At 54.5% G+C, this 56,624-nt stretch carries 51 protein-coding genes, 7 tRNA genes and 1 other RNA gene (2 of these 59 running past the window's edge); 28 read left to right on the top strand and 31 right to left on the bottom strand.

Going from position 1 to position 56,624, the window contains the following annotated elements; genetic code table 11:
* On the bottom strand, positions 1-925 hold the 5' portion of the coding sequence (pdxB, locus tag WFN75_RS11425) for a 4-phosphoerythronate dehydrogenase PdxB (protein WP_336996177.1). Its footprint begins 212 nt before the window's first position; only the first 925 of its 1,137 coding nucleotides appear in the window; its start codon is at positions 923-925; its stop codon lies off the left edge, out of view.
* Between the two features lie 114 nt (positions 926-1,039).
* Here pdxB and flk point away from each other — a divergent pair, with 114 nt between their 5' ends.
* Positions 1,040-2,044, top strand: coding sequence for a flagella biosynthesis regulator Flk (flk, locus tag WFN75_RS11430; protein WP_212477659.1), 1,005 nt, complete (start codon positions 1,040-1,042; stop codon positions 2,042-2,044).
* A 41-nt stretch (positions 2,045-2,085) separates the two neighbouring features.
* Here flk and WFN75_RS11435 read toward each other — a convergent pair whose 3' ends face one another.
* Both WFN75_RS11435 and fabB read right to left on the bottom strand, forming a co-directional pair.
* Positions 2,086-3,261, bottom strand: a complete 1,176-nt coding sequence (locus WFN75_RS11435) for an MFS transporter (protein ID WP_336996178.1) — start codon at positions 3,259-3,261, stop codon at positions 2,086-2,088.
* A gap of 206 nt (positions 3,262-3,467) precedes the next feature.
* The gene (fabB, locus tag WFN75_RS11440) at positions 3,468-4,685 is read right to left on the bottom strand and encodes a beta-ketoacyl-ACP synthase I (protein ID WP_207292159.1); all 1,218 of its coding nucleotides are present in this window, start codon (positions 4,683-4,685) and stop codon (positions 3,468-3,470) included.
* Positions 4,686-4,843: 158 nt separating this feature from the next.
* Here fabB and mnmC point away from each other — a divergent pair, with 158 nt between their 5' ends.
* On the top strand, positions 4,844-6,844 hold the full coding sequence (gene mnmC, locus WFN75_RS11445) for a bifunctional tRNA (5-methylaminomethyl-2-thiouridine)(34)-methyltransferase MnmD/FAD-dependent 5-carboxymethylaminomethyl-2-thiouridine(34) oxidoreductase MnmC (RefSeq protein WP_336996179.1): 2,001 nt from the start codon (positions 4,844-4,846) through the stop codon (positions 6,842-6,844).
* Positions 6,845-6,882: 38 nt separating this feature from the next.
* On the opposite strand, the gene WFN75_RS11450 is transcribed toward mnmC, so the two are convergent.
* The 6 genes from WFN75_RS11450 to prmB all read right to left on the bottom strand — a co-directional run bounded on the left by WFN75_RS11450 (position 6,883) and on the right by prmB (position 11,434).
* Positions 6,883-7,161, bottom strand: coding sequence for a YfcL family protein (locus WFN75_RS11450; protein ID WP_040074625.1), 279 nt, complete (start codon positions 7,159-7,161; stop codon positions 6,883-6,885).
* Positions 7,162-7,170: 9 nt separating this feature from the next.
* Positions 7,171-7,719, bottom strand: a complete 549-nt coding sequence (locus WFN75_RS11455) for an elongation factor P hydroxylase (RefSeq protein WP_046884667.1) — start codon at positions 7,717-7,719, stop codon at positions 7,171-7,173.
* The gene (locus tag WFN75_RS11460) at positions 7,719-8,528 is read right to left on the bottom strand and encodes a sulfite exporter TauE/SafE family protein (RefSeq protein WP_040074622.1); all 810 of its coding nucleotides are present in this window, start codon (positions 8,526-8,528) and stop codon (positions 7,719-7,721) included. Before WFN75_RS11460 ends, WFN75_RS11455 begins: the two co-directional genes overlap by 1 nt.
* Entirely contained in the window at positions 8,528-9,352 is an 825-nt protein-coding gene (gene mepA / locus WFN75_RS11465; RefSeq protein ID WP_212477651.1) for a penicillin-insensitive murein endopeptidase, read from the bottom strand. Before mepA ends, WFN75_RS11460 begins: the two co-directional genes overlap by 1 nt.
* Positions 9,353-9,354: 2 nt before the next feature.
* On the bottom strand, positions 9,355-10,440 hold the full coding sequence (gene aroC, locus WFN75_RS11470) for a chorismate synthase (protein WP_040074620.1): 1,086 nt from the start codon (positions 10,438-10,440) through the stop codon (positions 9,355-9,357).
* Between the two features lie 61 nt (positions 10,441-10,501).
* On the bottom strand, positions 10,502-11,434 hold the full coding sequence (gene prmB, locus WFN75_RS11475; protein ID WP_040074619.1) for a 50S ribosomal protein L3 N(5)-glutamine methyltransferase: 933 nt from the start codon (positions 11,432-11,434) through the stop codon (positions 10,502-10,504).
* Positions 11,435-11,591: 157 nt separating this feature from the next.
* On the opposite strand from prmB, the gene smrB reads away from it, so the two are divergent.
* Positions 11,592-12,143 (top strand): endonuclease SmrB, encoded by a 552-nt coding sequence (gene smrB, locus WFN75_RS11480; RefSeq protein ID WP_040074618.1) that lies wholly within the window; start codon positions 11,592-11,594, stop codon positions 12,141-12,143.
* Between the two features lie 43 nt (positions 12,144-12,186).
* Here the strand turns inward: smrB and sixA are convergent, their stop codons facing one another.
* From sixA to WFN75_RS11500, 4 genes are all read right to left on the bottom strand, one after another.
* A complete protein-coding gene (sixA, locus tag WFN75_RS11485; protein ID WP_207292163.1) occupies positions 12,187-12,672 on the bottom strand; it encodes a phosphohistidine phosphatase SixA in 486 nt (161 codons plus the stop codon).
* Between the two features lie 206 nt (positions 12,673-12,878).
* On the bottom strand, positions 12,879-15,026 hold the full coding sequence (fadJ, locus tag WFN75_RS11490) for a fatty acid oxidation complex subunit alpha FadJ (protein ID WP_336996180.1): 2,148 nt from the start codon (positions 15,024-15,026) through the stop codon (positions 12,879-12,881).
* Complete coding sequence (gene fadI / locus WFN75_RS11495) at positions 15,026-16,336, bottom strand: acetyl-CoA C-acyltransferase FadI (protein WP_046884664.1); 1,311 nt, start codon at positions 16,334-16,336, stop codon at positions 15,026-15,028. Before fadI ends, fadJ begins: the two co-directional genes overlap by 1 nt.
* A 161-nt stretch (positions 16,337-16,497) precedes the next feature.
* Positions 16,498-16,782 (bottom strand): YfcZ/YiiS family protein, encoded by a 285-nt coding sequence (locus tag WFN75_RS11500; protein WP_336996181.1) that lies wholly within the window; start codon positions 16,780-16,782, stop codon positions 16,498-16,500.
* A gap of 371 nt (positions 16,783-17,153) precedes the next feature.
* Here WFN75_RS11500 and fadL point away from each other — a divergent pair, with 371 nt between their 5' ends.
* Positions 17,154-18,500 (top strand): long-chain fatty acid transporter FadL, encoded by a 1,347-nt coding sequence (fadL, locus tag WFN75_RS11505; RefSeq protein ID WP_040074613.1) that lies wholly within the window; start codon positions 17,154-17,156, stop codon positions 18,498-18,500.
* A gap of 44 nt (positions 18,501-18,544) precedes the next feature.
* Here the strand turns inward: fadL and mlaA are convergent, their stop codons facing one another.
* Positions 18,545-19,297: a phospholipid-binding lipoprotein MlaA gene (gene mlaA / locus WFN75_RS11510; protein WP_046884662.1), complete on the bottom strand. Its 753-nt coding sequence runs from the start codon at positions 19,295-19,297 to the stop codon at positions 18,545-18,547.
* Positions 19,298-19,611: 314 nt separating this feature from the next.
* Between mlaA and WFN75_RS11515 the strand changes: the two genes are divergently transcribed.
* From WFN75_RS11515 to ypdK, 4 genes are all read left to right on the top strand, one after another.
* Positions 19,612-20,553 (top strand): formate/nitrite transporter family protein, encoded by a 942-nt coding sequence (locus WFN75_RS11515; RefSeq protein ID WP_336996182.1) that lies wholly within the window; start codon positions 19,612-19,614, stop codon positions 20,551-20,553.
* A 75-nt stretch (positions 20,554-20,628) separates the two neighbouring features.
* Positions 20,629-20,703 (top strand) — tRNA-Arg (locus tag WFN75_RS11520).
* 431 nt (positions 20,704-21,134) lie between these two features.
* Entirely contained in the window at positions 21,135-22,055 is a 921-nt protein-coding gene (gene lpxP / locus WFN75_RS11525) for a kdo(2)-lipid IV(A) palmitoleoyltransferase (RefSeq protein ID WP_154298761.1), read from the top strand.
* Between the two features lie 338 nt (positions 22,056-22,393).
* Complete coding sequence (ypdK, locus tag WFN75_RS11530; RefSeq protein ID WP_207292170.1) at positions 22,394-22,483, top strand: membrane protein YpdK; 90 nt, start codon at positions 22,394-22,396, stop codon at positions 22,481-22,483.
* Positions 22,484-22,541: 58 nt separating this feature from the next.
* On the opposite strand, the gene alaC is transcribed toward ypdK, so the two are convergent.
* Positions 22,542-23,780, bottom strand: coding sequence for an alanine transaminase (alaC, locus tag WFN75_RS11535; protein ID WP_212478500.1), 1,239 nt, complete (start codon positions 23,778-23,780; stop codon positions 22,542-22,544).
* Between the two features lie 385 nt (positions 23,781-24,165).
* On the opposite strand from alaC, the gene WFN75_RS11540 reads away from it, so the two are divergent.
* Positions 24,166-25,863 carry a sensor histidine kinase gene (locus WFN75_RS11540; RefSeq protein WP_046884659.1) on the top strand — a complete coding sequence of 566 codons (1,698 nt, stop codon included), beginning with the start codon at positions 24,166-24,168 and terminating at the stop codon, positions 25,861-25,863.
* Positions 25,864-25,875: 12 nt separating this feature from the next.
* Positions 25,876-26,616, top strand: coding sequence for a LytR/AlgR family response regulator transcription factor (locus tag WFN75_RS11545; RefSeq protein WP_040074607.1), 741 nt, complete (start codon positions 25,876-25,878; stop codon positions 26,614-26,616).
* Positions 26,617-26,657: 41 nt separating this feature from the next.
* Here the strand turns inward: WFN75_RS11545 and glk are convergent, their stop codons facing one another.
* Entirely contained in the window at positions 26,658-27,623 is a 966-nt protein-coding gene (gene glk, locus WFN75_RS11550) for a glucokinase (RefSeq protein WP_040074606.1), read from the bottom strand.
* 204 nt (positions 27,624-27,827) lie between these two features.
* Between glk and WFN75_RS11555 the strand changes: the two genes are divergently transcribed.
* Positions 27,828-29,063, top strand: coding sequence for an ion channel protein (locus WFN75_RS11555; protein ID WP_336996183.1), 1,236 nt, complete (start codon positions 27,828-27,830; stop codon positions 29,061-29,063).
* Here the strand turns inward: WFN75_RS11555 and ipdC are convergent, their stop codons facing one another.
* Entirely contained in the window at positions 29,064-30,719 is a 1,656-nt protein-coding gene (gene ipdC, locus WFN75_RS11560) for an indolepyruvate decarboxylase (RefSeq protein ID WP_263617212.1), read from the bottom strand.
* A 183-nt stretch (positions 30,720-30,902) separates the two neighbouring features.
* Here ipdC and mgrA point away from each other — a divergent pair, with 183 nt between their 5' ends.
* Positions 30,903-31,901, top strand: a complete 999-nt coding sequence (mgrA, locus tag WFN75_RS11565) for an L-glyceraldehyde 3-phosphate reductase (RefSeq protein WP_263617213.1) — start codon at positions 30,903-30,905, stop codon at positions 31,899-31,901.
* A gap of 126 nt (positions 31,902-32,027) precedes the next feature.
* Positions 32,028-32,369: a DUF2502 domain-containing protein YpeC gene (ypeC, locus tag WFN75_RS11570; protein ID WP_046884654.1), complete on the top strand. Its 342-nt coding sequence runs from the start codon at positions 32,028-32,030 to the stop codon at positions 32,367-32,369.
* A 43-nt stretch (positions 32,370-32,412) separates the two neighbouring features.
* Here the strand turns inward: ypeC and WFN75_RS11575 are convergent, their stop codons facing one another.
* Positions 32,413-33,651, bottom strand: coding sequence for an Nramp family divalent metal transporter (locus tag WFN75_RS11575; RefSeq protein ID WP_046884920.1), 1,239 nt, complete (start codon positions 33,649-33,651; stop codon positions 32,413-32,415).
* A 348-nt stretch (positions 33,652-33,999) separates the two neighbouring features.
* Between WFN75_RS11575 and WFN75_RS11580 the strand changes: the two genes are divergently transcribed.
* On the top strand, positions 34,000-35,187 hold the full coding sequence (locus tag WFN75_RS11580) for a NupC/NupG family nucleoside CNT transporter (protein WP_046884653.1): 1,188 nt from the start codon (positions 34,000-34,002) through the stop codon (positions 35,185-35,187).
* 44 nt (positions 35,188-35,231) lie between these two features.
* On the opposite strand, the gene WFN75_RS11585 is transcribed toward WFN75_RS11580, so the two are convergent.
* The 3 genes from WFN75_RS11585 to WFN75_RS11595 form a co-directional block, all read right to left on the bottom strand.
* On the bottom strand, positions 35,232-37,421 hold the full coding sequence (locus WFN75_RS11585; RefSeq protein WP_263617214.1) for a sensor domain-containing phosphodiesterase: 2,190 nt from the start codon (positions 37,419-37,421) through the stop codon (positions 35,232-35,234).
* A 212-nt stretch (positions 37,422-37,633) separates the two neighbouring features.
* Positions 37,634-37,709, bottom strand: a tRNA-Ala gene (locus tag WFN75_RS11590).
* A 43-nt stretch (positions 37,710-37,752) separates the two neighbouring features.
* Positions 37,753-37,828: transfer RNA gene (locus WFN75_RS11595), tRNA-Ala, on the bottom strand.
* Positions 37,829-38,047: 219 nt separating this feature from the next.
* Here WFN75_RS11595 and WFN75_RS11600 point away from each other — a divergent pair.
* On the top strand, positions 38,048-38,401 hold the full coding sequence (locus WFN75_RS11600; protein ID WP_040074598.1) for a YfeC-like transcriptional regulator: 354 nt from the start codon (positions 38,048-38,050) through the stop codon (positions 38,399-38,401).
* Between the two features lie 6 nt (positions 38,402-38,407).
* Positions 38,408-38,803 carry a YfeC-like transcriptional regulator gene (locus tag WFN75_RS11605; protein ID WP_212478493.1) on the top strand — a complete coding sequence of 132 codons (396 nt, stop codon included), beginning with the start codon at positions 38,408-38,410 and terminating at the stop codon, positions 38,801-38,803.
* Positions 38,804-38,848: 45 nt separating this feature from the next.
* Here WFN75_RS11605 and gltX read toward each other — a convergent pair whose 3' ends face one another.
* Positions 38,849-40,264 (bottom strand): glutamate--tRNA ligase, encoded by a 1,416-nt coding sequence (gene gltX / locus WFN75_RS11610; protein WP_212478492.1) that lies wholly within the window; start codon positions 40,262-40,264, stop codon positions 38,849-38,851.
* Positions 40,265-40,521: 257 nt separating this feature from the next.
* On the opposite strand from gltX, the gene WFN75_RS11615 reads away from it, so the two are divergent.
* The 6 genes from WFN75_RS11615 to WFN75_RS11640 all read left to right on the top strand — a co-directional run bounded on the left by WFN75_RS11615 (position 40,522) and on the right by WFN75_RS11640 (position 41,622).
* Positions 40,522-40,597 (top strand) — tRNA-Val (locus WFN75_RS11615).
* Between the two features lie 40 nt (positions 40,598-40,637).
* Positions 40,638-40,713, top strand: a tRNA-Val gene (locus WFN75_RS11620).
* 29 nt (positions 40,714-40,742) lie between these two features.
* Positions 40,743-40,818, top strand: a tRNA-Val gene (locus tag WFN75_RS11625).
* Between the two features lie 4 nt (positions 40,819-40,822).
* Positions 40,823-40,898: transfer RNA gene (locus WFN75_RS11630), tRNA-Lys, on the top strand.
* 29 nt (positions 40,899-40,927) lie between these two features.
* A non-coding RNA gene (locus WFN75_RS11635) (RtT sRNA) lies at positions 40,928-41,053 on the top strand.
* 227 nt (positions 41,054-41,280) lie between these two features.
* Positions 41,281-41,622, top strand: a complete 342-nt coding sequence (locus tag WFN75_RS11640; RefSeq protein ID WP_040074595.1) for a FlxA-like family protein — start codon at positions 41,281-41,283, stop codon at positions 41,620-41,622.
* Here the strand turns inward: WFN75_RS11640 and WFN75_RS11645 are convergent.
* Entirely contained in the window at positions 41,619-42,554 is a 936-nt protein-coding gene (locus tag WFN75_RS11645; RefSeq protein ID WP_212478491.1) for a LysR family transcriptional regulator, read from the bottom strand. The genes WFN75_RS11640 and WFN75_RS11645 overlap by 4 nt on opposite strands.
* Before the next feature lie 89 nt (positions 42,555-42,643).
* On the opposite strand from WFN75_RS11645, the gene WFN75_RS11650 reads away from it, so the two are divergent.
* A complete protein-coding gene (locus WFN75_RS11650; protein ID WP_046884647.1) occupies positions 42,644-43,642 on the top strand; it encodes a bile acid:sodium symporter family protein in 999 nt (332 codons plus the stop codon).
* On the opposite strand, the gene WFN75_RS11655 is transcribed toward WFN75_RS11650, so the two are convergent.
* From WFN75_RS11655 to zipA, 3 genes are all read right to left on the bottom strand, one after another.
* On the bottom strand, positions 43,639-43,854 hold the full coding sequence (locus WFN75_RS11655; RefSeq protein ID WP_263616902.1) for a DUF3820 family protein: 216 nt from the start codon (positions 43,852-43,854) through the stop codon (positions 43,639-43,641). The genes WFN75_RS11650 and WFN75_RS11655 overlap by 4 nt on opposite strands.
* Before the next feature lies 1 nt (position 43,855).
* Positions 43,856-45,871 carry an NAD-dependent DNA ligase LigA gene (gene ligA, locus WFN75_RS11660; protein WP_046884646.1) on the bottom strand — a complete coding sequence of 672 codons (2,016 nt, stop codon included), beginning with the start codon at positions 45,869-45,871 and terminating at the stop codon, positions 43,856-43,858.
* 67 nt (positions 45,872-45,938) lie between these two features.
* Entirely contained in the window at positions 45,939-46,946 is a 1,008-nt protein-coding gene (gene zipA, locus WFN75_RS11665; RefSeq protein WP_207292178.1) for a cell division protein ZipA, read from the bottom strand.
* Between the two features lie 230 nt (positions 46,947-47,176).
* On the opposite strand from zipA, the gene cysZ reads away from it, so the two are divergent.
* From cysZ to crr, 5 genes are all read left to right on the top strand, one after another.
* On the top strand, positions 47,177-47,938 hold the full coding sequence (gene cysZ, locus WFN75_RS11670) for a sulfate transporter CysZ (protein ID WP_040074589.1): 762 nt from the start codon (positions 47,177-47,179) through the stop codon (positions 47,936-47,938).
* A gap of 153 nt (positions 47,939-48,091) precedes the next feature.
* A complete protein-coding gene (gene cysK, locus WFN75_RS11675) occupies positions 48,092-49,063 on the top strand; it encodes a cysteine synthase A (RefSeq protein ID WP_046884645.1) in 972 nt (323 codons plus the stop codon).
* Positions 49,064-49,442: 379 nt separating this feature from the next.
* On the top strand, positions 49,443-49,700 hold the full coding sequence (gene ptsH, locus WFN75_RS11680; RefSeq protein ID WP_000487600.1) for a phosphocarrier protein Hpr: 258 nt from the start codon (positions 49,443-49,445) through the stop codon (positions 49,698-49,700).
* Between the two features lie 44 nt (positions 49,701-49,744).
* The gene (gene ptsI, locus WFN75_RS11685) at positions 49,745-51,472 is read left to right on the top strand and encodes a phosphoenolpyruvate-protein phosphotransferase PtsI (RefSeq protein ID WP_040074587.1); all 1,728 of its coding nucleotides are present in this window, start codon (positions 49,745-49,747) and stop codon (positions 51,470-51,472) included.
* Positions 51,473-51,512: 40 nt separating this feature from the next.
* Positions 51,513-52,022: a PTS glucose transporter subunit IIA gene (crr, locus tag WFN75_RS11690; protein WP_003861316.1), complete on the top strand. Its 510-nt coding sequence runs from the start codon at positions 51,513-51,515 to the stop codon at positions 52,020-52,022.
* A gap of 44 nt (positions 52,023-52,066) precedes the next feature.
* Here crr and pdxK read toward each other — a convergent pair whose 3' ends face one another.
* The 5 genes from pdxK to cysT all read right to left on the bottom strand — a co-directional run.
* The gene (gene pdxK / locus WFN75_RS11695; RefSeq protein ID WP_263616900.1) at positions 52,067-52,903 is read right to left on the bottom strand and encodes a pyridoxine/pyridoxal/pyridoxamine kinase; all 837 of its coding nucleotides are present in this window, start codon (positions 52,901-52,903) and stop codon (positions 52,067-52,069) included.
* 5 nt (positions 52,904-52,908) lie between these two features.
* Positions 52,909-53,820 (bottom strand): cysteine synthase CysM, encoded by a 912-nt coding sequence (cysM, locus tag WFN75_RS11700; RefSeq protein ID WP_040074584.1) that lies wholly within the window; start codon positions 53,818-53,820, stop codon positions 52,909-52,911.
* A gap of 67 nt (positions 53,821-53,887) precedes the next feature.
* Positions 53,888-54,982: a sulfate/thiosulfate ABC transporter ATP-binding protein CysA gene (cysA, locus tag WFN75_RS11705; protein ID WP_040074583.1), complete on the bottom strand. Its 1,095-nt coding sequence runs from the start codon at positions 54,980-54,982 to the stop codon at positions 53,888-53,890.
* Positions 54,972-55,847 (bottom strand): sulfate/thiosulfate ABC transporter permease CysW, encoded by an 876-nt coding sequence (gene cysW, locus WFN75_RS11710; protein ID WP_046884643.1) that lies wholly within the window; start codon positions 55,845-55,847, stop codon positions 54,972-54,974. Before cysW ends, cysA begins: the two co-directional genes overlap by 11 nt.
* Positions 55,847-56,624: the 3' portion of a sulfate/thiosulfate ABC transporter permease CysT gene (gene cysT / locus WFN75_RS11715; protein WP_040074581.1), read on the bottom strand. Its footprint extends 56 nt past the window's final position; only the last 778 of its 834 coding nucleotides appear in the window; the start codon falls outside the window, past its right edge — the gene reads right to left on this strand; it ends in the stop codon at positions 55,847-55,849. Before cysT ends, cysW begins: the two co-directional genes overlap by 1 nt.

The raw sequence follows: 56,624 nt of genomic DNA on the forward strand, positions 1-56,624 counted from the left end.
GCGTCGACTCATCGAATGGGCCATGCAGGGTCAGGCGGCCGAACTCAGGCGTCGGTAGCAGCGTGTCGAGTGCTACCTGCTGCGCCTGGCCAATGAAGGCGCTGTAGGCCTCAAAAACCTGGGTGGTGCCGCGCGCTTTCCCCTCAAGGGTGTAGCCTGCAATATGCGCGGTGCCAATATCCACCTTCGCCAGTAATTCGACGTTGAGATCCGGCTCCGGCTCCCACACGTCCAGTACCACGCTCAGATCCTGTCCGGCGTCGAGACGGGTCAGGAGCGCGGCGTTATCCACGACCGGCCCACGACAGGCGTTAATCAGAATAGTGCCAGGCTTAAGGGCGCGGAGGAGTGCGTCGTCGACGAGGTGCAGCGATTTATAAGGACCATCTTTGAAGAGCGGGGTATGGAAAGTCAAAACGTCACACTCTGCCACCAGCTGCTCCAGCGAATGGAACTCGCCTTCGTCACCCCGATCGGCACGCGGCGGATCGCAAAGCAACGTACGTATGCCTAGCGCCTCAAGGCGTTTTTGCAGGCGACCGCCCACATTCCCCACCCCGATAATGCCCACGGTGCGATCGCGCAGGGCAAAGCCGTCGCGTTCGGCCAGCATTAAGAGAGCGGAAAAGACATACTCCACCACTGCGATGGCATTACAGCCGGGGGCGGCAGAAAAGCCAATACCGGCCTGTTTCAGCCATGTATCATCCACATGATCGGTGCCTGCTGTTGCGGTGCCGACAAATTTCACCGGCTTACCGGCCAGTAACGCCTCATTCACCTTCGTTACCGAGCGCACCATCAGGGCATCCGCGTCGTCCAGTTCCGCGACGGGGATGGGGCGACCAGCAACCGCTTTAACATCGCCCAGACGGCTGAAAAGCTCACGCGCGTAAGGCATATTTTCATCAACGAGGATTTTCACGGCTGAGTACCTGTTTGAGAGGAAGAAAACCTGCCAAGTGTGCCATAATCTCGCCGCCAGGCATACACGTAAACCCGGTTTACGGTGAGTAATGACTTTAAGGATTGATAGACGATGCAGCCCATTTCAGGCACGCCGCCGCGCCCTCCGGGTGAAGGCCCCGTAGCCCCTTCGAACGTTGGCGAACAGCCTCTCTCCACGCAGCAGCGCACCGTGCTGGAGCGCCTTATTACGCGTCTTATTGCGCTCACGTCGCAACAAAACGCGGAGGTCTGGGCCGGGGTTAAGCATGATCTGGGGCTAAAGAACGATACTCCGTTGCAATCGCGCCACTTCCCTGCGGCCGAACAGAATCTCAACCAGCGCCTTAACGCTGCGCAGCAGAATCACACTACGCGTCAGATGGTGTCACAACTGACGGAGTTGTTAAGCCAGGGGAATAACCGCCAGGCGGTGAGTGATTTTATTCGCCATGAGTTCGGACACACGGCGCTAAGCCAGTTGACGCCGGAGCAGCTAAAGACGGTGCTGACGCTTTTACAGAACAAAGAGCTGACCATCCCTCAGCCGCAACAGCGGCCCGCGACGGAACGTCCGCTTCAGCCTGCCGAGCACAACACCCTTAAACAGATGGTCACCCGGCTGGCTGCCGCTACCGGCGAGCCAACGAAGCTTATCTGGCAGTCGATGCTGGAGCTTTCAGGGGTGAAGGCGGGAGAGCTCATCCCGGCGAAACAGTTCACCCATCTGGTTACCTGGCTGCAGGCGCGCCAGACGCTGAATGCCCAGAGTGCGCCAACGCTGCACACGGTGCAGGCCGCGCTGAAACAGCCACTGGAGCCACAGGAGTTCGAGACGATACGCGACTATGCCCAGCAGAACTGGCAGGCGACGCCGCAAACGGTGCTGACGACCGCTCAGGTGCAGGATATCCTGAACCAGATCTTCGTTCGCCGTGCCGAACGTGAGAGCGGCGTGCCAGAGGCTCGCAATATTCAGCCTATTTACAGCCCGCTGTTTGCCCCGGTTGTAGAGACCTTCCGAACGCTGACTGCACGTCCGGGATTGATGTTTGTGGCGCTGATGGTCGCGCTGGCGCTGTTCTGGCTGGTGGTCTGACAGGCTTCTCCTCAAGGATGAGGAGATCCCCCGGCAGCGAGCTACCCTTTACGAAATGCCAGCAGCGTAACGACAATCCCCACGACGGCTGAAACGGCCCCTGCCAGAAATACCGACGGATAACCCATCGAGGTTGCCAGTAGCCCTGCCAGCGGGCCGGTTACGCCGTACGAGATATCCTGAAACGCCGCATAACCACCCAGTGCCGTGCCGCGCACCTGCGGCGCCACACGCTTCACCACTTCTACGCCCAGCGCCGGGAAGATGAGCGAACAACCGCAGCCGGTTAGCGCCGCCCCGAGGAGTGCAACCGAAGCCACTGGCGCTTGCCACAACATCAGCAGACCTACCGTCTCGATCGCCAGCGACGCGACGGCAACCTTCACCCCGCCAAAGCGATCCGGCATCCAGCCAAAAAGCACGCGCATCAGTACAAAAGCTCCGCCAAACGCCGTCAGGGTAAAGCCCGCCATTGCCCAGCCGCGGCTCATAAAGTAGAGCGACACGAAGGTCCCAATAACGGCGAATCCCACTCCCTGCAACGCCAGCCCCAGACCTGGCTGCCAGATCTGCCCGACTACGCTCCATAGCGATAGTCGCTCGCCTTTATGGGCAGGCACCTTTCGTACCGGGCCATTAAAGGCCCAGGCCAGCAATGGCAGTAGCATGGTGGTGCCAGCCAGCGCAGCAAAACCAAAATGGCTGTGAATCAGCAGGCCCAGCGGCGCACCCGCCGCCAGAGCACCGTAGATAGCCATACCGTTCCAGGACATCACTTTCCCGGAGCGCGCAGGGCCAACCAGCCCCATTCCCCAGGTGAGGGTCCCGGTCAGAAGCTGGCTTTCACCAAAGCCCAGAATAAGGCGACCTACAATGAGCAGCGCGAATTTCACCACTGCATCCACCGGCAGTAGCGCCGCCAGCAGCCAGGCACCGCCGGCCAGCCCACAGGCAAACATTCCCTGTAACGCCGAACGTTTGGCGCCATGCTGATCCGCCAGTCGCCCGGCGTAGCCACGGGTTAGTACGGTAGCTAAAAACTGAACACCCACGGCAATGCCGACCAAAGTATTGCCGTAACCCAGCTCCTGGTGAACAAACAGGGGGATCACCGGCAGCGGCAAGCCGACGGTCATGTAGGTGAGAAACACCGCGAAGGCGATGCGAAACAGCGAGACATTCGCTGAAGAGGTTTCATGTTGGGTTACTGCTGTCATGCTTTACTCCGAAATGAAGAGTAAGGCGGGGAGAAATGCCACGCCCCCTCTACCTGACGATCAGGATTAAGGTGCGTTGGTTGACGTTAAACGCTTACGCATTACCGTGATGATAATGTTGAGCCGGGAAGTTTGCCTGTCGGATCAGCATCTTGTCAACGTAAAAAAGGGAGCCCTGAGGCTCCCTTTTTGCAAACTGCCTGAACTTACGCGTTCAGCTTACGCATTACCAGCGTGGCATTGGTACCACCAAAACCGAAGCTGTTAGACATAACAGTATTCAGTTCACGCTCGGTTGGCGCGGTCACGATGTTCAGACCCGCAGCCTGCTCGTCCATCTCGTCGATGTTGATGCTTGGGGCAATAAAGCCGTGTTCCAGCATCAGCAGAGAGTAGATAGCTTCCTGCACGCCAGCTGCACCCAGAGAGTGGCCGGTCATCGCTTTGGTTGCAGAGATAGCCGGGCTGTTGTCGCCGAAGACTTCACGAATCGCACCCAGTTCTTTCACATCGCCTACCGGCGTGGAGGTGCCGTGGGAGTTCAGGTAATCGATTGGGGTGTCAATGCCGTGCATCGCCATCTTCATGCAGCGCACTGCGCCTTCGCCAGACGGAGCAACCATATCTGCACCATCGGAAGTTGCACCGTAGCCAACGATTTCAGCGTAGATGTGAGCACCACGCGCCAGGGCGTGTTCCAGCTCTTCAACCACAACCATGCCGCCGCCGCCTGCGATAACGAAACCGTCACGGTTTGCATCATAGGTACGGGAAGCCTGGTCAGGCGTTTCATTGTACTTGGTAGAAAGCGCACCCATTGCGTCGAACTCACAGGCCATTTCCCAGCCCAGCTCTTCGCCGCCGCCAGCAAACACGATGTCCTGTTTACCTAACTGGATCTGCTCAACCGCGTTACCGATGCAGTGCGCGGAGGTCGCACAGGCAGAGCTGATGGAGTAGTTAACGCCATGGATTTTGAAAGGGGTTGCCAGGCACGCGGAGACCGCAGAACCCATTGCTTTGGTGACGACATACGGGCCAACCGCTTTCAGACCACGCGGGCTACGCATTGCGTCAGCACCAAATACCTGCGCCTTAGACGAACCACCGGAACCGGCGATCAGACCCACACGTGGGTTGTTCTGATAAACGTCTTCGCTCAGGCCAGCATCAGCAATCGCTTCCTGCATGGAGAGATAAGCATAAATAGAGGCATCGTTCATGAAACGAACCACTTTGCGGTCGATCAAACCGGTGGTGTCCAGTTTGACGTTACCCCATACGTGGCTACGCATACCTGAATCTTTAAACTCTTCAGAGAAAGTGATCCCGGAGCGTCCTTCACGCAGAGATGCCAGGACTTCCTGCTGGTTATTACCGATGCTGGAAACGATGCCCAGGCCAGTAATCACTGCACGTTTCATTCAATACCTCTGTAAGTCGCACTAAAGTAAGTTTCGAGTCGCACAATAGCGTACACTTGTACGCCGAACAAGTCCGATCAGCCAATTTCTGCGGAAATTTGCACCCTCAGGCACACATCGCTAAGATCGTGCCACTGCCTGTCAGACGAGTAACTTACGTGAAACATAACGCTATACAACCCGCCAACCTCGAATTCAACGCTGAGGGTACACCTGTTTCCCGAGATTTTGATGACGTCTACTTCTCTAATGATAACGGACTGGAGGAAACTCGTTATGTTTTCCTCAACGGAAACCACATTCTTTCGCGCTTCCCTGACCACCAGCGCAGCCAGTTTGTGGTGGCTGAGAGCGGTTTTGGTACGGGTTTAAACTTTCTTACCCTCTGGCAGGCGTTTGCGCATTTCCGCACCGCACACCCCGACGCTAACCTGCAAAGATTACATTTCATCAGTTTTGAAAAATTTCCGCTGACCCAGGACGACTTGATCCTTTCGCATCAGCACTGGCCAGAACTCGCCCCCTTTGCAGAGCAGTTGCAAAAGCAGTGGCCCCTGCCGCTGGCGGGCTGCCATCGCCTGATCATGGACGAGGGGCGCGTCACGCTCGATCTGTGGCTTGGGGACATTAACGCGCTAACCGAAACCCTGGATGACTCGCTTAATCAGAAGGTCGATGCCTGGTTTTTAGATGGCTTTGCCCCGGCGAAAAATCCGGAGATGTGGAATAACAATCTGTTTTCTGCAATGGCGCGCCTGGTGCGCCCGGGCGGGACATTTGCGACCTTTACCTGCGCCGGTTTTGTCCGTCGCGGGTTAAAAGAGGCCGGTTTCAGCGTGCAGAAGGTAAAAGGTTTTGGCCGCAAACGGGAAATGCTGGTGGGGATGATGGAGCAGGACAACGCCTCCCCGGCCCGCGCCCCCTGGTTTGCCCGCAGCGGCAGTGAGAAACGGGAAACGGCCATTATCGGCGGCGGCGTCGCCAGTGCCCTTCTCGCGCTGGCCCTGATTCAGCGCGGCTGGCAGGTCACCTTGTACTGCGCCGACGACGCCCCGGCCGCGGGAGCGTCCGGCAATCGACAGGGGGCGCTTTACCCGCTACTTAGCGCTCACGACCCGGCCCTGAGCCGCTTTTTCCCGGCGGCCTTTACTTTCGCCCGTCGTTTCTACGATGCCCTGCCGGTTGGCTTTGATCATGACTGGTGCGGCGTAACCCAGCTCGGCTGGGATGAAAAAAGTCAGCAAAAAATCGACCAGATGCTTTCACTGGGGCTGCCGGCTCCCCTCGCCGCAGCGGTGAATGCGGAGCAGGTGCAGGAAACAACCGAGGTGGAAACCGGCTGCGGTGGCATTCAGTACCCGCTCGGCGGCTGGCTCTGCCCGGCAGAACTCACCGCAGGCGCTATCGCCCTCGCCTGCCAGCGCGGTTTACAGGTGCACTACGCCCGCACCGCAGCATCATTAACGCGTGAAGAGGCACAGTGGACGATTACCTTTAGCGACGGCCAGCGCGAGCAGCATCACGCGGTAGTGCTGGCCAACGGTGAAAATATCAGTGGGTTCAGTCAGACAGAGGCCCTACCGGTCTATCCGGTGAGTGGCCAGGTCAGCCATATCCCGGCGGCGCCTCGGCTCAGCCAGCTGCGCCAGGTACTCTGTTATGACGGCTACCTCACGCCACAGAATCCCTCCAACGGCCAGCACTGTATTGGCGCCAGTTATCATCGCGGCGAGACCGAGGCTCGCTATCGCGAAGAAGATCAGCAGCATAATCGTCAGCGCTTGCTGGACTGCTTCCCCGATGCTGAGTGGGCTAAAGAGGTGGATGTCAGCGGCAAGCAGGCCCGTAACGGGGTGCGCTGCGCCTCGCGCGATCATCTGCCGATGATCGGTAACGCGGCAGATTACGACGCCACGCTGGCGCGCTATGCCGATCTGGCAGGCAATAAAGAGAACGCCGACTCTGCGCCGGTGTGGCCCGATCTCTATCTGCTGGGTGCGCTGGGTTCGCGTGGCCTCTGCTCCGCGCCGCTGGCGGCAGAGGTGCTGGCATCGCAAATGAGTAATGAGCCTATTCCGCTGGATGCGACGACCCTGGCGGGATTGAATCCGAACCGGCTATGGGTGAGAAAATTGCTGAAAGGAAAGCAGGTAAAATAGGGGTACTTCCCTCTCCCGCGGGAGAGGGAGGGAAATGCTTAGTGCTTGCTGGCCTGCTGGAACAGGTTGTCCCACATGCCCACCACCAGAGACTGGTCGCGCGGGTTGAGTTCACCGGCCTGAATCGCTTTTTCAAGGCTGCGGCTCACCCCCTGGTGCACGGCCTGCGGAGAGTGATCGTCACCCGCTTCCAGCTCGGCAATCGCCAGCGTCAGGTGCCCACGCAGATAACCGCTGGCAAACAGTTCATCGTCACTGGCGTGCTCTACCATGTCATCAATTAACGCCAGGATGCGTGATTCAAATTCTGCGATCATCTTCTTTCCTCAATTAAGATCTTCCGGCCACGGGAACTGCTCCGCCGTTATGGCCGGTGTGTGATAATAGTTTTGCAGCGCCTGGATAAAGCGCGCCGGGCGTTCCGGTATTCCCTTATCCAGGTACGTCATGACCTGCGCATGCACGCGACGTTGAAACGCGATACGATCCGGTTCGCACTCGCCTTCCAGATTGTCGCAGCTGACGTTAAAGGGAAAACCCGCCGCGACGCAGAACAACCATTCGAGGGACTGCGGTTTCACTTCCACATCCTCAAATTGCCCCTGCGTCGCGGCGTCGCGACCGTCCGGGCAGTACCAGTAGCCGAAATCGACCTGCTCGCGGCGGGCTTTTCCGGCAATGCACCAGTGTGAGATCTCGTGCATGGCGCTGGCATAAAATCCGTGGGCAAAGACGATCCGGTTGTACGACACTTCCGCATCTGCAGGAAGATAGATCGGTTCGTCGTCGCCTTTAATCAGACGGGTATTAAAATCATCGGCAAAGCAGCCGTCGAAAATGGCGATCAGCTGTTCATATTTATGCGTACTGTTCATTAGTTCATCCCCAACCAGCTGAGGATCTCCTGTCCGTGGCTGTCATAAAGTAGTTTTGCACTCATCACCGCCGAGACGATCACGATCATCGGACGAATGAGCTGTTGCCCTTTGCTGAGCACCAGGCGCGACCCCATTCGCGCTCCAAGAAATTGTCCTGCCATCATGACAAAACCGGTTGCCCAGATCACCTTACCGCCGATGATAAACAGCAGCAGGCCGCCCAGATTCGAGGTGGCGTTGAGCATTTTGGCATGGGCGGTGGATTTAGCGAGGTTAAAACCGGCCAGGGTGACAAAGGCCAGCGCGTAGAACGACCCGGCCCCCGGCCCGAAAAAGCCATCGTAGAATCCCACGCAACCCCCGGCGATGAGGGCAAACGGCAGACCGTGCAGTCGGCGCTGGCGGTCCTCTTCGCCCAGTTTTGGCATAAGCAGGAAGTAGAGACCAATACAGATGACTAGCAGCGGCAGGATTTGACGTAAGATGTCGGACTGAACGTGCTGCACCAGCAGCGCCCCGCTCGTTGAGCCGATAAAGGTCATCAAAATATTGAGTTTCTGATCGGCAATGCTGACCACTTTGCGGCGTACAAAATAGAGCGTGGCGGAGACGGATCCCCCGCAGGCCTGCAGCTTATTGGTCGCCAGCGCTTGCGCCGGGCTCATCCCTACCGCTAACAGCGCAGGGACAGTTAACAACCCGCCGCCGCCCGCCAGGGCATCGATAAAGCCCGCCAGCATAGCGACAAAAAAAAGTGCCAGCAGCAGCAGCGGTGACACCATAAATAACTCAACGAAATTATCCATTACAGTACATGCTCGTCCAGTAGCGCCTGACAGGAAGGGGGCAGCGGAGGCGGTGTCTTCTTCTCAGGTTTAGTGGTACCCGGTTTTGGCGGTTCAAACCAGCTTTGTAACTCCATGCCACAGCCGTCGCCATCCGGAGGCAAAGGCTGATCTTCACACTCCAGGCTGTTTGCCGGGCAGCGCAGCCGGACGTGCATATGCGCGCGATGCTGGAACCACGGCCGCACTTTGCGCAGCCAGTCGCGATCGGTGCCGGCATCCTGGCAAAGACGCTGTTTAATGGCCGGGTTAACAAAGATGCGCGTCACGTCGTTGTCTTTTGCCGCAAGCTTGATCAGGCTAAATACCTCTGGAGTCCAGAGCGACGGCACCACGTTTTTGCCGTCACGCGCCACCAAATCCAGCGCCTGGGGCTTTAATAATTGCGAAGACGTCCAGCGTGTTTTAGGGAGTTGCAGGAAGATATCGACATCCAGCCCGGTCTGGTGGCTGGCGTGGCCGCCATTGAAGCGCCCGCCCGCTGGCATCCCCATATCGCCTATCAGCATCGTTCCCAGCCCGAGAGTGTTAACCTGAGTACCCAGACGTTCGATAAACGAGACCAGATCCGGATGGCCGAAGTAACGCCGCTGATCGGTGCGCATGACTTGATACGTGCTGGATTGCAACGGCAGCGCTTGCGCGCCGACGATACAGCCATTCGAGAAGGCGCCAATAGACTGCGCGCTTCCCGCCACCGGATGGGTAATCTTCTGCCACGGCGTCGCTGCCAGGCTGGCTCCGCTGGCAACCAGCGCCAGCAGAGCAATTGCGGTTTTTTTCATGTTTACCAGCGTGGAATGGTGGTCGTCACATCCGCATTCTGCGCGCGCTGGCGCAGGAAGTGATCCATCAGCACGATGGCCAGCATCGCTTCTGCGATCGGCACCGCGCGGATCCCCACACAAGGATCGTGACGCCCTTTGGTGATCATCTCAACTTCTTCGCCAGAGCGGTTAATCGTGTGACCCGGCACGGTGATGCTGGAGGTCGGTTTCAGCGCAATATTGGCCACAATGTGCTGACCGCTGCTGATACCACCCAGAATGCCGCCCGCATGATTGCTCTGGAAGCCCTCTTTGGTAATTTCATCGCGATTCTGGCTACCGCGCAGCGCCACAACGCCGAAACCGTCGCCAATCTCCACCCCTTTCACGGCGTTGATGCTCATCATCGCGTGGGCGATATCAGCATCCAGGCGGTCGAAGACCGGTTCACCCCAGCCCGCAGGAACGCCCTCCGCCACAACCGTGACTTTGGCACCGATGGAGTCGCCCTCTTTTTTCAGGCCACGCATCAGTTCGTCCAGCGCCTCAAGTTTATCGGCATCGGCGCAGAAGAAGGGGTTTTGTTCGACCTGATCCCAGTCTTTGATGGCCAGCGGAATGTCGCCCATCTGGGTCAGGCAGCCGCGGATCACAATGCCAAATTTCTGGGCCAGATATTTCTTGGCAATCGCCCCTGCCGCCACGCGCATCGCTGTCTCACGCGCGGAAGAGCGTCCGCCGCCGCGATAGTCGCGAAAACCGTATTTTTGTTCGTAGGTGTAATCGGCATGGCCCGGACGGAACACATCTTTAATGGCGCCGTAATCCTGCGAGCGCTGGTCAGTGTTTTCAATCAGCAGACCAATGCTGGTGCCGGTTGTGCGGCCTTCGAAAACGCCGGAAAGGATCTTGACGCTGTCCGGCTCGCGACGCTGCGTGGTGTAGCGCGAGGTGCCCGGACGACGGCGGTCGAGGTCGTGCTGTAAATCCGCTTCTGTCAGTTCGATGCCTGGCGGCACGCCATCAACGATACAGCCCAGCGCCAGCCCGTGTGACTCACCGAACGTGGTCACGCGGAATAATTGTCCAATACTGTTTCCTGCCATCACGGCTCCGTTGTCGTTGTTCTGTATTTGAGCGTTGTGAAACGGGCCGAAGCCCGCTGGATTAATCTTTGTAGATGCTGAAGTATTCACGCGCTGCGATCAGCTGCGCTTTGGTCAGCATAAAGACGCCGTCGCCACCGTTGTCAAATTCGAGCCAGGTGAACGGCACATCCGGGTACTGCTCTATCAGATGTACCATGCTGTTGCCCACTTCACAAATCAGAACGCCGTCGTCGGTCAGGTACTCTGGCGCGCAGGCCAGAATGCGGCGGGTCAGTTTCAGGCCGTCGCTACCGGAGGCAAGACCCAGCTCTGGTTCGTGGCGATACTCGTTTGGCAGATCGGACATATCTTCCGCATCGACGTACGGCGGGTTGGTGACAATCAGATCATATTGCAGCTTCGGCAAATCGCGGAACAGATCGGAGCGGATCGGCGTAACGTGATGGATCAGGCCATGCTCTTCGATGTTATGTTCCGTCACCGCCAGCGCGTCGGAAGAGATATCGACCGCATCCACCTCCGCTTCCGGGAAGGCGTAAGCACAGGCAATGGCTATACAGCCGCTACCGGTGCACATATCCAGAATATGTTCAGGCTGATGGTCGATAAGGCCAGAGAACTGATTGTTAATCAGCTCACCAATAGGCGAACGCGGAACCAGCACGCGCTCATCAACGTAGAATTCGTGGCCGCAGAACCAGGCTTTATTGGTGAGGTAGGCTACCGGAATACGCTCGTTCACACGGCGAATGACGCGCTCAACGATACGGTGTTTCTCGCTGGAGGTCAGGCGCGCAGTGCGCATATCTTCCGGGATATCCAGTGGCAGATAGAGCGACGGCAGAACTAACTGCACCGCTTCGTCCCACGGGTTATCAGTACCGTGACCATACCAGATGTTGGCGGCGCTGAAGCGGCTAACCGACCAACGCAACATGTCCTGAATGGTATGCAGCTCATTCACTGCTTCATCGACAAATATTTTATCCACTTTTCCCTCCAGGGCATGCTCGCTAATTTTTCGGCGGCTAGTTTGCCATGAAGACGGCGATAAATCAGCATTGTCAGCAACGGCTGGCGTTTAAAAAATGCGTTTTGCGGGGCGGGGAGTCAGGTACACTGTGGCAAACAGAAGATGAGACGACCAAATGAAAAAGAAAACATCGCTCAGCGAGGAGGATCAAACGCTGTTTCGTCAGCTCATGACCGGCACGCGTAAAATTAAGCAGGACACCTTTGTCCACCGCCCGCAGCGTAAAAAAATCACCGAGCTACCGGTAAAACGCCTGATCTCAGAACAGGCCGATGCCAGCCACTATTTCTCGGATGAATTTCAGCCGCTGCTGAATACGGAAGGGGCGATGAAGTATGTGCGCCCGGATGTGAGCCACTTCGAGCTGAAGAAATTGCGTCGGGGAGATTATTCGCCGGAGTTATTTCTCGATCTGCACGGATTAACCCAGATGCAGGCCAAACAGGAGCTGGGCGCATTGATCGCCGCCTGCCGTCGGGAGCATGTTTTCTGCGCCTGCGTGATGCACGGCCACGGAAAGCATATTCTTAAACAGCAAACCCCGCTCTGGCTTGCCCAGCATCCGCATATTATGGCTTTTCATCAGGCACCCAAAGAGTACGGTGGAGATGCCGCATTACTGGTGCTGATTGAGGTGGAAGAGTGGCAGCCGCCTGAGCTGCCCTGACAGAAAGGCGGGTGCTAAGCGCCCCGCCTTAATGACATTGTCGTCAGATGGCTTTGGCCATCTTTAGATTGCAAGGGCCGATCTGCCAGTTAAATACCCCTTTACCCGACTCATCGAGGGTGACATTCGCTATCCCTGAGGTGCTGAACATCGGCGGCGTTTCGCCCGGGCAGAGTTCAGAAACCAGATAACCAACCAGTGGCAGGTGGGAGATGATCAGCGCCGAGGCGACACCTTCATTGCACAGGGCCTGAAGATAGGCACTGACCAGACCGACATCGCCGCCCGGAGTAAGCTCAGGCAGAACATCGACCTCTTTTGGCAGGTTCATACACTCCCCTACCACATCCAGCGTCTGTTCAGCTCGCAGATACGGGCTCACCAGGACACGTTCAATATCCACTTTTTGCCCTTTCAGCCAGGTAGCCATCTGACGGGATTCGTCACAGCCGCAAGGTGTAAGAGGACGGACAGAGTCACTGGCGGCTTCAAGAGCCGCGTCGCCGTGACGCATGATAAAAACTTGCATATTGCACCGCTTTTGTTGACCAGGATCATCGGCGTTCACAACCTGCAAAAATTGCAGGGTAGCAAACCCAATGGCCGGGCATTGTGCCTGATCCCATCGTTGAATGAAACGCCGTTTTTTACCTCATCGGCGTAATTATAGTCAATGCCCGTTTACAATTTGGACAGAGACCCTTCATTCAACGAAGGATTTACTCTTCTTTGACCTTAACTTACAAGATCAGTTTCTTTTGCTGGCCAGAATTTCAGCCCCTGCGCGGCTATCTGCAATAGTGCGTCGCACGGTGCGAACCGTGGGCCATATTGCGCAGCCAGACGCTGCAACGTTGCAACCACTTCACCCGCTCCCAGCGTATCCATATACCTGAACGGGCCACCCAGGAAAGGTGGAAAACCGATACCAAACACCGCACCGATATCGCCATCCCGGGCGTTTTTGATCACACCCTCGTCAAAGCAGCGTGCCGCTTCGTTAAGCATCATCATTACGCAGCGTTCTACGCACTGCGCTGCGGAGAGTTTGCTCTGCCCCTGTGACCTAATAAGCCCATAAATCGCTGGGTCAACTTGCTTCTTGCTTTTACGCCCTTTTGCAGCGTAAAGATAGAAACCACGGCCATTTTTTCTGCCTTTGCGATCGTCATTCAAAATCGCTGCAACGATGTTTGCAGGGGCAGCAAATCGTTCACCGTAAGCACTTTCCAGTACAGGAATAATTTTAGTTCCGGTATCAATTCCTACCTCATCCAAAAGTTGGATTGGGCCGACGGGGAAACCAAATTTCACCAGTGCGTCGTCGATATGCTCGACCTTTTCCCCTTCGGTGAGTAGACGCATCGCCTCATTAATATAGGGAGCAAGAATACGGTTCACATAGAAACCGGCTTTATCCGCCACCACGATCGGCGTTTTTCCCTGCTTTTTCGCCAGACTGACGATAGTTGCCACGGTTTGCGGACTGGTCGCAGCGTGTGGAATCACCTCCACCAGCGGCATTTTTTCAACCGGACTAAAGAAATGGAGCCCAATCACTTGCTCCGGCCGCGCAGCAAGGGCGGCAATATCACTAATCGGCAGCGAAGAGGTATTTGACGCAAAAATCGTGTGCGGCGCGCAGTGCGCTTCAACTTCTGCCACCATCTGCTGTTTAAGAGCCAGATCTTCAAACACCGCCTCGATCACCACATCCCGGTGATGAAATCCGCTGTAGTCCGTGGTACCGGAGATCATTCCCAGGGTTTTATCGCGCTCGCTGGCTTTGATATGGCGCCGTTTGACCTTGTTATCAAGCTGCTGCCAACTGTGCTGCAGCGCATGATTTATCCCTTTTGGATTGATGTCTTTAATACGTACTGGCACTCTGGCCTTGCTGGCGCTGACAAAAGCAATTCCCCCTCCCATCAGTCCGCCTCCCAGCACGCCAACTGCATTGAGCGGACCAGGTTGAGCCTCGCTGCCGGGATCTTTTTTCAGATCAGTACTGGCAAAAAAGAGACTGCGTAACGCCTGCGATTCGGGGGTCATCGCCAGTTCACCAAAGGCTTTCGCTTCAGCGGCATAACCGCTGCTGCTGCCCTGAGCAAGACCGGTCTCCACCACCTCGAGAATGCGTTTTGCCGCCGGGTAGTTTCCTTTGGTCTTCTGCTCGGTTTTTTTACCCACCATACTGAAGAGCAAGGTGCGCCCCAGCGGCCCGGCCAGCACACGCTCGCGCACGGGCAGAAGGCGACGGGTCGTACGCCCCTGCAGGGCGCGCTCGACGGCCGCCTCAAGCAGAATGGAGTGCGGTACCACTTCATCCACCAGCCCCGCCTTCAGCGCCTGGCGCGGACGCAGTTGCTTGCCGGTGAGGATCATCTCCAGGGCCGTGCTGACACCCACCAGACGCGGCAGACGCTGCGTGCCGCCAGAGCCGGGAAGCAGGCCGAGCTGAACTTCCGGTAAACCGAGTACCGTTTTGTTGTCGTCAGTGCAGACGCGCCCATGACATGCCAGCGCCAGCTCAAGCCCACCGCCGAGACAGGCGCCGTGGATCGCGGCGATCGCCGGGATCGACAAGGCATGGATCTCGGCCATGATCTGCTGTCCCTGGCGGGCCAGATCTTCGGCAGCCTGTGCGTCAGGCGCACTGGCAATCATGTTGATATCGGCGCCGGCAATAAAGTTGTCGGGTTTTGCAGAAATGAACACCAGGCCGCGCAGCGCTTTGTTTTCACGCACCTGTTTGAGGATGGCACGCACCTGCGCGCCAAATTCGGCTTTCAGGGTATTCATCTTTTCGCCGGGGGCGTCGATGGTCACTACCGCCACGTTATCCAGCCGTACATGTAGGGTAAATGCTGTCATGTTATCCATTATTCCGCCTCCAGAACCATGGCTGCACCCAAACCACCCGCCGCGCAGGCGGTGACGAGGCCAAATCCACCACCGCGACGGCGCAGCTCGTGCAGCGTCTGGGTAATCATGCGCGCCCCGGTTGCCGCGAAGGGATGTCCGTAGGCAATAGATCCACCCAGCACGTTGAATTTGCTCTCATCAACCTCGCCGGTGGCATGAGAGCGGCCCAGTACATCACGGGCGAATCGTTCGCTGGCAAGCAATTGCAGATTCGCCAGCGTCTGGGCGGCAAACGCTTCGTGCATATCAATAAGGGTAAGATCGCCGAGGGTAAGACCCGCTCGCTCCAGCGCCAGTGGCGTGGACCAGGCAGGGCCCAGCAGCATGTCTTGCCAGACATCAATGGCGGTAAAGGCGTAGCTGCGCAGGTAGCCGAGCGGCGTGAGCCCCAGCTCTTTGGCACGAGATTCGGTCATCAGGATCACGGCGGCGGCACCATCGGTGAGCGGCGTGCTGTTTGCGGCCGTTACGGTGCCATGTTTACGGTCAAAAGCCGGGCGCAGTTTGGCATAATCGGCAAGCGTTGATTGACCACGAATGTTGTTGTCTTCACTTAGCGGCTCACGGTATGGCGGGGTGTATGCCGTCATGACCTCCTGAGCCAGCTTTCCCTCCGCCCAGGCTTGCGCTGCGCGCTGATGGGAGCGATGAGCCAGCATATCCTGTTGCTCGCGGGTGATACCGTAGGTTTTTGCCATCTGTTCGGCGGTGTCGCCCATCCGCAGACCCGTGGAGTACTCGGCAACCGCAGGGGGCACCGGAAGCAGATCGCGCAGACGCAGCCGTGAGAAGAGTTTTAAACGTTGCCCCAGGGTCCGGGCTTTGTTGACGTCTACCAGCACCCGGGCCAGCGTTTTACTCACCCCAATGGGGAGCACAGACGAGGAGTCAGCGCCGCCGGCAATACCGGCGCGAATGGTGCCCGCCATCAGGCTTTCGGCAACGTTAGCCACCGCCTGGAAGCTGGTGGCGCAGGCGCGGCTGACGCTGTAAGCATCGGTATGTACGTTCATACCCGTGCCCAGCACAATTTCACGCGCGATGTTTGGCGCTTCCGGCATTTGCACAACCTGGCCAAAGACCAGCTGTTCAATCACCTCGGGAGGTATTTCGCTGCGGGCAAGCATCTCCCCCACGACCATTTTTCCCAGATCGACAGCCGGTATCCCGTGAAACGCCGTTGCCTGGCGGGCAAAGGGGGTTCGTAATCCGCTGACAATGGCAATGCGATCGCCCTGACGGGTGATTAGCGGTAATGCCTGACTCATAACACTCCCCTGTAATGACAAAATTAAGCGCAAAGTGGTCTGACCTGATAACAGTCTTAACCAAATTTTTACATAAGCCAATCAGGAGGAAGAAAAATTGCGAGCGGTAACACAGAGAGGGGGAGAAAACGCCTCTGGAATCAGAGGCGTTGATGCGATTCTTAACGCAGCCCAAGCTGGAAAATCAGCGTTTCAGCTTCACAGGCAAAGACAAAATCGATATCCAGCTGTACGCCACCTTCGACCTCTTTGAAGGTAGGGATGATCTGGCAAGGATCGGACTCCACGCCGCGCGCACGTTCTGTTAATGCGGCAAGGGTCTCTTCAGCCTCGGCACGGGTGTCGAACACACGGCTGTATGAGGCGGTGCAATCGGAGTTGTCCATGATGGTGCCAACATCCATACAGCAGCAAACCGGGGTTTCATCAGCACTGCATTTACTCATAGTCGCTTTCCTCTCTTTTCGCGCAGGGCGCGAGCTAAACACGATGCTGATATTTTACTCCCCGGGGAATCCGCTCTCCAGTCGTTAATGGCGTAAAGCGCGACCCCGGCGCTTTATCCCACTTAAAAATGATCTAAAACAAAAATCACCCATTCGGAGGAGTCCGATGGGCGGCAAAATTGCCAGCCAGATCCCGTTTCGAAAAACATGTTGTGCGAAATTAATAAACATACTTGCAACATTCCATCTGGTCAGACCTATACTCTCGCCACTGGTCTGATTTCTAAGTGTTACCTCAGACCCTACACTTCGCGCTCCTGTTACTCTATGTAACAAAAATTGCATAAAAATAACTCAATGAGGTTATGGTCATGAGCCAGAAAACCCTGTTTAAAAAAACTGCGTTAGCAGTCGCAGTGGCAATCGTCTCCACCTCCGCCTGGTCAGCGGGCTTCCAGCTTAACGAATTCTCTTCCTCGGGCCTTGGCCGTGCCTATTCCGGGGAAGGTGCAATCGCTGACGACGCAGGTAACGTGAGCCGTAACCCGGCTCTGATTACCCTGTTCGACCGTCCGACCTTCTCGATCGGTGCCGTTTATATCGATCCGGATGTTGACGTAAAAGGTAACTCAGCCCTGACGGGCAGTGCCAACCAGGACAATATTGCCCCGGTAGCCTGGGTGCCGAATATGCACTTCGTTATGCCAATCAATGAACAGTTTGGCTGGGGCGCATCCGTAACCTCTAACTATGGTCTGGCAACCGAATTTAATAATAATTATGGTGCCGGGATTTACGGCGGTAAAACCGATCTGACTACCGTTAACCTGAATCTGAGCGGCGCCTATCGTCTGAATAATAGCTGGAGCTTCGGTCTTGGTTTCGATGCCGTTTACGCGAAGGCCAAAATTGAACGCTACGCAGGTTCCCTGGGTCCACTGCTGGCTGGCGGCCTGCAGCAGCAGGGTGTCCCTTCCCAGCTGGTTGACGGTATCAACTCTCCGGACGATCAGATTGCTCACCTGAAAGGGGATGAGTGGGGCTATGGCTGGAACGCCGGTATCCTCTATGAGCTGGATAAAAACAACCGTTGGGGCCTGACCTATCGCTCTGAAGTGAAAATCGACTTCGACGGCGACTACAAGAGTTCTATCAATCCGGCGTTAAGCTCAATCTTCGCCAGCATGGGGATGACTCAGCTGCCAGCGGGCACCGGCGGCAGAACCGTTAACGGCTCCCTGACCCTGAATCTTCCGGAAATGTGGGAAGTTTCGGGTTATAACCGCGTTGCGCCGCAATGGGCGATTCACTACAGCCTGGCATACACCAGTTGGAGTCAGTTCCAGGAGCTGAAGGCGAAAGGCGACAATGGCCAGGTGCTGTTCCAGAAGGACGAAGGCTTTAAAGATGCGTATCGTATCGCGCTGGGTACCACTTATTATTACGATAAAAACTGGACCTTCCGCACCGGTATTGCCTTCGATGACAGCCCGGTTCCGGCTGACAAACGCTCTATCTCCATTCCGGACCAGGATCGTCTGTGGCTGAGTGCCGGTATGACGTATGCCTTCAACGATGATGCCTCTATCGACGTCGGTGCATCTTATATGCACGGCCAGAAAGTGAGCTTCACCGAAGGTGAAGGCGCTGCGGCTTACGACTTTAAATCTGAAGGGAAAGCCTGGCTGTTCGGTACGAACTTTAACTACGCGTTCTGATTTCGCGCAAGCAGTAAAAAAGGTGAGCTTAGCTCACCTTTTTTTTATTCCGCATCAATCTCGGATAGGTTGTTCTCGATCGCCTTGGCGTTCGGGTTCTCTTCCGGCTTCAACTTACCGCCGCTGGCAATAAAGTCGTGATTCTGGAAGTACGCCTCACGTACCAGAATGTACGGATCGGAAGACTGACGCAGCAGCCCATCGGAATCCAGCAGCTGCGCGCGGCTTTCAACACCTTCAAGGGTCCACTTACCGATAGAGAGTGGCCAGGTAAGCCAGGAGAGCACTGGGTAAAGGGTATCGACCATATCACCGCCATCCTCACGCAGCGTAAAGCTGCCATAGAATGGCAAATGGACGTACGGGCCGTAACCCACATCGTAATGCCCAAGCGTACTACCGAAACGGTGCGGCTGTTCACGCTGCAGTTTAGGATTAGCCATCCCCGCCACGTCAATAAAGCCCCCCATCCCCAGCAAGGTATTCAGGAAGAAGCGGGTGAAATGCACCATGCCCTGATAGGGATCGCCCTGCAGGAAATAGTTCGCCATCACGGCAGGCTCTTCAAGGTTGCTGGTGAAGTTGCTCAGACCGTTACGGGCCGGCTGAGGGACGTAATCACGCCAGGCGACCGCCACGGGACGGACGACATAAGGATCCAGCACGTTGTAGTTGAAGCTGTACATAGAGCGGTTAAACCCTTCGAACGGGTCCGAGCGCCCCTGCTGCTCTCCGGAACTGGCACACCCCACTAGCAAAGTCGTGCCCAGCGCAAGCGCCGATAGCCGAAGTTTCATAGGTTTCTCCCTGTTAAGTATGGCCATCGTTGATTGCCATCCGCAACGAAGCGTTTGCGCTCCGTCTGTAAACATGCAGGTGATTGTATCAGCACGTTTATCGATGTCCACGAACACAATTACGGGCAGGAATCATCATCTTTATGATTTCAGAATAGCCTGGCTTAGCATTTTCGATCGCCGCCGATTTTAACTCTGCTTTAAAGAAGATGTATTGGCTTTATAAGCTTTAGAAGAATTTCGGAGCTTCCCCAAGGGATACGGGCAAAAAGTCGCTACGCTTAATAGATAAGAACCCCGTCAGGAGCAGCGAAATGGATGAATTAAAAGAAGAGAAAATTGATGAGCATACCGAAGATTTGGAAGTCGAAAGTGAAGAGAAAAGTCGGGGCAAAAAAATAGAAGTCGACGAGGAGCATCTTCCGTCTCGGGCGATGGCGATTCATGAGCACATTCGCCAGGATGGTGAAAAAGAGATGGAACGCGATGCGATGGCCCTCTTCTGGTCGGCTATCGCCGCGGGGCTATCGATGGGCGCATCTCTGCTGGCGAAAGGGATTTTCCACGTACAGCTTGACGGCGTGCCGGGTGCTTTTCTGCTGGAAAACCTCGGCTACACCTTTGGTTTTATTATCGTCATTATGGCGCGTCAGCAACTCTTTACCGAAAACACCGTCACCGCCGTTCTGCCCGTTATGCAGAGCCCGACATGGAGCAACTTTGGCCTGTTGATGCGGTTGTGGAGCGTGGTACTGCTGGGGAATATCGTCGGGACCGGGATAGCGGCCTGGGCGTTTGAATATATGCCCATTTTTGATGAAGAGACGCGAGATGCTTTTGTCAAAATTGGTATGGACGTGATGAAGAATACTCCGCTGGAGATGTTCTCCAACGCGATTATTTCCGGCTGGATCATCGCCACCATGGTGTGGATGTTTCCCTCTGCCGGCTCGGCGAAAATCGTGGTCATTATACTGATGACCTGGCTAATTGCGCTGGCCGATACGACGCATATCGTGGTTGGCGCCGTTGAAATTCTCTACCTGGTTTTCAACGGGACAATCCCCTGGACGGAATTTTTCTGGCCATTCGCTCTGCCAACCCTGGCGGGAAATATCTGCGGCGGCACCTTTATTTTTGCTCTGCTGAGCCATGCGCAAATCCGTAACGACATGTCAAATAAACGCAAAGCCGAGGCCAAAGCGAAGGAACAGGAGTTGCAGGAAAGCCGGAAAGACGCAAAAAAATCAACCTGAATGGCGACTCTTTAAGCAGTCGGGCGGCCACGCGCTTAACGCAAAGTGTAAATGACGTTATACTCGTGCCGCCTCGTCCCCTTAGTTAAATGGATATAACGAGCCCCTCCTAAGGGCTAGTTGCAGGTTCGATTCCTGCAGGGGACACCATTAAAGCACACCGCTTACGCCTCTCCCACTTACCGAAACTTCTCATTCGCTGATGCAAAGTACAGCGATACGCATAACGACGCGCCGGAGCTTTAGAGAATCGCTCTGTTCGTTGATCGCGTTCGCAAAACAGTTTCGCTCGCTGCTTTTTTAAACGATCCCGACGAAAAGCAAGCTTCTTTTTACCCGTTTTTATCGTATAAAAAGCACACTGCGCAGACCTCTTTGAGATTATCTTTTTCCGTACTATAAGTAGTGTTAGTCACGTACAGTGCAAGGGTGCTACATTACGCCGCCGCCTGGTGTGCTTCAGTCGCGTCGGGGTTAATTTCCGAATTATTCAGATACCACCCATTGGTCTCTGTCTCTAAAAGCATTATGGTGTAACGTGATAATAGCGTTACCAATATCCCCTCCATAAAGGTTGTTTTATCTTGTCGCAAAGCAAATTCAAACGCTCACTTCTGCATCCTCGTTACTGGGTAACGTGGTTTGGTCTGGGTGTTTTGTGGCTGCTCGTGCAGCTCCCCTACCCTGCGATACGTTGGCTTGGCACCCGACTGGGTAGCCTGTCACGACGTTTTCTGAAACGTCGCGAGAAGATTGCACGCAGAAATCTGGAGCTCTGTTTCCCATCGTTATCTGAAAACGAGCGTGAACAGATGATCGCCGAAAATTTTAAAGCCATCGGCATGGCTTTGCTGGAGACCGGCATGGCCTGGTTCTGGCCTGACTGGCGAGTACGTAAATGGTTTGACGTTGAAGGCCTTGAGCATTTGCAGCATGCTCTGGCCAAAAATCGTGGCGTGATGGTCATCGGCGTGCACTTTATGTCGCTGGAACTCGGTGGCCGGGTCATGGGTTTATGCCAGCCGATGATGGCGACCTACCGTCAACATAATAGCCCCCTGATGGAGTGGGTTCAGACCCGCGGGCGTATGCGCTCGAATAAGGCGATGATTAACCGTAATAACCTGCGTGGCCTGGTGAGCGCCCTGAAGAAAGGCGAAGCGGTCTGGTTTGCACCGGATCAGGATTATGGGCGTAAAGGCAGTAACTTTGCCCCCTTCTTTGCGGTGAAGGATGTCGCGACCACTAACGGCACCTTTGTGATTTCTCGCCTGTCAAAAGCGGCCATGCTCACCGTCACCATGATCCGTAAAAAGGATAACTCTGGCTATCGTCTGTTTATCACACCGGTGATGGAAAACTATCCGGAAGATGAGAGTGAAGCCGCCAGCTATATCAATAAGATCATTGAGCGCGAAATCATGCGTGCTCCCGAACAGTATTTATGGGTGCATCGCCGCTTTAAAACCCGCCCTGAAGGCGAAACGTCCCTCTATTTATAATGCTGACGTCAGGTTAGTTTCACTAAGAAACTAACCTTTTCAGACATCTGCATCTTCGCCATTACCGTTTCGTTTTTGACTTCGCTCAAGTGAAATTTATTACCCGGCGAAATTAAACTGTCGCCGTTCCACGACACTCCTAAGTAACGGAAATCATTTAAAAAAATCTCACTTGTCACCCCTGATTTTTAAGCGTACATTAACGCCGTCTGGCAATGGGATGCCATAGAATTCTGAGCTGGTGTTGGGTCTATTACGGGGATAATTCTTATTTCCGCTTTGCCCTGACTTCACCTCTCTATACTCAGTTGGACTCTGTTTTTAAGGCGTGTCAGTGGATGCGCGGAGCGATGAACGTGAAATATTTCTTTATGGGTATGTCGGTGATTGTTTTAGTCTGGGCCGGTACCTTTGCCCTGATGATCTGAGCGAAGAACATGCAGTCAAAAAAGCAGGCGCCGTTGGCGCCTGTTTTTTTTGGGATGGTTAACCCGCCTGTTCCGTCGTATTTTTTGTGGCAGCCGGTAATAGCCCATCGGCGCGGAACATGCCTTTAATGCCCCTCACCGCCTGGCGGATACGGTCGCTGTTTTCGATGAGCGCAAAGCGGACATGGGTGTCACCGTAATCGCCGAAGCCAATACCCGGGGACACACACACTTTGGCGTCCTGCAGCAGCTTTTTAGCAAACTCCAGCGATCCCATCGCCGCGTAGGGTTCAGGGATTTTTGCCCAGACGTACATAGACGCTTTTGGCATCTCAACCATCCAGCCTGCTTCGTGCAGCCCCTTCACCAGTACATCGCGGCGACGTTTATATTGTGCGGCAATGTCGCGTACACACTGCTGATCCCCCTCCAGCGCAGCGATGGCCGCAACCTGTAATGGGGTGAAGGTGCCGTAGTCGTGGTAGCTTTTAATACGCGCGAGCGCATTGACCAGCGTTTTATTACCTACCATAAATCCGATACGCCAGCCGGCCATATTGTAGCTTTTCGACAGCGTAAAGAACTCGACGGCCACGTCGCGAGCACCGGGTACCTGCATGATGGAAGGCGCTTTCCAGCCGTCATAGACGATATCGGCGTAGGCCAGATCATGCACCACCAGCACATCGTAGCGCTTCGCCAGCGCAACGACCTTCTCAAAAAACTCGAGCTCAACGCACTGCGCGGTTGGGTTAGAGGGGAAACCGAGAATCATCATCTTCGGCTTGGGATAGCTTTCGCGAATCGCGCGCTCCAGCTCATTGAAAAAGTCGACGCCTTCTACCAGCGGCACTGAGCGTACCTGCGCGCCGGCGATGACCGCACCGTAAATGTGGATAGGGTAGCTTGGGTTTGGCACCAGCACCGTATCCCCGTGATCCAGCGTTGCCAGCATCAGGTGCGCCAGCCCCTCTTTAGAGCCGATAGTGACGATAGCTTCGCTTTCAGGGTCAATGTCAACGTTATAACGATCCTGATACCAGCGGGAGATAGCGCGGCGCAGGCGAGGAATACCGCGAGAGGTCGAGTAACCGTGCGTATCCGGGCGTTGCGCTACGGTGCACAGTTTTTCAACGATATGGGGCGGGGTCGCACCGTCCGGGTTACCCATACTGAAATCGATAATGTCTTCGCCGCGCCGACGCGCAGCCATTTTCAGCTCAGCAGTGATGTTAAAAACATAAGGGGGGAGACGATCAATACGCGTAAAGCGGCGTTCAGGACTGGAGTCAGCCATAGATTCCTCGATTAACGTGAGCGCCCGGACCGTCCGAGCGACGCTGCCACGTGTGTGGCATGTAGAGAAAATAGCCTGAAAAAAAACAGCTTGTCGAGAGGCTGAGTGAAAAAAGTAGTCCGCCAGAAAACGGGAACAGTGCCAGAGAGAAAACAGGAACTAAAACGACCGCAAGTTCTTGAAACATGCTTTTTTGTTAACATGATGATATCAAACATTTTACCCTCAGGTTTAAACGTCCCTCTCTTTGGCGAAGCAGCCTCCCTTTACGCCCTATCCCCTTTGGATTGCATGGACTTTCCTCATTTGATAATTCTGAGTGATGGCTGGTCATTCGGCGTCAGGTTTTTTATTATGCCTTTTTCCCCGTCTTGCAGGTTTTCTCGTGCACGAAATATTCAATATGCTGCTGGCGGTCTTTGATCGTGCGGCATTGATGCTGATTTGCCTTTTCTTTCTAATCCGCATCCGCCTGTTCCGCGAACTGCTCCATAAGTCGGCGCACTCGCCGAAGGAGTTGCTGGCCGTTACCGCCATCTTTTCGATGTTTGCGCTGTTCAGTACCTGGTCCGGCGTACCGGTAGAGGGGTCGCTGGTCAATGTGCGCATTATTGCGGTGATGTCCGGCGGCATCCTGTTTGGCCCCTGGGTGGGCATTATTACCGGTCTCATCGCCGGGGTGCACCGCTATCTGATTGATATCGGAGGGGTCACGGCGATCCCCTGCTTTATCACCAGCATTATTGCCGGCATCCTGTCGGGATGGATCAACCGCAAAGTCCCGAAAAAACAGCACTGGAAAGTTGGCATCCTGGCAGGGATGGCTTGCGAAACCCTGACCATGATCCTGGTGGTTGTCTGGGCACCTACCATTGCACTGGGCCTGGATATCGTGTCGAAAATCGGTGTGCCGATGATCCTCGGCAGCGTCTGCGTTGGCTTTATTGTGCTGCTGGTACAGAGCGTGGAAGGGGAAAAAGAGGCCAGCGCCGCCCGCCAGGCCAAGCTGGCTCTGGATATTGCCAACAAAACGCTACCGCTGTTTCGCCATATCAACGCCGAATCTCTGCGTCAGGTGTGCGACATCATCCGCCGCGATATTCATGCGGATGCCGTTGCCATTACCAATATTGACCGCGTGCTGGCCTATGTGGGTGTCGGGGAAGATAACTATCGCGACAATGACGACAACGTGAGCCCGACTACGCGTCAGGCCATCAACTACGGCAAGATCATCATCAAAAATAACGATGAGGCCTACCGTACGCCGGAAATTCACTCGATGCTGGTGATCCCCTTATGGGAAAAAGGGGTGGTCACCGGCACGCTGAAAATTTACTACTGCCACGCGCACCAGATCACCTCCTCGCTCCAGGAGATGGCCGTGGGGTTATCGCAAATTATCTCTACACAACTGGAAGTCTCCCGCGCCGAGCAGCTACGTGAAATGGCCAATAAGGCTGAACTGCGTGCGTTACAGAGTAAGATTAACCCTCACTTTCTGTTTAACGCACTGAATGCCATCTCCTCTTCGATCCGCCTTAATCCGGATACGGCGCGCCAGCTGATTTTTAATTTATCCCGCTATTTGCGCTACAACATTGAGCTGAAAGACGATGAGCAGATCGATATCAAAAAAGAGCTGTATCAGATTAAAGATTACATCGCGATTGAGCAGGCTCGCTTCGGCGATAAATTGACGGTGATATACGACATTGATGAAGAGGTAAACTGTGTAATTCCCAGCCTGCTGATCCAGCCGCTGGTGGAAAACGCGATTGTGCATGGCATCCAGCCCTGCAAAGGGAAAGGAGTGGTCACCATCAGTATTGCCGAGTGCGGTAATCGGGTGCGCGTATCGGTGCGGGACACCGGACACGGTATCGATCCGAAGGTGGTTGAGCGGGTTGAAGCGAACGAAATGCCCGGCAACAAAATTGGCCTGCTTAACGTGCATCACCGGGTGAAACTCCTCTACGGAGAGGGGCTACACATCCGCCGCCTTGAACCGGGCACCGAGATCGCGTTTTATGTCCCTAATGAACGCTCAGCCGTTCATGCCCAGACGCTGTTATTACCTTAGTCCGGAGTTAGCATGAAAGTCATCATTGTGGAAGATGAGATACTCGCCCAGCAGGAGCTAAGCTGGCTCATTAAAGCGCATAGTCAGATGGAGATCGTCGGGACCTTTGACGACGGGCTGGACGTTTTAAAATTCCTGCAACATAACCGGGTCGATGCCATTTTTCTCGACATTAACATCCCGTCGCTGGATGGCGTATTGCTGGCACAAAACATCAGCCAGTTTGCCAGCAAGCCCTACATTGTGTTTGTCACGGCCTGGAAGGAGCATGCGGTTGAGGCCTTCGAACTGGAAGCGTTTGACTATATTCTGAAGCCTTACCAGGAGTCGCGTATCGTCAGCATGCTGCAAAAGCTGGAGCAGGCCTGGGCACAACAGCAATCGGGCAGCGGGCAGAGCGTTGCCTCCCCTGCCCCGCGTGAAAATGACACCATCAATCTGATCAAGGACGAACGCATCATCGTGACGCCGATGGACGATATCTACTATGCGGAAGCCCATGAAAAGATGACCTTTGTCTACACGCGGCGCGACTCCTTTGTCATGCCAATGAACATTACCGAGTTTTGTAGCAAGCTGCCGGCCAGTCGCTTTTTCCGCTGCCATCGCTCATTTTGTGTCAATCTGAACAAGATCCGCGAGATTGAGCCCTGGTTTAACAATACCTATATTTTGCGTCTGAAAGATCTCGATTTTCAGGTGCCGGTCAGCCGTAGCAAGGTGAAAGAGTTTCGCCAGCTTATGCACTTGTAGGGGAGATGCCCCGGTGACCTGACAGCCACCGGGAGAGGACGTTACAGTACCTGACCCAGCGTCTGGCGCAGATGGGCGCCCGCCCCCAGCAGACCGGGGTTATCGTGGACGATCAGGAACACAGGGATATCCTGTACGTAAGCTTTGAAGCGACCTTTATCTTCAAAGCCGCCACGGAAGCCGGACGCTTTAAAGAATTCCAGAAAACGCGGTACGATGCCGCCAGCGATGTACACCCCGCCAAAGGTGCCAAGATTCAACGCCAGGTTACCGCCGAAACGCCCCATAATGACGCAGAACAGCGACAGCGCCCGACGGCTATCAATACAGGTATCTTCCAGTGCGCGTTGAGTAACATCTTTCGGCTGCAGATTTTCCGGCAGGCGGCCATCTGATTTGACAATCGCACGGTAGAGATTCACCAGCCCAGGCCCCGAGAGGACGCGCTCTGCCGACACGTGGCCAATCTCTGCTCGCAGCTCTTCAAGGATAATGCCCTCTTCTTCGCTGTTCGGCGCGAAATCGACATGGCCCCCTTCGCCCGGAAGGCTTACCCAGCGCTTATCAACGTGCACCAGGTGCGATACCCCTAAGCCGGTGCCTGCGCCATAAACGGCAATCGGTTTGCCTTCTACCGGCTGCGTGCCGCCGAACTGGATAAGATGCTCTGGCGTTAACATCGGGATCGCCATCGATACCGCGGTGAAGTCGTTAATAATTTCCAGATGCGCAAAACCCAGGTTGTTTTTCATCTCTTCGATGGAAAAGGCCCAGGTGTGGTTGGTCATGGCCACCCAGTCACCCGTGATAGGGCAGGCAATGGCGATACAGCCATCCTCGACGCTGACGTTGTGCTCCGTCAGATAGACGCGCACCACGGCTTCCAGGCTGGGATAATCCAGCCCGGAATAGGTCTTCGCGCGGGAAATCTCCCCGTTACTGACATCGCATAATGCCAGACGCGCATTCGTCCCCCCCACATCACCTACCAAAGCATACTTTGTCATTCTTCTACTGCTCCGCTAAAGTCAAAATAACTCTTTGGCACACTCTAAATTCAAGGCACCGTAACAACAACGGCCTGGGTGAAAGTGCCCCAGGATTATCGATCTACGTCACAGAATAACTTTACCGTTTCAGCACCAATTGCACTATGAGATACAAACTGATTGTGCAAAGTAACGCGTGTCATTTTCTACAAGGAAATCATCATGCTCCATCCGCGAGCCAGAACCATGCTGTTGCTGGCCCCCCCGGCGTTAATTATTGGCGTGGCATCCAGTCTGATCCTGATCGTTATTATGAAGGTCGCTTCCGTTTTACAGGCTTTCCTGTGGAAAACGCTGCCTGCCGCCATGGGCTTGCGCTTTGACTCTCCCGTCTGGACGCTGGTGATGCTGACCCTCACGGGGATTGCCGTCGGTCTGGTGGTGCGCTACAGCCCTGGCCATGCCGGGCCCGATCCGGCCACCGAACCTCTGATCGGTGCACCGGTGAATGGTAGCGCACTGCCAGGGTTAATTATCGCCCTGATTATTGGCCTGGCGGGTGGCGTGAGCCTGGGGCCGGAACACCCGGTGATGGCAGTCAATATTGCGCTGGCCGTGGCCATTGGGGCACGGACTTTCCCACGCGTGGATGCGCTCGACTGGACGATCCTGGCCTCTGCCGGCACCATTGGCGCACTGTTTGGCACCCCTGTCGCTGCCGCGCTAATTTTCTCGCAAACCCTGAGCGGTAATAATGATCTCCCCCTCTGGGATCGTCTTTTTGCCCCGCTGTTAGCGGCTGCTGCCGGCGCGCTTACCACCAGCCTCTTTTATCATCCCCACTTCTCCCTGCCCATTGCGCACTATGGGCAGATGCAGCTCGTCGATCTCTTCAGCGGCGCGGTGGTTGCGGCCATCGCCATTGCTCTGGGCATGGTGGCGGTGTGGTGTCTGCCGCGTCTGCACAGGGTCATGCACCGCCTGAACAACCCGGTGTTGATTCTTGGCGCAGGCGGTTTGCTGCTGGGGATCCTTGGCGCCATCGGCGGACCGATAACCTTATTTAAGGGGCTTGATGAGATGCAGCAGATGGCCTTTAGTCAGGTCTTCAGCGTCAGCGATTATCTGCTGTTTGCCCTGATTAAACTGGCAGCCTTAGTGGTCGCGGCCGCGTGCGGCTTTCGCGGCGGGCGTATCTTCCCGGCCGTGTTTATCGGCGCGGCGCTGGGGCTGATGCTGCACGAACACGTCGAAGCGGTGCCGGCGGCGATTACCGTTTCATGTTCGATTCTGGGGCTGGTGCTGGTGGTGACGCGGGATGCGTGGCTGAGTCTGTTTATGGCTGCGGTGGTGGTGCCGGATCTTAACCTGATGCCGTTACTCTGCATCGTCATGCTGCCCGCCTGGCTGTTGCTGGCGGGCAGACCGATGATGATCGTCGGGCGTAGAGATCGCTAATCAGGCATTATTACGCGCCTCGAGCGCACGGGTGATAGCCCCCAATAATGGCGGAATATCATGCTTCGGTAACATCACCTCAATTAGCGAAAGCCGCTCGCTGTGAGCCACCTTCTCCAGCACCTCGGCGAGTTGTACCGTTTCACTCACTCGCCAGCACTCAGCCTGACAATCCAGGCTGAGCGCCTGGGGAATTTTGGTCCAGTCCCACAGGGCAATATCGTTATAGCGTTGTTCGGGACCGTGAATGGCGCGCTCGACCGTATACCCTTCGTTGTTCAGCACCAGAATCAGAGGATGCTGGTTATCACGCAGCATCGACCCCAGCTCCTGGATGGTCAGCTGCGCGGCGCCATCACCGGTAATGGCAATCACTCTGCGATCCGGACACGCCGTCTGAGCGCCAAAGGCGGCAGCGAGCGTGTAGCCGATCGACCCCCAGATAGGCTGGACAATAAAATTCACCTCGTTCGGCAGGCAGAGATCTATGGCCCCGAACGCAGAGGTCCCCTGGTCGGCCAGAATAATATCCCCGGGGCGAATGAAGGTTTGCAGGGTTTTCCAGAAACTATCCTGCGTCAGACTGCCGTGGTGCATCGCCGTTGAAGGGAGAGGCCGGTTCGGCAGATTTCTGCCATCACTCTGTTCCCGACACAAGCGATGCAGCACCTCAATGGCCTGCGTCATGGGGATGCCGGTAAACCAGGTGTCGCCCACGCGTGACGCGTGCGGCTGCACCTCGATAGTTTGTTGCTGCGTGAGCGTGTGCGTAAAGCCCGCCGTCAGGGTGTCGGTAAAACGTGTCCCTACGCAGATCACGGTGTCTGCGCCTTCGATGGCTTCGCTTACCGCCGCGCTGCTGGCAGAACCGCTGTATGTACCGTAAAAACCCGGTTTACGTTCATCGAATATCCCTTTCCCCATCAGCATAGTGGCATGGGCAATAGGCGTTTCGCAGACCCACTGCTGAAGCTGTTTTTGCAGGCCATAACGCAATACCAGGAAGTCAGCCAGCAGCGCGGTACGTTCGCTCATCGCCAGACGTTGTTCTGCCGCCTGGCGGAAGGCTTCGAGGCGGAAACCGTCGCTCTCATACCGCTCATCGATGAGAGCGTTTACAGGCGGCGTGGCAGGTTTTTTTGCCACATCGGCAGGCAGCATCAGATAGCCGGGACGGCGCTCGCGCAGCATGGCGATCAGCACCCTGTCGATTTCATAGCAGGCGTTTTGTTCGGTGAGTAGCGCCTGCGCCACCGTAATGGATTCACTCATATTGTAAAAATGACGGAACTCGCCGTCACCAAGGGTGTGATGGAGCAACTCCCCCTTTTTCTGCGATGCGCTGCCAGGCGCACCCACAATATGCAGAACCGGTACATGTTCTGCAAAGCTGCCCGCTACGCCGTTAATGGCGCTGAGCTCCCCCACGCCAAAGGTGGTCAGAAGAGCAGCGAAGCCTTTACAACGCGCGTAGCCGTCGGCGGCATAGGCCGCATTCAGCTCATTGGCACAGCCCACCCAACCGATATCGGGGCTGTCGATGACGTGATCAAGAAACTGCAGGTTATAGTCGCCAGGCACGCCAAACAGGTGGTCTACGCCACAATCAGTAAGACGATCCAATAAATAATCAGCGACACAGTAGGGGGTACGCATAGCAGGTGTCCTTATTATGATGACTTCAATTTGAGTATTGAAGAAGCGTGATGGGTGTCCAGAAACACAAACAATGAGGTTATGGAAAGAATGCTTTACAAATTTTCGCGCTGTAATCTGCCGATCTCGTTTATTGTGTAAACGTATACACTCACCTTTATTTCCGGCTCAGAGGACGTACCTATGGTTTATCAGGCGGATAAAAACCGTTACCAGTCAATGACGTATCAGCGATGCGGAAGCAGTGGCCTTAAAATGCCCGCCATCTCGCTTGGCTTATGGCATAACTTTGGTGACACCACCCTGATCGAGAACAGCCGTCAACTATTACAGCGCGCCTTCGATTTGGGCATTACGCACTTTGACCTGGCCAATAACTACGGCCCGCCACCGGGCTCCGCTGAACGTAACTTCGGACGTATTTTGCAGGAAGATTTCCTGCCCTATCGCGATGAGCTAATCATTTCCAGCAAAGCGGGATACACCATGTGGGAGGGTCCCTACGGCGACTGGGGCTCGCGCAAGTACCTTATTGCCAGCCTTGATCAGAGCCTGAAACGCATGGGTCTGGAATATGTGGATATCTTCTACCACCATCGCCCCGATCCCGAAACGCCGCTGCAAGAGACGATGAAAGCGCTTGACCATATTGTCCGCCAGGGGAAAGCCCTGTACGTCGGGCTGTCCAACTACCCGGCCGAACTTGCGCGCCAGGCCATTGAGATTCTGAATGATTTAGGCACCCCCTGCCTTATCCACCAGCCGAAATACTCAATGTTCGAGCGCGCGCCGGAAGCTGGCCTGCTTGAGATGCTGCAAGAAAATGGCGTGGGCTGCATTGCCTTCTCGCCGCTGGCGGGTGGGCAATTAACCGACCGCTATCTGAATGGCATACCGGCCGATTCCCGCGCCGCAAGCGGCAGCCGTTTCCTCAATCCGGATCAGCTCACAGAAGAGAAGCTGAAAAAAGTGCGGATGCTGAATGCGATAGCCGAACGCCGAGGTCAGAAGTTGTCGCAAATGGCACTCGCCTGGGTGCTGAGAAATCGTGCCGTCACCTCAGTGCTGATAGGTGCCAGTAAGACAGCACAGATTGAAGATGCGGTAGGCATGCTGGCGAACCGCCATTTTGCTGCTGAAGAGTTGAGTGAAATCGAAGCGATTCTGGACAGCGCAAAATAGCAGCATTTTTAGCAAATCGTGCTTCGCCTTCTCATTTCGGAGTTACGCGCATTAAACGCGGCTTCACAGCCCCGTAAAATTGCGTTAACAGGCCGGCTTCGGCCCCGATCGTGAAGGAGAATAACAATGTTCAGGTCCCTGATTCTGGCCGCAGTTTTACTGGCTTCAGCACCGCTGGTTGCTAATGCTGGCGAAATCACCCTGTTGCCATCGATTAAATTACAAATTGGCGATCGTGATAATTACGGTAACTACTGGGACGGCGGTGGCTGGCGTGACCGCGGCTACTGGCATCGCCATTATGAATGGCGCGGCAACCACTGGCGTAAACATGATAATGGCTATCATCGTGGCTGGGATAAGCGTAAAGCTTATGAGCGCGGCTACCGTGAAGGCTGGAGAGACCGGGATGATCATCGCGGAGGTCGTGGTCGCGGCCATGGCCATGGTCACGGACATCACCACTAATACGAAAAAGGAGCCTACCGGCTCCTTTTTTATCACTCCATGTTTACAACCCCAGCGCTGTCCCGATAAGCAACCAGAGGTTAAGCGCAACCACTACCACGACGATCGCCCATCCGATTCGCTTCACCATTTTCGAGTTGACGAGCTCACCCATCAGGGATTTGTCACTGGTAAAAATCAGCAAGGGCACCAGCGCCAGCGCAATACCAAAGCTCAGCAGCACCTGGCTCATGACCAGAATCCGCGTCGGATCGAGCCCCATCAGAATCACAATGAATGAAGGCATCATCGTAATGGTACGGCGTACCCACAGTGGAATATGAAAGCGCACAAACCCCTGCATAACAACCTGCCCTGCCAGCGTGCCAACGACCGTAGAGGAGAGTCCGGCAGCCACCAGGCTCAGGCCGAAAATCGTGGCGGCAGCGTGGCTTAACAGCGGTTCAAGGGTCAGATAGGCCTGATCAAGATCGGCAATCCCGGTATGGCCATTAAAATGAAAGGCCGCTGCTGCAGTAGCCATCATGGCCAGGTTAACAAAACCGGCGATGGTCATTGCGAGCGCCACATCCCATTTCGTTGCGGAATACTGCTCCTTTGGCGATCCCTGATGCAGATGCTGGGTTAAAGAAGAGTGCAAATAAATGACGTGCGGCATAATGGTCGCCCCCAGAACCCCGGCGGCGAGGAATACCGCTTCCGATGTCGGCAGGCTCGGAATGGCCATCCCCTTCGTTAACTGCACAAAGTCCGGCTGCGAGAAGACCAGCTCGACAATGTAGGCCGCCGCCACAAATAGCAGCAGGCCGCCAATGACCAGCTCAAGTGGTTTTTGCCCACGTCGCTGAAGCATCAAAATCAGGAAAGTGGCGATACCCGTTAAGACCGCGCCCTGCAACAGGGAAATCCCAAGAATCAACTTAAAGCCGATGGCCGCGCCAATGAATTCTGCCAGGTCAGTGGCCATGGCGATGATTTCTGCCTGCACCCAATAAAACCAGACCAGCGGACGCGGGTAGTGGTCGCGGATCTGCTCCGCCAGATTTTTCCCGGTTGCGATACCCAGTTTGGCCGACAGCACCTGAATCAACATTGCCATCAGGTTCGCCCAGACCACCACCCACAGCAATTTATAACCGAAGCTGGCGCCGGCCTGAATATTGGTCGCAAAGTTACCCGGATCGATATAACCAATCGCAGCGATGAACGCAGGTCCCATTAATGCGAAACGCATCTTGCGTGCTGCGCGGCCGCTGCTACTCTCAACGCGACTGTTCGTCATCTCTGCCTCTAAAATATAGCCTTTGCTATGTTTAATGCTATCAAAATGCGAATGATTATCAAGTTCATTTGCGATGGTTGTATTGATGACTGTGATAGCTAAGAACAATGATCAGGCTGGAAAATAAAAATAGACGTAGCGCAGATTGAATGCGCCCATATTTGTGAAGCGTAGCACACGAACTTAACTTTTAACTCATTTACATAACATAACAAAATTGTATGGTGTGTCACTATTTTTGAGTCTCGTCACAGGACGTGACTATAGTGTGGCTTTGATCTCGTTTTCTTTACTGTTGTTACATAGAATGTGCACGGAAATTAAACCTGCCTCATATTTGGAGCAAATATGGACCGCGTCCTTCATTTTGTCCTGGCACTCGTTGTCGTTACAGCGCTTGCGTTGCTGGTCAGCCATGACCGCAAAAAAATCCGCATTCGCTATGTTGTACAGTTACTCGTTATTGAAGTTTTACTCGCCTGGTTCTTCCTGAACTCCGACGTGGGTCTTGGCTTCGTAAAAGGCTTCTCCGAAATGTTTGAAAAACTGCTCGGATTCGCAAATGAAGGGACCAACTTCGTATTCGGTAAAATGAATGATGAAGGTCTGGCATTCTTCTTCCTGAAAGTTCTGTGCCCTATCGTCTTCATCTCTGCGCTGATCGGTATTCTGCAGCACATTCGCATTCTGCCCATTGTGATCCGCGCTATCGGTACAGTACTGTCCAAAGTCAATGGCATGGGCAAACTGGAATCTTTCAACGCCGTCAGCTCGCTGATCCTGGGTCAGTCTGAGAACTTTATCGCCTATAAAGATATCCTCGGCAAGATGTCCCGTAACCGCATGTACACCATGGCGGCAACCGCAATGTCGACTGTATCCATGTCTATCGTGGGCGCATATATGACAATGCTGGAACCGAAATTCGTGGTTGCGGCGCTGGTTCTGAACATGTTCAGCACCTTCATTGTTCTGTCACTGATCAACCCGTACCGCGTGGATGAGAGTGAAGAGAACCTGCAGATGGCAAATCTGCACGAAGGTCAGAGCTTCTTCGAAATGCTGGGTGAATACATCCTGGCTGGTTTTAAAGTTGCGATTATCGTTGCTGCGATGCTGATCGGCTTCATTGCCCTGATCTCCGCACTGAATGCCCTGTTTGCTGCGGTACTGGGCATCTCCTTCCAGGGGATTCTGGGTTATATCTTCTACCCGGTTGCATGGGTGATGGGTGTTCCGGCAAGCGAAGCGCTTCAGGTTGGCAGTATTATGGCCACCAAACTGGTCTCTAACGAATTCGTTGCCATGATGGACCTGCAAAAGATCGCGGGCACCCTGTCGCCGCGCGCGGAAGGCATCCTGTCTGTATTCCTGGTCTCCTTCGCTAACTTCTCTTCTATCGGCATTATCGCGGGCGCGATTAAAGGCCTGAACGAAGAGCAGGGTAACGTGGTTTCTCGCTTCGGTCTGAAGCTGGTGTACGGTTCTACGCTGGTTAGCGTCCTGTCTGCTTCTATCGCAGCACTGGTTCTGTAATACGACGCTGTAAAAGCAACCGGGAGCAAATGCTCCCGGTTTTTTTATCCCTGTAATTCCGCTAAAGGCATCGGTTTGCCTATCAAATAGCCCTGAAGATAGTCCACACCGAAACGCAGCAGCATGTCGCGCTGCTCAGGCGTTTCCACATATTCAGCTACCACAGAAAGCGCTTTCGTTTTTGCCAGATTGCAAATAGATTGCACAATCATGGCATCCATATTGTCGGTACAGATATCTTTCACAAAACAGCCATCGATCTTAATGATGTCTGCCTCCAGGCGCTTAAGACGCTCATAGTTGGCGTAACCTGACCCAAAGTCATCAATCGCAATGCGGAAACCGTAGTCCCTGAGCTGCTGGATATTTTTGATGCTGCTTCCGGAGTTCGAAAAAGCCTGCTCTTCGGTTATCTCGATGACGACGGTCTGCGGGGCCACCCCGTAACGCTCAAAGAGGCCGATGATCTCTGCAGCCACCTCTTGCTGCATCAGCGTCATCGGCAGCAGATTGACGGAAAACCGTGTCCCGGCATCCGTCACGGGGTGCTGGCGTAGCCAAATGAGCAGATTCTCAACGACGTTAAGATCAAAGCGATGGCTCAGGTTAAATTGGGCAATCAGCGGAATGAAGCGATCGGGGGTGATAATCTCACCTTCACTCTCCAGACGTGAGAGAATTTCATAGTAACCTTTCCCCTCAGCATCCCGTATCGCCTGGGCGTAAAGATGTAAGCCCCCCTCTTCAAGAGCGCGTTTAATGCGGCCCAGCAGCAATACCCTGTCGGTGGTTTGGCCGGAGGCATCTTCAATCCTGTTGGTGAGCGCCAGCACATTATGCGCGGCACAGGATTGCTCAGCCAGCCAGCTCAGTTGCCCCAGCGTATGATGCAGATGTTCACCATTCTCAACCTCTCCCCACGAGGCGCCAAATTCAATATCCAGCCCGGTGTTGTTCCAGACAATTTTACGGCTGTTGAGTCGGTCGACCATATGCTGCAGTCGCTCGGCCGTCCCCGGCCCCAGCAACGCCAGTACCAGCTCACTTCCGGGTAGCTGGAATAGCGTCTCGTCCTTTTGCAGTAACGGCTGTAACGATGCGGTGATCCTGCGTTTGCAATGAACCCGCATAAGAATGCCGTAATGGCGACTTAGAAACTCGAGATTATCCATGCGCAGGCAACAAAGTTTCGCGCCAGGGTGGATTTGTAGAAAGTCTTCCAGTGCGCGAATGTTAGGTAAACCGGTAAGCGGATCGGTGAGCGCCCTCTCCTGCCAGCCCTGCTTAAGCCATTCACTTCGCTGGTAGATCTTCGACATATAGAGTAAACAGATCGCAAAAGAGATCAGTACAGAAAGGATGAAGGAGAGAGAATGGCCCGACTCGACCCCTGTAAGAAAGTTGTAATTGTAGGTTAACAGCAGAAGCGCGGTTGCAGCCCAGAACAGCGAGATAAGCGCATAGCTCAGGCGACTAATACCTAACGTAAAGAGGATAAAAATAATCGGCATTAAATATCCCGCAATGATGGGTGACTCTACGGGAGCACATAAAATGGCGATAATGAGAATTAAAAGCAGTAACCAAATGACGATATATAACGATTTTTTGTGAAAAAAGACGGGCTTCACGCTCTGTAGCCAGAACGTTCTGGCGTAGCGGGGATTAATTATCATTCTTAACGGATAATAGAACATCATGGTAAAAATTAACGCTGCACAAATCAGGCTCTGAATATCCACAACGTTATATATTGCCGTTCCCTCGCCGAAAAATGTCGATATTGTTACCGGGAAAAGAAATAGATAACCAGCAAGATACATCGATAATTTGATACCTATCGGCACCATAAAACCGAGCCAGAAAATACGTAACCCGACATATTTGTTGGGCACGCGGTAGCGCCAGCGCTTGCCTAGCATGAGACGCATCATGCCACAGACGGCAAACACCGAAAAAGTCTGACAAAACAATAATACAGCATGTTGTAGCGGTGCTAAACTTACGCTTAATATGTTAGTAGCAATAAAACTTAAAAGAACAGGAATAATCGCCCGACGACCAAATAACAGTATAACCGCCAGCATAACGCTTAACGGTAGCCATGCTAAATAGACATCATGCCCATTTACCATAGCGCGCGGAGAAAGATATCGGGAAAAGGGCACAGTAATCAGACATAGCGTCAGCGCTGTTATAAATATCTTTACATTATTGTAAGCTTTTCTGTTCATTAAATTAAATAATCTATTAACCGTTTGCCTCATTGACCGGATGGATAATAGGTTTATTAATTGCGCGAATCAAGTTCAAGTCTATTTAGAGACCTGTTTATTGATATAGATTGAGTCAAGGTATAGAAAGCATTATTTCTGGCAACAAAAAGTGCGAATAGATGTTACATAGGCATAAAAAAACCCCCGTCTTTCGACGAGGGTCTAAATTTTGGTGGAGCTAAGCGGGATCGAACCGCTGACCTCCTGCATGCCATGCAGGCGCTCTCCCAGCTGAGCTATAGCCCCAACGCGTTGCTTATACGAACCTCACTCTGTTGGGTTCAGAGTTTGGTGGAGCTAAGCGGGATCGAACCGCTGACCTCCTGCATGCCATGCAGGCGCTCTCCCAGCTGAGCTATAGCCCCATACGTAAAGCTTGTCGTGTTGACGGGCGGCATCATATGAATTCCGCTGCGGAGTGTCAACGGCAAATTCAGCCGTCAGTGATTGATCGCCGAAAAATCAGGCAAATGAACCACATTGCGAGGAGACTCGCAGCCTGTAGTTATACTTGTCACGTTTTGACGTTAAATGATGCTATAAGATGAAACCTCAATTAACCCTGGTAATTCTCTGGAAATGGCATGATCAAGGAAAGAATGACGCCGGAGGAGTTGGCCCGACTCACTGGCTACAGTCGACAAACCATCAATAAATGGGTGCGCAAAGAGGGCTGGGCAACGTCGCCAAAGCCTGGCGTACAGGGTGGAAAAGCACGCCTGGTGCATGTGAACGATAAAGTTCGCGATTTTATCCGCAGCGCACGCAGGGCACCCGACGCCGCGACCTTACCAGAAATAGCCGGAGACAACTCGCTCTCTGCCCTGCTCCTGACGCTGGCAAATGAGATGACACCAAAAGAGCAGAAACAGCTCTCCTCTTTATTACTCCGGGAAGGGATCTCGGGATTGTTACAACGCTTAGGGATACGTGATTAAACGCTTATGAAAAGCTTACGCAGCAAAATGACCACCGAGGAGCTGGCGGATAGTCTGGGTGTTGCCAGGCAGACCGTGAATCGCTGGATACGTAAAAACGGCTGGAAAACAGAAGGGATTAACGGGGTCAAAGGTGGACGCGCTCGCCTGGTCTATATTGATGCTCAGGTGCGTAAACACATCATGAATATTCCGGCGATCCGTAAACGTCAAGCGCTCTACCAACTGGCGGAAAGTATCCCTCCATATGGTGATAACAGACCCACTGCTGTTTTACGGCAAATTACCGATGCGCTAGAGAAGATGACGGCAGATGAGCAAGAACGTCTGGCATTGCTGTTGGCACGGGAAGGGATAAAAGGTTTTCTCACCCGCCTCAATCTGCAGGCAAGCGGGACATAAAAAAAACGGCAGGCTTGACCCTGCCGTTTTTACATCCTGACGAGATTACTGCTGGCTTTCGCGCTCGGCGATATAGCCCAGCGCTTTATTGATACGCGCCACGCTGCGTGATTTGCCAATTGCGTGTACGGTAACGTCCAGCGCCGGAGACTGACCCGCACCGGTAACGGCTACGCGCAGCGGCATGCCCACTTTACCCATCCCCACTTCCAGTTCATCGGCAGTCGCCTGAATGGCATTATGCACAGCTTCAGCGCTCCAGTCGGTAAGGGCAGCCAGTTTATCGCGAACCACTTCCAGAGGCTGACGCGCAACCGGACGCAGGTGTTTCTTCGCCGCATCTGCATCAAACTGCTCGAAATCTTCATAGAAATAGCGGCAGCTTTCGGCAATTTCTTTCAGCGTTTTGCAGCGCTCGCCGAGCAGTTTCACCAGCTCAGCCAGCTGCGGGCCATTGCGGGTGTCGATGTTAGCCTGCTCAATATGCCATTGCAGATAGGTTGCAACGTATTCTGGCTGCATCGTATTGATGTAGTGATGGTTCAGCCACAGCAGCTTATCAGTATTGAATGCACTGGCCGATTTGCTCACCGCGCCCAAAGAGAAAAGCTTAATCATCTCTTCACGGCTGAAAATTTCCTGATCGCCATTAGACCAGCCCAGACGCACCAGATAGTTCAGCAGGGCTTCCGGCAGATAACCATCGTCGCGGTACTGCATCACGCTAACGGCACCATGACGTTTCGACAGTTTTTTGCCGTCGTCACCGTTGATCATGGAGACATGCGCATAGACCGGTACCGGTGCGTTCAGCGCCTTGAGGATGTTGATCTGACGTGGCGTGTTATTGATATGATCTTCACCACGGATCACGTGGGTAATCTCCATATCCCAGTCATCAACGACTACGCAGAAATTATAGGTTGGTGAGCCATCGGTACGACGGATGATCAGGTCATCAAGCTCCAGGTTACTGAACTCAATCGGACCACGGATCTGATCGTCGAAGATCACCGAGCCCTCTTCCGGGTTGGCGAAACGCACTACGCAAGGTTCATCATCTGCGTGGTGCTCATGACCGTGGCGGCAGCGGCCGTCGTAACGCGGCTTTTCATTATTTGCCATCTGCGACTCACGCAGCGCCTCAAGACGCTCTTTAGAGCAGTAGCATTTGTAGGCGGTGCCCGCTTCCAGCATCTCATCGATAACGGCGTTATAGCGGTCAAAACGTTTGGTCTGGAAGTAAGGGCCTTCATCCCACTCCAGATTCAGCCAGTTCATGCCATCCATGATGGCTTCAATTGCTTCCGGCGTAGAACGCTCAAGGTCGGTATCTTCGATACGCAGAACGAAATCACCGCCGTTGTGACGCGCAAAAAGCCAGGAATAGAGAGCAGTACGCGCACCGCCGACGTGCAGATAGCCGGTAGGGCTTGGCGCGAAGCGAGTTTTGATTTTCATGAAGTGGCCTTACAGTAATAAAGATGCCGACAACCGGCATATCCTGGAAATGAGAGTGGGCAATATTCTATCACTCCAGCCTGAATCCTCAATCTTGTTGCAGCCGGAACCGCCACCTTTGCCATTTTTGTATAGAAATCATGCTGCCTGGCGCGTTTTGCGATCGTTTTGCCTAATTTTACGACGAACAAACAAAATCTTTAGAAAAGGCGTTGACTCATTTTCAACTCTCCCTATAATGCGACTCCACACAGCGGGGGTGATTAGCTCAGTTGGTAGAGCATCTCCTTTACACGGAGGGGGTCGGCGGTTCGAGCCCGTCATCACCCACCATCTACTTCGATGGCTCGCAGTGTAGATAAGAATTGAGATTGGGCGATTAGCTCAGTTGGTAGAGCATCTCCTTTACACGGAGGGGGTCGGCGGTTCGAGCCCGTCATCGCCCACCATTCTCACCTTATCGCAGCAGTTCCGAAATGGGCGATTAGCTCAGTTGGTAGAGCATCTCCTTTACACGGAGGGGGTCGGCGGTTCGAGCCCGTCATCGCCCACCATTTCGGGTCGTTAGCTCAGTTGGTAGAGCAGTTGACTTTTAATCAATTGGTCGCAGGTTCGAATCCTGCACGACCCACCAATGTAAAAAAGCGCCCTAAAGGCGCTTTTTTGCTATCTGCGATTTGAAAGATTCGAACCTGCAGCAGGCTCGAGCCGAACGCAGTGAGGCACCGGAGCCGTTTACGGCGACGGCCCGAAGGGCGAGCGAAGCGAGTCATCCTGCACGACCCACCAATGTAAAAAAGCGCCCTAAAGGCGCTTTTTTGCTATCTGAGATTTGAACGCTCTATGCCCTTGCCCACCTCCGGTAACTCCCCTTTCTCTATCGTCTTTATCAATCGCTCAACCGAAGATTTACATGCCAATAACCTTTCGCCTTGTTACCTGTCATTTCTGGCAGGTGATCTCAAGTAGAGGCGAACTTATGCCGATAAAAGGGATTTCCGGCAAGAGATCTTTATATGACTACAATTCAGGCATCAACCCCATCAATACAGACCAGCAGTAACAGTAAAAGCGGCTCAAGCGATAACAGCATTGCTGGGCAAATCAGTCGTATCACGGCCCAAATTTCTGAACTGAGCCAGAAATTTAAGGATATTGCTCTGGGAAGCGGCACTCCCGAAGAAAAAAAGGAGCAACAAGAGATACTGAAAGCGCAGATTGACGGCCTGCAGGCACAACTGCAGATGCTGCTACGTCGTCAGGCTGAAGAGGCAAAACAAAAACAAGAACAGGCGCAAGCTAAAGTGGAAGGCGTAAACAAACCTTCCGATGAGCACGAAATTGATATTTACGTTTAACGCGCCTCAGAGTTAAACAAGGGATCGCGCATACGGGCTTGTGTGAGCTGTTCAGCCTGGATGCGCACCACCTCCCAGATCGCCTGCGCCGCGCCAGAAAGCGAACGATTTTTACGCCGCACCAGCATTAACTTACGCTCGACTGCAGGCGTAAATCGTTTCACCGTGAGCTGGCTCCCCTGCGGTAAAGGCAGAGCCAGAGCCGGGAGAACGCTGATACCAATCCCGGCTTCAACCATCGGGAAGAGCGTCGCAGGATGTCCAATTTCCTGGACTATGGTGGCATTCACCTGCTGGTCCGCAAGGGCGGCATCGATCAGCGGTCGGCTTCCTGAGGCATAGTCCTGCAACACCAGTTTTGCCCCTTCCAGCGCTTGCCACGTCACGCTCGTCTGCGCTGCCAGCGGGCTATCGTTACGACAAAGCAGCAAGAATGGCTCCGAGAGCACGACTTCACACTCAAGGTCGCTTACCGGGCCAGGATCGATAACGATGCCGAAATCTACCTCTCCCTGACGAATACTTTCCAGCACCCACTGTTGGGGCCGATCATGCAGCACAAAATTGATATCGGGGTAACATTGATTACTTTGCGCGATACAGTGTGGAATCAAATGCGCCGAAATGGTCTGACTGGCGGCTACACGTACCGTGCCTGAAAGCTGCTGCCCTACCCTTCCTACATCGCGAAGCGTGCTCGAAAGCTCATCTAACAAACGCGCCAGCCGCGCGGCCAGCTGCTGCCCCGCCTCGGTGAGTATCACCTCACGCGTGGTTCTGTCCAGCAGGCGCACGCCCGTTTGCTGTTCCAGCTCTTTCACGCTATGACTTACAGCAGACTGGCTCAACCCAATTATCTCCCCGGCGCGGCTAAAGCTTTTCGCCTGTGCGACGGTGACAAAAACACGAAGTTGACGCAGGGAGTAATTCATCTGTTTTACTCATGAATAGATGCAATAAATCAATTTTATTTCTCAAACGGATAAAAGCACAATAGCAGCATCTGTTTTCAGGAGTGGTTATGAAAATTTTAAAGATTCTTGATCCATTTACGTTAACGCTGGTGGTCACCGTATTACTCGCCTCTTTCTTCCCGGCGAGGGGCGGTTTTGTCCCCTTCTTTGAAGGGCTGACCACCGCCGCTATCGCGCTGTTGTTCTTTATGCATGGCGCAAAGCTGTCGCGCGAAGCAATTATTGCGGGCGGTAGCCACTGGCGGCTACACCTCTGGGTGATGTGTAGCACTTTCGTTATCTTCCCTGTGCTGGGCGTGCTCTTTGCCTGGTGGGCCCCCGTTAACGTAGATCCGGCGCTCTATAGCGGCTTCCTTTATCTGTGCATTCTGCCTGCCACCGTCCAGTCCGCCATTGCCTTTACCTCACTTGCAGGGGGTAACGTTGCGGCTGCGGTCTGTTCGGCGTCGGCCTCAAGCCTATTGGGGATCTTCGTATCGCCATTGCTGGTAGGGCTGGTCATGAATCTGCACGGCGCAGAAGGCAGCCTCGAGCAGGTGGGTAAAATCATGCTGCAACTGCTGCTGCCATTTGTGCTGGGACATCTTTCCCGCCCCTGGACTGCCGCCTTTGTGGCAAAACACAAGAAGTGGATCTCTAAAACTGACCAGACTTCCATTCTGCTGGTGGTCTACTCCGCCTTTAGTGAAGCGGTAGTCAACGGTATCTGGCATAAAGTGGGCGTGGGTTCGTTGCTGTTTATCGTGGTGGTAAGCCTGGTGCTGCTGGCGATAATTATTGGCATCAACGTGTTTGCCGCCCGCCGCTTCGGCTTCAATAAAGCGGATGAGATCACTATTGTCTTCTGTGGGTCGAAAAAGAGCCTGGCGAACGGTATCCCGATGGCCAATATCCTCTTCCCGACAGCGGCAATAGGGATGATGGTGCTGCCGCTGATGATCTTCCATCAATTGCAGCTGATGCTCTGCGCAGTGCTGGCGCGCCGTTATAAACAGCAGACCGAGAAGTTGCAGGCGCAGGAAGAGACCCGCGCCGCGAAGGCTTAAGGGCGTTTCAGGGGCTGAACCAGCTGGGTCAGCCCCTCTGTTTTGATCAGTAACGTGATAGCCATCAGCTCACCCAGTCGCCCGGCAGGGAATTCATCTTTACGGGCAAACCACAGCAGATACTCTTCCGGCAAATCAATCAGCCTGCGGCCTTGATATTTACCGAATGGCATCTCTGTATTGGCAATCTCAACAAGCTGTTCCTTCTCCACGTTACTCTCCCAGCAGACGCATCATTTCATCTTCGTCGATAACGTCAATGCCAAGCTCCTGCGCTTTCGCCAGTTTTGAGCCTGCCGCTTCGCCGGCGATCACCAGATCGGTTTTCTTTGAGACGCTACCCGCCACTTTCGCCCCCAGTGCCACCAGACGCGCTTTCGCATCATCACGTGAAAGCTGGCTAAGGCTGCCCGTCAATACCACGGTTTTACCCGCAAACGGACTGTCGATCTCCTCGGCATTGACCACCACTGGCGCAGGCCATTGAATGCCCTCTGCCAGCAGGTTGCCAATCACCTCGCGGTTGCTCTCTTCAGCAAAGAAGTTGAAGACGTGTGTCGCAACCACAATACCGACATCCGGCACCTTTTGTAGTTCGTCAATGCTGGCTTTTTCAAGCGCCTCCAGGGTACCGAAGTAGGCCGCCAGCCCGGCTGCCGTCGCTTCACCCACTTCACGGATCCCCAGTGCATAGAGGAAGCGGGCAAAGGTAGTCTGTTTCGCGGCTTCCAGAGCGTTGACCACATTCTGCGCCGATTTAGGTCCCATACGATCAAGGCCCGTCAGCTTACCGGCGGTCAGCCTGAACAGATCGGCTGGGTTATGGACGTACTCTTTCTCGACCAGTTGATCGATAATTTTGTCACCCATGCCGTCCACATCCATGGCGCGGCGGGAGACAAAGTGCTTCAGCGCCTCTTTACGCTGCGCACCGCAGATCAATCCGCCGGTGCAGCGGGTAACGGCCTCACCTTCCACACGCTCCACATCAGAGCCGCACACCGGACAGTGGGAGGGGAAGACGATAGCGCGGGTATCGGCCGGTCGCTCGGACTCCACCACGTTAACGACCTGCGGAATAACGTCCCCTGCGCGCCGTATGACCACTTTGTCGCCAATGCGCAGACCCAGGCGCGCGATTTCATCGGCATTATGTAGCGTGGCGTTGCTCACCAGCACGCCAGCCACCTGGACGGGCTCAAGGCGCGCCACCGGCGTGATTGCGCCGGTACGTCCTACCTGGAACTCGACGTCCCGAACAACGGTCAGCTGTTCCTGTGCCGGGAATTTGAAAGCCACTGCCCAGCGCGGAGCGCGCGCCACAAAGCCAAGCTGCTCCTGTAACGCGAGCGAGTTGACCTTGATCACCACGCCATCAATATCGAAGCCGAGCGTTGGGCGGTCCTCTTCAACCTTGCGGTAGAACGCCAGCACGGCTTCGGGAGAATCGCAAAGCTGCACGCGGTTGCTCACCGGCAGGCCCCACTCTTTAAACTGGAGTAAACGTCCCAGATGGGTATCCGGCAGTTCACCGCCCTCCAGTATTCCCACCCCATAACAGAAGAAAGTAAGTGGTCGCTTCGCGGTGATACGCGGGTCCAGCTGGCGCAATGAACCAGCCGCAGCGTTACGGGGGTTGGCGAAGACTTTTCCACCCGTACGGCGAGCGTCGTCGTTAATTTTTTCAAACCCGGCCTGCGGCAGGAACACTTCTCCGCGCACTTCCAGCCGCGCAGGGATGTTGTCACCGTGCAGCTTCAGCGGAATGGCGCGAATGGTGCGGACGTTTGTGGTGATATCTTCACCGGTAGTGCCATCGCCGCGGGTGGCGGCACGTACCAGCACACCGTTCTCATACAGCAAGCTCACCGCCAGGCCATCGAGCTTAAGCTCACAGCACCAGGTCAGTACATCCACGCTTTTTAAGCGGTCTTGCACGCGTTTATTAAAGGCGAGGAAGCTCTCTTCATCAAAAACGTTATCCAGGGACAGCATCGGCACTTCATGACGTACCTGAGTAAACGCCGTCAGCGGCGTGGCACCCACGCGCTGGGTCGGCGAGTCCGGCGTAATCAGCTCTGGATGCTGCGCTTCGAGATCGCGCAGTTGGCGCAGCAGGCGATCGTACTCCGCGTCCGGGATTTCCGGGGCATCCATCACGTGATACAGGTATTCATGATGGCGAAGCGTGGTTCGCAGTTCAGTGAGTTGTTGTTCGATAGAGTCCATGTCGCACCATCAATGAGAAAAACCCCCGACAGGCGGGGGTTGATAAGGGATGAAACGAACGCCAGGCTTAGGCGTTTGCTTCCTTAACTTCGCGGATACGGTCCTGATACTCACGCAGCTTCTGCGGCGTCATCATGCGACGCTGATCGTCAAGTACCACCCCACCCACTTCATCGGCGATATGCTGAGCGGACTGCAGCATCAGCTTAAAGTTTTGCACTTCATCACCGTAAGAGGGCACCTGCATAAAGATTGTGACGCCGGGCGTAGTGAAATCACCGGTCATTTCAGGGTCAAAGGTCCCCGGATTCACCATATTGGCCAGGCTAAAGAGGGCTGGGCCGCTGCCGTCCGGACTCAGATGACGATGGAAGATATTCATATCGCCAAACTTGAAACCGGCCTGCTGAATACTGTTCAGTAATACATCACCGTTTAACCATGTCCCATGATGCGCAGCGACGTTCATGACGATGACCGTCTCTTTACGCTGCGGTTTTTCTACCACGGGCTCTTCAACCACAACCGGCTCTGGCTCAACCACTGGCGTAGGCTGCTGTACCTGAACAGGCTGCGGCTCTGGCTGCAGTGGCTGTTGCACAGGCTGCGGCTGATGGACAGGCTGCTGTTGCACAGGCTGAGGCTGATGCACAGGCTGCGGTTGATGCACAGGCTGCTGTGCTGCGGGTTGCGGAGCCTCCGGCTGAGTCTGTACAGGCTGCTGCGTCTGATGAACAGGCGCTTCTACCGGTGCCGGCTTAGCGGGGCGCGGCTGAGCAGAGGCATACGGCGGCTGGTACTGGTGCTGCGAAGGACGGGGGGCTTCGTGCTCCCCAAAGCCTGCGCCGGGCGCACTGTGAGTACGATGAACGCGAACTTCACCCACGCCTTCGTCTTCAGATTCCATGTCGTCATCATCGTTTTCATCGTCACGTTGAGACTTCATGCGCTTTAGTGGGCGATCGCGAAACATAGAGGAACGCTCTTTACGGCTGGTCCAGAAACCGTGCACCAGTAAAGCGAGTATGGCGATCGCGCCAACAATGATTAATATCAGACGCAAATCCTGCATCATTATATTCTCTGTTGTTCTAACACCTTGCCACCACGGCAAACATTTACTCACTAAGAGTATTTGCCGATTACGTCAAGTGCAAGTGGATGCAGAGCATTCACCCCATAAAGATGAATTAAATCGTGCTTTTTGCTGTTTTTTCGAACATTTCCGAACTGGTCAACAGCGTGCAACTGGCTAATATAGGCAGGCAATTTCACTGGTTGCGATAAAAGGAGCTCAACCTGGTTATGGTTTCATCAAATTCTACCTCCCCTCGCAGTGGCGTCTGGTACTTTTCACAGGGCTGGAAGCTGGTCTCCCTGCCAGGCATCCGCCGTTTTGTGATCCTGCCACTGGTGATCAATATCTTACTGATGGGGGGCGCATTCTGGTGGCTGTTTCATCAGCTCGATAGCTGGATCCCATCATTGATGAGTCATGTACCCGACTGGCTGCAATGGCTGAGCTATCTGTTATGGCCTATTGCAGTCATTTCCGTGTTACTGGTCTTTGGCTACTTTTTCTCAACCCTGGCGAACTGGATTGCGGCGCCGTTTAACGGTCTGCTGGCCGAACAGCTCGAAGCGCGCCTCACCGGCGCAACGCCGCCCGATACCGGCATCCTGGGCATCATGAAAGATCTGCCGCGCATCATGAAACGCGAGTGGCAAAAGCTCGCCTGGTACCTCCCCCGTGCCGTGGTGCTGCTGATTCTCTATTTTATCCCCGGTATCGGACAAACCGTGGCCCCGGTGCTCTGGTTCTTGTTTAGCGCCTGGATGCTGGCGATTCAATACTGCGACTACCCCTTCGACAACCATAAAGTGCCTTTTAAAGAGATGCGCACGGCCCTTCGTTCGCAAAAGGTTGCCAACATGCAGTTTGGTGCATTGACGAGCCTCTTTACGATGATCCCGCTGCTTAACCTCTTTATTATGCCCGTCGCCGTCTGTGGCGCGACCGCCATGTGGGTGGACTGCTACCGTCCGAAACATGCTTTGTGGAAATAAGGTCAAAAAGGAGTGGCTTATATCACTCCTTATTCCATACTGATCCCCATTATTTCCTTGTAGCATATAGATATGCGAATTCCTTACTTCCCCATACTTATTCAGCAGGTATGCTGGGTCGGTATCCCAATTTCATACAGTTAAGGACAGGCCATGAGTAAGATTTTTGAAGATAACTCGCTGACTATCGGTCATACGCCCCTGGTTCGACTGAACCGTATCGGTAATGGACGCATCCTGGCGAAGGTCGAATCACGTAACCCGAGCTTCAGCGTGAAATGCCGTATCGGTGCCAACATGATTTGGGATGCGGAAAAACGTGGCGTGTTGAAAGCGGGCGTTGAACTGGTTGAACCAACCAGCGGGAACACCGGTATTGCTCTGGCCTACGTCGCCGCGGCGCGTGGTTATAAACTGACGTTAACCATGCCTGAAACCATGAGTATCGAACGCCGCAAGCTGCTGAAAGCGCTGGGGGCGAATCTGGTGCTGACCGAAGGTGCCAAAGGGATGAAAGGTGCCATCCAGAAAGCAGAAGAAATTGTTGCCAGCGATCCGGCTAAATATCTGCTGCTTCAGCAGTTCAGCAACCCGGCAAACCCGGAAATTCACGAGAAAACCACCGGTCCGGAAATCTGGGAAGATACTGACGGCCAGGTCGATGTGTTTATCTCCGGTGTGGGTACCGGCGGTACGCTGACGGGCGTAAGCCGTTATATTAAAGGCACGAAGGGCAAAAAAGATCTGATTACCGTCGCCGTCGAGCCAACAGATTCCCCGGTCATTGCCCAGGCACTGGCAGGTGAAGAGTTAAAACCAGGCCCGCACAAAATTCAGGGCATTGGAGCGGGCTTTATCCCGGGTAACCTGGATTTGAAGCTTATCGATAAAGTGGTGGCCATCAGTAACGACGAAGCGATTTCTACCGCACGCCGCCTGATGGAAGAAGAGGGTATTCTGGCGGGTATCTCCTCTGGTGCCGCCGTGGCCGCTGCGTTAAAATTGCTTGAAGATGAAACCTTTACCAACAAGAATATCGTGGTTATTCTGCCGTCTTCGGGTGAGCGTTATTTAAGTACGGCCCTGTTTGCCGATCTCTTTACTGAGAAAGAACTGCAACAGTAATGCCAGAATGTAAATAACGCGTAAAAAAGCACCCTTATGGGTGCTTTTTTGTGGCCCACGTCAAACTTTTGCCTCTATCGGCATTGCTTCACCCTGTTAGCTCTGGTATTTAAGCTGGCAATTATTTTGATGCGCGAAATTAATCAACGCACGAAATCACGCTGCTGAATCGATTTTATGATTTGGTTCAAGTCTTGCTTCCACGGCATAATGTTTAATGTGACGAAGCGTCAGTTGCAAGACATGCAGGCACCAGGTTACGTCATGCGCTAACGTATACCGCGTACCCTTAAGTCGGTGCTAACAATACAGGCTAAAGTGGAGCCGCCAGGCTAGACTTTAGTTCCACAACACTAAACCTATAAGTTGGGGAAATACAATGTTCCAGCAAGAAGTTACCATTACCGCTCCGAACGGTCTGCACACCCGCCCTGCTGCTCAGTTTGTTAAAGAAGCAAAAGGCTTCACTTCTGAGATCACTGTGACTTCCAACGGCAAAAGCGCCAGCGCAAAAAGCCTGTTTAAACTGCAAACTCTGGGCCTGACTCAGGGTACCGTCGTCACCATCTCCGCTGAAGGCGAAGACGAGCAGAAAGCAGTTGAGCATCTGGTAAAACTGATGGCTGAGCTCGAGTAAGTATCCGGGTTCTTTTCAATATCAGTCACAAGTAAGGTAGGGTTATGATTTCAGGCATTTTAGCATCCCCGGGTATCGCTTTCGGCAACGCACTGCTGCTGAAGGAAGACGAGATCGTCATCGACCGGAAAAAAGTTTCTGCCGACAAGGTTGATCAGGAAGTTGAACGTTTTCTGAGCGGTCGTGCAAAAGCATCTGCGCAGCTGGAAGCGATCAAAACAAAAGCTGGTGAAACTTTTGGCGAAGAAAAAGAAGCCATCTTCGAAGGGCATATCATGCTGCTCGAAGATGAGGAGCTGGAGCAGGAAATCATAGCCCTGATTAAAGATAAGGGCATGACGGCCGACGCGGCTGCGCATGAAGTTATCGAAGGCCAGGCAACCGCCCTGGAAGAACTGGATGATGAGTACCTGAAAGAGCGTGCGGCTGACGTACGTGACATCGGTAAGCGCCTGCTGCGCAACATCCTGGGTCTGGCAATCATCGACCTGAGCTCCATTCAGGACGAAGTTATTCTGGTTGCTGCTGACCTCACCCCGTCTGAAACCGCACAGCTGAACCTGAACAAGGTGCTGGGTTTCATCACCGATGCGGGCGGACGTACCTCCCACACCTCAATTATGGCGCGTTCTCTGGAGCTGCCAGCCATTGTGGGCACCGGTAGCGTCACCACTCAGGTGAAAAACAACGACTATCTGATTCTGGATGCCGTAAACAACAAAGTTTACGTCAACCCAACTAACGAAGAGATCGAGCAACTGCGTGCCGTTCAGGAGCAGGTTGCTACCGAAAAAGCCGAACTCGCGAAGCTGAAAGATCTGCCGGCTATCACGCTGGATGGTCACCAGGTTGAAGTTTGCGCTAACATCGGTACCGTCCGTGACGTCGATGGCGCTGAGCGCAACGGTGCGGAAGGTGTGGGTCTGTATCGTACTGAATTCCTGTTCATGGACCGTGACGCGCTGCCTACTGAAGAAGAGCAGTTCGCCGCATACAAAGCCGTTGCTGAAGCCTGTGGCTCTCAGGCGGTCATTGTCCGTACCATGGACATCGGTGGCGACAAAGAGCTGCCGTACATGAACTTCCCGAAAGAAGAGAACCCGTTCCTGGGCTGGCGTGCAGTGCGTATTGCCATGGATCGCAAAGAGATCCTGCGTGACCAGGTTCGCGCCATTCTGCGTGCCTCCGCTTTCGGTAAGCTGCGCATCATGTTCCCGATGATCATCTCCGTTGAAGAAGTGCGTGCGCTGAAGAAAGAGATCGAAATCTTTAAACAGGAACTGCGTGACGAAGGTAAGGCATTTGACGAGTCAATCGAAGTGGGCGTGATGGTGGAAACACCGGCAGCGGCGACAATTGCGCGTCATTTAGCCAAAGAAGTCGACTTCTTTAGTATTGGTACCAATGATTTAACGCAGTACACCCTGGCAGTTGACCGTGGTAATGATATGATTTCACATCTCTACCAGCCAATGTCGCCGTCCGTACTGACGCTTATCAAGCAAGTTATTGATGCTTCTCATGCTGAAGGTAAATGGACAGGCATGTGTGGTGAGCTTGCAGGCGACGAACGTGCTACACTTCTGTTGCTGGGTATGGGTCTGGACGAATTCTCTATGAGCGCCATTTCCATCCCGCGCATTAAGAAGATTATCCGTAACACGAACTTCGAAGATGCGAAGGTATTAGCAGAGCAAGCTCTTGCTCAACCGACAACGGACGAGTTAATGACGCTGGTTAACAAGTTCATTGAAGAAAAAACAATCTGCTAATCCACGAGATGCGGCCCAAATTACTGCTTAGGAGAAGATCATGGGTTTGTTCGATAAACTGAAATCTCTGGTTTCTGATGATAAAAAAGACTCCGGAACTATTGAGATTGTTGCTCCGCTCTCCGGCGAGATCGTCAACATCGAAGACGTGCCGGATGTAGTGTTCGCAGAGAAAATCGTTGGTGATGGCATTGCTATCAAACCGACCGGTAACAAAATGGTTGCACCGGTTGACGGTACTATCGGTAAGATTTTTGAAACCAACCACGCGTTTTCTATCGAATCTGATAGCGGTATTGAACTGTTCGTACACTTCGGTATCGACACCGTCGAACTGAAAGGCGAAGGCTTCAAGCGCATCGCTGAAGAAGGTCAGCGTGTGAAAGTGGGCGACCCGGTCATTGAATTCGATCTGCCATTGCTGGAAGAGAAAGCCAAGTCTACCCTGACGCCGGTTGTGATCTCCAACATGGACGAAATCAAAGAACTGATCAAACTGTCTGGCAGCGTCACCGTGGGCGAAACCCCGGTTATCCGCATCAAGAAGTAATTTGCCACACAGAAAAATGGCGCCTTCGGGCGCCATTTTTGTTTCTACGCTGGGAGAATAAGCTCGTCGTAGCCCTTTTGCAGGGTATAGTCCATCACTTCAGTCACTCGATTACCGGCCAGCGCTATCGCCTCTGCTACCGGCTTGCCTCGTACGATACCGCTTACCAACTCTGAGCAGAACAGATCGCCCGTCCCTTTCAGATCGGCCTGCACGCGCGGATGCGCGCTCACGCTAACGCCCCCGGCCGTCACCAGCACCACGTGAATGTGGTCGGGATCCGCCGCAACGGGTGCGCTGGTGATGGCGACCCACTTCAGCGTCTCGCTGAGCAGACTTTTCGCCGCCGCAATTGCGCTCTCCGGCGTACGACAGGACTGGCCGCTCAGCACTTCCAGTTCGAAAACGTTGGGCGTAATCCCCTGCGCTAACGGCAGCAGATACTGGCGGTAGGCTTCAGGGATCTCTGGCTTAACGTACATCCCGCTATCCACATCGCCGATCACCGGATCGACCAGCACCAGCAGTTCGGGATGGCTGGCTCTAATCGCGCTCAGCCATTTGGCCAACAGCGCAATCTGGCTGGCGCTCCCCATATAGCCCGTGGTCACTGCCTTCAGTTCACGCAGGACGTCACGCTCTTCCAGCGCCTGCAGATAGCCGACAAACCACTCGTCAGGAATGACGCCGCCGTAGAAGGTGTCATAGTGTGGCGTATTACTGAAAAGCACCGTAGGAACGGCGGTGACGGTAAGCTGATGGCGGCGAATGTTTGGCACCGCAACGCTGTTACCCACGCTGCCATAAACGACCTGAGACTGTACCGCCACGATATCGCTCTGCTGCGCCCGGGTTTTATCCCGAAATAAAATCATCTCCATGAGGCTTAAATCCCCGCACCCTGCGAATAACTCTCTTCACCAAAGACGCCCGTAGAAAGATAACGATCGCCACGATCGCAGATAATCGCCACTACGACCGCGCCCGGATGTTGCGCGGCGACACGCAACGCACCGGCTACTGCGCCACCCGAACTGACGCCACAGAAGATACCTTCGCGCATGGCCAGCTCACGCATCGTATTTTCCGCCTCGCGCTGATGAATATCCAGTACCTGATCCACCAGCTGTGCATTATAAATGCCCGGCATATATGCCTGCGGCCAGCGACGAATGCCCGGGATACTGCTCCCCTCTTCCGGCTGTAAGCCAACTATCGTGACCGCGCTGGGCTGCTCGCGCAGAAAGCGCGACACGCCGGTAATGGTTCCGGTGGTGCCCATACTGGAGACAAAATGGGTGATCCGCCCCCCGGTCTGCTGCCAGATTTCCGGCCCAGTGGTGGTGTAATGCGCATACGGGTTATCCGGATTATTGAATTGATCCAGCAGCTTACCCTCGCCCCGACTGGCCATCTCAAGGGCCAGGTCGCGTGCCCCTTCCATCCCCTGTTCCTTCGTGACCAGAATGAGCTCGGCGCCGTAGGCCCGCATGGCAGCCCGTCGCTCCTGGCTCATGTTGTCGGGCATCAGCAGTTTCATGCGATAACCTTTCAGGGCGGCGATCATCGCCAACGCAATGCCGGTGTTGCCGCTGGTCGCTTCAATCAGCACGTCGCCGGGCTTAATCTCGCCCCGCAACTCGGCCTGCACAATCATCGACAGCGCAGCTCTGTCTTTCACCGAACCCGCAGGATTGTTGCCTTCCAGTTTGACCCAGACTTCGCTGCCATTGGCTGGCCCCATGCGCTGAAGCCTGACCAGAGGAGTGTTGCCGATGGTTTGCTCTAATGTGTTCACGATTTTTGCTCAATAAAAAGCCCGGCTAGCGCAGCGCCACCGGGCGATAAACATACTGATTAACCTATCAGGCAGATTCGGCCAGAGCAAGATCCCCACGCGTTTCGATACGCGCTTTCCCGTGATAGATACGGGCATGCTGTAGCCCGACAAATAAGCGCTCACCGCGGTGTGGCGGGGTTTCATCGCGCATGACTACCGTCAGGGGATCGGTGTACCAGCCCAGCGGTTGTACCACCAGCTGGGTATAGTGTCCTTTCGGGCTGGCCTCCAGTACCTGCACCGGCAGCGGGGAGTCGAGGCTGGTACGGCGACTGACATCCACTTCCCACGGACGCAGGAACAGATCCACCGGCCCCTGGTGCGCGGGGGTATAACCCAGCGGCCAGCGGTGTGCGCCGACGTGAAACTGCCCGCCGCGCACGGTGCCATGCAGGCGGTTGACTTCGCCCATAAACTCCAGCACGAAACGGGTCGCCGGTTCACGCCAGAGCTGCTCTGGTTCGTCTACCTGTTCAATGTTCCCCTGGCTCATCACCACCACCCGGTCGGCCACTTCCATCGCCTCTTCCTGATCGTGGGTAACGAACACGCTGGTGAACTGCAGCTCTTCATGCAGTTGACGCAGCCAGCGACGCAGCTCTTTACGCACCTGTGCGTCCAGTGCGCCAAAAGGTTCATCCAGCAGCAGGATTTGCGGTTCAACGGCCAGCGCACGCGCCAGGGCGACACGCTGCTTCTGCCCGCCGGAAAGCTGAGCGGGAAAACGATCCGCCAGATGGGCGAGCTGCACCATCTCCAGCAGTTTGGTTACTTTCGCTTTGATGGCTGCCGCATTGGGACGTTCGCGGCGCGGCAGCACGGTAAGGCCGAAGGCGATGTTATCGAACACCGTCATATGGCGGAACAGCGCATAGTGCTGGAACACAAAACCCACCTTACGGTCGCGGGCATGCAGGCGGCTCACGTCGGTACCGTGGAAGCGGATATGTCCGCTGGTCTGGTGCTCAAGCCCGGCGATGATGCGCAGCAGCGTGGTTTTACCAGAGCCGGACGGCCCCAGCAGCGCGACCATTTGTCCGGAAGGGATATCCAGCGAGATATCGTTCAGCACCTGGGTGCGACCAAAAGACTTCTTAATATTGGCAATCTCAATGCTCATGATTTCCCTCCTGATGCTGGCGTTTTTCCTGATTTTCCAAACGCCACTGCACCACACTCTTTAAAAACAGGGTCAAAATCGCCATCAGCGTCAGCAGGGCTGCGGCGGTAAAGGAGCCGACGGTGTTATAGTCCTGCTCCAGCAATTCAATCTGTAACGGCAGTGACAGGGTTTCACCGCGAATCGAGCCGGAGACCACCGACACAGCGCCAAACTCGCCAATGGCGCGGGCGTTGGTCAGTACCACGCCATAGAGCAATGCCCAGCGAATATTCGGCAAGGTGACTCGGCGGAACATTTGCCAGCCGGATGCGCCCAGCAACACCGCGGCTTCATCTTCATGGCTGCCCTGGCTTAACATCACCGGCACCAGCTCACGGACAACAAACGGACAGGTCACAAATATGGTCACCAGCACCATTCCCGGCCAGGAGAACATAATCTGCAGGTTGTGCTCATCCAGCCATTCGCCCAGCGGGCCGTTGGAGCCGTAAAAGAGCAGGTACACCAGGCCCGCCACCACCGGCGAAACGGCAAACGGGATATCCAGTAAGGTCAGCAGCAGCTGACGGCCCGGGAAGTTAAAGCGCGTGACCAGCCATGCCAGCAGGATGCCAAACACCAGATTTACCGGAACCGTGATCAACGCGATCATCACCGTCAGCCAGATGGCGTGCAGCATGTCCGGGTCGGCGAGGTTTTGCAGCGCGGGCATAATCCCCTTGCTGAAGGCCTGCACAAAGATATAGACCATTGGCACCACGAGGATAAAGACAGACACCACCGCCCCGGTACCAATCAAAAACCATTTACCCCAGTTGATGCGGGGTGCGTCGTAGCGCTTCAATTGTGTAACTTCCGCCATCAGTGACCTACCACACGTCGCCCAAAGCGACTTTGCAGAGTGTTAATTGAGAACAGCAGCAGCAGCGATGCCGCGAGGATCACCGAGGCGATGGCGCTCGCCGCCGGGTAATCGAACTCCTGTAAGCGAACAAAAATCATCAGCGAGGTGACTTCGGTCTTCCAGGCGATGTTGCCGGCAATAAAGATTACCGCGCCAAACTCTCCCAGGCTTCGGGTGAAGGAGAGCGCTACGCCCGCCAGCAGCGCAGGAGAGAGCTCCGGCAGTACGACTTTGCGAAAACTCTGCCAGCGCGTCGCGCCCAGCGTTTCCGCCGCTTCTTCATATTCCGGCCCTAACTCTTCCAGCACCGGCTGTACGGTACGTACCACAAAAGGAATGCTGGTAAACGCCATGGCCACCGCGATGCCGAGCCAGGTATACGTCACTTTGATATCAAACTTTGCCAGCCACTCGCCGTAAAAACCGTTCACCGAGAACAGCGAGGCCAGCGTCAGGCCGGCCACCGCCGTGGGCAGCGCAAAAGGTAAATCCATCAGCGCATCCAGCAGCGTACGCCCCGGAAAACGATAGCGGGTTAAGATCCACGCCATCAGCAGACCGAACACGCCGTTAAAAATGGAGGCGACAAACGCAGAGAGCAGCGTTACTTTGTAAGCCGCCACCACCTGCGGGTTAGTGATCACTTCCCAGTACTGGGCCCAGCTCATTTCGGAGAGCTGCATGGCCAGCGCGCTAAGCGGTAATAATAAAATCAGACAGACGAACAGCAGGCTG

The sequence above is a fragment of the Leclercia sp. UBA7405 genome, assembly GCF_037152215.1.
GTDB classification, from domain to species: Bacteria; Pseudomonadota; Gammaproteobacteria; order Enterobacterales; family Enterobacteriaceae; genus Enterobacter; species Enterobacter pneumoniae.

What these genes read in the sequence shown, in the direction of transcription:
- mepA (WP_212477651.1), bottom strand. Translation starts at nt 9,352, where the DNA reads ATGAAAAAAACCGCAATTGCTCTGCTGGCGCTGGTTGCCAGCGGAGCC.
- cysA (WP_040074583.1), bottom strand. Translation starts at nt 54,982, where the DNA reads ATGAGCATTGAGATTGCCAATATTAAGAAGTCTTTTGGTCGCACCCAG.
- alaC (WP_212478500.1), bottom strand. Translation starts at nt 23,780, where the DNA reads ATGGCTGACTCCAGTCCTGAACGCCGCTTTACGCGTATTGATCGTCTC.
- WFN75_RS11460 (WP_040074622.1), bottom strand. Translation starts at nt 8,528, where the DNA reads ATGGATAATTTCGTTGAGTTATTTATGGTGTCACCGCTGCTGCTGCTG.
- WFN75_RS11605 (WP_212478493.1), top strand. Translation starts at nt 38,408, where the DNA reads ATGAAAAGCTTACGCAGCAAAATGACCACCGAGGAGCTGGCGGATAGT.
- smrB (WP_040074618.1), top strand. Translation starts at nt 11,592, where the DNA reads ATGAAAAAGAAAACATCGCTCAGCGAGGAGGATCAAACGCTGTTTCGT.
- gltX (WP_212478492.1), bottom strand. Translation starts at nt 40,264, where the DNA reads ATGAAAATCAAAACTCGCTTCGCGCCAAGCCCTACCGGCTATCTGCAC.
- fabB (WP_207292159.1), bottom strand. Translation starts at nt 4,685, where the DNA reads ATGAAACGTGCAGTGATTACTGGCCTGGGCATCGTTTCCAGCATCGGT.
- aroC (WP_040074620.1), bottom strand. Translation starts at nt 10,440, where the DNA reads ATGGCAGGAAACAGTATTGGACAATTATTCCGCGTGACCACGTTCGGT.
- ypeC (WP_046884654.1), top strand. Translation starts at nt 32,028, where the DNA reads ATGTTCAGGTCCCTGATTCTGGCCGCAGTTTTACTGGCTTCAGCACCG.
- WFN75_RS11575 (WP_046884920.1), bottom strand. Translation starts at nt 33,651, where the DNA reads ATGACGAACAGTCGCGTTGAGAGTAGCAGCGGCCGCGCAGCACGCAAG.
- cysW (WP_046884643.1), bottom strand. Translation starts at nt 55,847, where the DNA reads ATGGCGGAAGTTACACAATTGAAGCGCTACGACGCACCCCGCATCAAC.
- mgrA (WP_263617213.1), top strand. Translation starts at nt 30,903, where the DNA reads ATGGTTTATCAGGCGGATAAAAACCGTTACCAGTCAATGACGTATCAG.
- pdxK (WP_263616900.1), bottom strand. Translation starts at nt 52,903, where the DNA reads ATGGAGATGATTTTATTTCGGGATAAAACCCGGGCGCAGCAGAGCGAT.
- ptsI (WP_040074587.1), top strand. Translation starts at nt 49,745, where the DNA reads ATGATTTCAGGCATTTTAGCATCCCCGGGTATCGCTTTCGGCAACGCA.
- fadL (WP_040074613.1), top strand. Translation starts at nt 17,154, where the DNA reads ATGAGCCAGAAAACCCTGTTTAAAAAAACTGCGTTAGCAGTCGCAGTG.
- ptsH (WP_000487600.1), top strand. Translation starts at nt 49,443, where the DNA reads ATGTTCCAGCAAGAAGTTACCATTACCGCTCCGAACGGTCTGCACACC.
- WFN75_RS11515 (WP_336996182.1), top strand. Translation starts at nt 19,612, where the DNA reads ATGGATGAATTAAAAGAAGAGAAAATTGATGAGCATACCGAAGATTTG.
- ligA (WP_046884646.1), bottom strand. Translation starts at nt 45,871, where the DNA reads ATGGACTCTATCGAACAACAACTCACTGAACTGCGAACCACGCTTCGC.
- cysZ (WP_040074589.1), top strand. Translation starts at nt 47,177, where the DNA reads ATGGTTTCATCAAATTCTACCTCCCCTCGCAGTGGCGTCTGGTACTTT.
- WFN75_RS11585 (WP_263617214.1), bottom strand. Translation starts at nt 37,421, where the DNA reads ATGAACAGAAAAGCTTACAATAATGTAAAGATATTTATAACAGCGCTG.
- ipdC (WP_263617212.1), bottom strand. Translation starts at nt 30,719, where the DNA reads ATGCGTACCCCCTACTGTGTCGCTGATTATTTATTGGATCGTCTTACT.
- zipA (WP_207292178.1), bottom strand. Translation starts at nt 46,946, where the DNA reads ATGATGCAGGATTTGCGTCTGATATTAATCATTGTTGGCGCGATCGCC.
- sixA (WP_207292163.1), bottom strand. Translation starts at nt 12,672, where the DNA reads ATGCAAGTTTTTATCATGCGTCACGGCGACGCGGCTCTTGAAGCCGCC.
- flk (WP_212477659.1), top strand. Translation starts at nt 1,040, where the DNA reads ATGCAGCCCATTTCAGGCACGCCGCCGCGCCCTCCGGGTGAAGGCCCC.
- WFN75_RS11650 (WP_046884647.1), top strand. Translation starts at nt 42,644, where the DNA reads ATGAAAATTTTAAAGATTCTTGATCCATTTACGTTAACGCTGGTGGTC.
- crr (WP_003861316.1), top strand. Translation starts at nt 51,513, where the DNA reads ATGGGTTTGTTCGATAAACTGAAATCTCTGGTTTCTGATGATAAAAAA.
- WFN75_RS11645 (WP_212478491.1), bottom strand. Translation starts at nt 42,554, where the DNA reads ATGAATTACTCCCTGCGTCAACTTCGTGTTTTTGTCACCGTCGCACAG.
- mlaA (WP_046884662.1), bottom strand. Translation starts at nt 19,297, where the DNA reads ATGAAACTTCGGCTATCGGCGCTTGCGCTGGGCACGACTTTGCTAGTG.
- ypdK (WP_207292170.1), top strand. Translation starts at nt 22,394, where the DNA reads ATGCGCGGAGCGATGAACGTGAAATATTTCTTTATGGGTATGTCGGTG.
- WFN75_RS11435 (WP_336996178.1), bottom strand. Translation starts at nt 3,261, where the DNA reads ATGACAGCAGTAACCCAACATGAAACCTCTTCAGCGAATGTCTCGCTG.
- fadJ (WP_336996180.1), bottom strand. Translation starts at nt 15,026, where the DNA reads ATGGATAACATGACAGCATTTACCCTACATGTACGGCTGGATAACGTG.
- WFN75_RS11500 (WP_336996181.1), bottom strand. Translation starts at nt 16,782, where the DNA reads ATGAGTAAATGCAGTGCTGATGAAACCCCGGTTTGCTGCTGTATGGAT.
- WFN75_RS11545 (WP_040074607.1), top strand. Translation starts at nt 25,876, where the DNA reads ATGAAAGTCATCATTGTGGAAGATGAGATACTCGCCCAGCAGGAGCTA.
- glk (WP_040074606.1), bottom strand. Translation starts at nt 27,623, where the DNA reads ATGACAAAGTATGCTTTGGTAGGTGATGTGGGGGGGACGAATGCGCGT.
- WFN75_RS11450 (WP_040074625.1), bottom strand. Translation starts at nt 7,161, where the DNA reads ATGATCGCAGAATTTGAATCACGCATCCTGGCGTTAATTGATGACATG.
- WFN75_RS11580 (WP_046884653.1), top strand. Translation starts at nt 34,000, where the DNA reads ATGGACCGCGTCCTTCATTTTGTCCTGGCACTCGTTGTCGTTACAGCG.
- WFN75_RS11555 (WP_336996183.1), top strand. Translation starts at nt 27,828, where the DNA reads ATGCTCCATCCGCGAGCCAGAACCATGCTGTTGCTGGCCCCCCCGGCG.
- WFN75_RS11455 (WP_046884667.1), bottom strand. Translation starts at nt 7,719, where the DNA reads ATGAACAGTACGCATAAATATGAACAGCTGATCGCCATTTTCGACGGC.
- WFN75_RS11640 (WP_040074595.1), top strand. Translation starts at nt 41,281, where the DNA reads ATGACTACAATTCAGGCATCAACCCCATCAATACAGACCAGCAGTAAC.
- WFN75_RS11600 (WP_040074598.1), top strand. Translation starts at nt 38,048, where the DNA reads ATGATCAAGGAAAGAATGACGCCGGAGGAGTTGGCCCGACTCACTGGC.
- fadI (WP_046884664.1), bottom strand. Translation starts at nt 16,336, where the DNA reads ATGAGTCAGGCATTACCGCTAATCACCCGTCAGGGCGATCGCATTGCC.
- cysK (WP_046884645.1), top strand. Translation starts at nt 48,092, where the DNA reads ATGAGTAAGATTTTTGAAGATAACTCGCTGACTATCGGTCATACGCCC.